Consider the following 57,671-nt stretch of genomic DNA (forward strand, 5'->3'; position numbering starts at 1 on the left):
GCCGAGGCCGCGGCCCGCCGCGGCGCCCGGCTGGTCGCCGTCGGCGCCCCCGACTCCGAACTCCAGGCCGTCGCCGAGCGCGCCCGCGCCCCGTACGTGGCCGTGCCGCGCCGCGCGCCGGCCCGCATGAGCCTGTGGGCCCTGACCATTCCCGTGCTGCTCGCGGCCCGCGAACTCGGGCTGGTGCAGGTGGCCGAGGCCGACATCGCCGAGACCGCCAGGCGGCTCGACGAGGACGCCGAGCGCTGCCGCGCCGAGGCCGACGTGTGGGTCAACCCCGCCAAGGAGCTGGCGATGAACCTGGCCGGGTCGATCCCGGTCATCTGGGGTTCGAGCCCGCTAGCCGGGGTCGCGGCCCGCCGCTTCGGGGACATGCTCGCCGCCAACGCCCGCTACCCGCTGGTCGCCGGGGAGCTCGGCGAGGTCGGGCGCGGCCGGGTCGGCCTGCTCGACGGCGTCTTCGGGTCCCTCGCCGAAGGCGAGCGGGACATCTTCTCGGACGAGGAGGAGACGGCCGCCACGCGGCTGCGCATCATCCTCATGCGCGACGACGGCCTCGACGGCGACGACTCGATGCCCAAGCCCGACACCCGCCGCGCCGACGCGGTCGCCAAGCTCGCCGAGCGGCGCGGCATCCGCTGCGACGTCATGCCCGCCGAGGGCGGCTGCTCGCTCGAGCGCCTGGCCTCCATGATCGCCGTCCCCGACTTCGCCTCGGTGTACCTCGCGCTCGCCCACGGGCTCGACCCGATGCGCGTCCCGGCCGTGTCCGAGATGAAGGAAGAGGCCGTCGGGGGCGAATAGGTCTCAGAGGCGAGCCGATACAGTTGAGGGCACCCGGGGTTCACAGAGTGACGAGGAGCGGTCGTGCAAGGGCTTGACGGTGTCATCCGCAACTACGCGTGGGGATCGCAGGTCGACATCGCCAGGCTCCAGGGCCGCGAGCACCCCGCCGAGCTGCCCGAGGCCGAGGAGTGGTTCGGGGCCCACCCGAGCGCTCCCTCGATCCTCGACGACGGCCGACCTCTGGACAGCGCCGTCGCCTCCGAGCCGGCCCGGTTCCTCGGCGCTCGCGTCCTCGGCCGGTTCGGTCCGCGCGTGCCGTTCCTGCTGAAACTCCTGGCCGCGGCCAAGCCGCTCTCGCTCCAGGCCCACCCGAACGCGCGCCAGGCGCACTCGGGCTACCAGCGGGAACTGCGCATCGGGATCGACGCGGCCTACCGCAACTACGTGGACGGCAACCACAAGCCGGAGCTGATCGTCGCGCTGACCGAGTTCCGGGCGCTGTGCGGCTTCCGCGAACCGGCCGAGTGCGCCGACCAGATCGAAGCGCTCGGCGTCCCCGGACTCGAACGGCTGGTGGCGACCCTGCGGGACCGGCGCGCCGGGCTGCGGCGGGCCGTCACCGACCTGCTGGCGATGAACCGCGACGAGTGCCGCGAACTGATCGGGCACGCCGCCAAGGCCGCCGCCGAGCATACCGCCGGGCTCGGCCCCGCCGACTCTGCCGACCTGGCCGAGCTGGCCCGCTACTACCCCGACGATCCGGGCGTGCTGGTGAGCATGCTGCTCAACCACGTCAAGCTGGAACCGGGAGAGGCGGTCTACATGCCCGCCGGGAACCTCCACGCCTACCTCAGCGGCTTCGGCGTGGAGATCATGGCCGCCTCCGACAACGTGCTGCGCGGCGGCCTGACCAGCAAACGCGTCGACGTCCCCGAGCTGCTGCGAGTGCTCGACTTCAGGGCCATGCCCGAGCCGCGCACTACCGCGAGCGACGCCGGGGACGTACGCACCTGGCCGGTCCCGATCGACGACTTCTCGCTGCGCCGGGCCCGGCTGTCCGGCGAGTCGATCGAGTTCGACCTCGACGGCCCGCGGATCTGCCTGTGCACCGGCGGTTCGGTGACGGTGGCCGACAGCGACGGCCAGGTGCGGCTGGCCCCGGGCCGGGCCGCGTTCTCGGCGGCCGCGGCCGGGACGCTGCGGGCCTCGGGCGAGGGCGAGCTGTTCGTCGCCTCCGCCTAGGCCAGCTTCTTCTGGACGATCAGTTCCCGCAGGTACCTGCGGTAGCCGACGGCCTCGTTGATGCCGATCATGTGATCGTTGGCCTCGGAGTTCCAGGTGATGACGTACCTGAGCATCGGCCGGTAGCGGCGAAGCTGCCGCTGGTTGGCGATCTTGAGGATGGTGCCGAGCCGCTTCCCGCGGTGCTTCGGGTCCACGATCGTGTCGCCTTGGACGGCCTCGGCCTCGCCACCGGGGTCGACGACGATGACGGTGAACCCGGCGACCTCGCCCGACTCCGGGTCTCGGACGACCGCTCCGAGGCGGAGCACGCCGCGGCCGAGCAGCGCGCGCTCCTCGTCGCGGAGGCGCGCGACGTCGTAGACGGCGGGGCGGATGTCCATGTCGCCGGTCGGCGGGTCGGTCCACATCCGCGCGTTGAGGTGGGCGAGTCCCTCGGCGACCTCGTCGGGGGCCTCCCCGACCCACTCGATCAGCTCGTATCCCTCGGCCTTCTTCCAGGCCTCGGCGTAGAGCCGGTCGAGTTCGTCCTCGTCAACGTCGGCGAGGACGTTGCGGCGCAGGATCTCGCTCTCGACGACCGGGTAGCCGCGGGCAGCGGCGAAATGCCTGCCGGACTCGTCGAGCCGGACGACGTCCTGGAGGGATTCGGTCGCGTAGGTGATGACGGTGTCGCGGCCCAGTTCGGCGGCGCGGCGCTCGACGTGCTCGAGCAGGCGGGTGCCGATCCCCCGGCGGCGGTGCTCGGGGCGGACCTCCAGGGACAGGTCGACCATGTGCAGGTTGTCCTTGGCCGGCATGTCGAGCTGGGCGTAGCCGAGGACCTGCCCGTCGGCGACGGCCAGCCAGCGCTCGACCTTGATCGAATCGGCGACCAGCAGCAGCCGCAGCCGTTCGACGACTGGGCTGGGAAGGGCGAAGTCGGGGAAGTCGTGCGCCTGGACGGCGCGCTTAGCGTCGATCAGGGAGTCGACAAGGTCTTTGTCGAACGGATCGATCGGGATGATCTCGAATTCAGCGGTGCTCACCCTCAGACGATCCCGCAGTGAGAAACGAGTTGCAATCGAATTACGAATCGGGTGGACACAAAAATGTGCCGGGCGGCCACCCCAGACCGCCCGGCACTCCCCCCGGTTTGGTTCCCCCGCGCGTCACTTGCGTCGTTCTGCGACCCTCTTGGGCCTTCCCGCCGCTGTGACGCTGCGTATCTGCAATATTACCCACCGCCCCACGAGTGTCAAGCAGAAACGAGGGTTGACAGAGATTATTTTTTGCGTGTCTCGCGCCACCCCGGCGCTCGCCGGTCGATGCAGGCCCGACGCGTAGCATTTCCCCCATGACGAACACGCTGCGAGCCGACGACTACAAGGTGGCCGATCTCAAGCTGGCCGACTACGGCCGTCACGAGATCCGCCTGGCAGAGCACGAGATGCCCGGCCTGATGGCGTTGCGCGAGCGATATGGAATTTCCAAGCCTCTGGAGGGTGCCCGCATCACCGGCTCCCTACACATGACGATCCAGACCGCCGTGCTCATCGAGACGCTCACCACCCTCGGCGCGCGGGTGCGCTGGGCCTCGTGCAATATCTTCTCGACCCAGGACCACGCCGCGGCCGCGGTCGCCGTCGGTGACGGGAGCCCGGAGAACCCGCAGGGCGTCCCGGTGTTCGCCTGGAAGGGCGAGACCCTCGAGGAGTACTGGTGGTGCACCGACCGCGCCCTCGACTGGGGCGATGAGGAGCCGAACCTGATCCTCGACGACGGCGGCGACGCGACCATGCTCGTGGTCAACGGCGCGGGATTCGAGGCCGCCGGCGCCGTCCCGGACGCCTCCTCCGCCGAGAGCGAGGAAGAGGGCGTGGTGCTGGCGCTGCTGGCCCGTTCGCTGGGGGACGACCCCCAGCGGTTCTCCCGCAAGGCCCGCGAGATCAAGGGCGTCACCGAGGAGACCACGACCGGCGTCCACCGCCTCTACGAGCTGGAGCGCGACGGCAAGCTGCCGTTCCCGGCGATCAACGTGAACGACTCGGTGACCAAGTCGAAGTTCGACAACAAGTACGGCTGCCGCCACTCGCTGCCCGACGGCATCAACCGCGCCACCGACGTCCTCATCGGCGGCAAGACGGCCGTCGTCTGCGGCTACGGCGACGTCGGCAAGGGCTCCGCCGAGGCGCTGCGCGCCCAGGGCGCGCGCGTGGTCGTCACCGAGATCGACCCGATCTGCGCGCTCCAGGCGGCCATGGACGGCTACCAGGTGCTGACGCTCGACGACGTGGTCGAGACCGCCGACATCTTCATCACCACCACCGGCAACCGCGACATCATCTCGGTCGACGACATGCGCCGCATGAAGCACCAGGCGATCGTCGGCAACATCGGCCACTTCGACAACGAGATCGACATGGCCGGCCTGGCCGCCGAGCCGGGCATCAAGAAGCTCGAGGTCAAGCCGCAGGTCCACGAGTGGCAGTTCCCGAAGCGCGCGGAGGGAACCGAAGGGCACTCGATCATCGTGCTGTCCGAGGGCCGCCTGCTGAACCTGGGCAACGCCACGGGCCACCCCAGCTTCGTGATGAGCAACAGCTTCACCAACCAGGTGCTGGCCCAGCTGGAGCTCCACACCAAGCTCGAGGACTACCCGGTCGGCGTCTACACGCTGCCGAAGAAGCTCGACGAGGAGGTGGCCCGCCTCCACCTCGACGCCCTCGGCGTCAAGCTGACGAAGCTGACCAAGAAGCAGGCCGACTACATCGGCGTGGAAGTGGAAGGGCCGTTCAAGCCGGACCACTACCGGTACTGAGCGAAGCGAAGGAACGGTAGCGGAGGCACAGCCGGTACTGAGCGAAGCGAAGGAACGGTAGCGGAGGCACAGCCGGTACTGAGCGAAGCGAAGGAACGGTAGCGGAGGCACAGCCGGTACTGAGCGAAGCGAAGGAACGGTAGCGGAGGCACAGCCGGTACTGAGCGAAGCGAAGGAACGGTAGCGGAGGCACAGCCGGTACTGAGCGAAGCGAAGGAACGGTAGCGGAGGCACAGCCGGTACTGAGCGAAGCGAAGGAACGGTAGCGGAGGCACAGCCGGTACTGAGCGAAGCGAAGGAACGGTAGCGGAGGCACAGCCGGTACTGAGCGAAGCGAAGGAACGGTAGCGGAGGCACAGCCGGTACTGAGCGAAGCGAAGGAACGGTAGCGGAGGCACAGCCGGTACTGAGCGAAGCGAAGGAACGGTAGCGGAGGCACAGCCGGTACTGAGCGAAGCGAAGGAACGGTAGCGGAGGCACAGCCGGTACTGAGCGAAGCGAAGGAACGGTAGCGGAGGCACAGCCGGTACTGAGCGAAGCGAAGGAACGGTAGCGGAGGCACAGCCGGTACTGAGCGAAGCGAAGGAACGGTAGCGGAGGCACAGCCGGTACTGAGCGAAGCGAAGGAACGGTAGCGGAGGCACAGCCGGTACTGAGCGAAGCGAAGGAACGGTAGCGGAGGCACAGCCGGTACTGAGCGAAGCGAAGGAACGGTAGCGGAGGCACAGCCGGTACTGAGCGAGAACGCGAAGGCGGCCCGATCCGTTCGTTCGGATCGGGCCGCCTTTCCGTCGCCTAGTAGGTGGGCAGGCTCGGGTCCACCTGGTTGATCCAGCCGAGGACGCCGCCCTGGACGTGGACGGCGTTGCCCAGGCCGGCGGCCTTGGCCGCGGCCAGGGCCTCGGCCGAGCGGACGCCGGCCTTGCAGTAGAAGACCGCCTGGCGCTCGGTCGGCAGGTCCTTCAGCGCGGCACCGGAGACGATGTCGCCCTTGGGGATCAGGCGCGAGCCGGGGATCTTGACGATCTCGTACTCGGCGGGCTCGCGGACGTCGATCAGGTCGATGTCGCGGCCCTCCTTGAGCCACTGCTCGAGTTCGCGGGCGGTGATGGTGGAGCCGACGACGGCCTCGGCGGCCTCGTCGGTGACCGCGCCGCAGAAGTCGTCGTAGTCGATCAGCTCGGTGACCGTCGGGTTCTCGCCGCACACCGCGCAGTTCGGGTCCTTGCGGACGTTGATCTTGCGGTACTCCATCTCGAGGCCGTCGTAGACCATCAGCTTGCCGACCAGGGGCTCGCCGATGCCGGTGATGACCTTGATGGCCTCGTTGACCTGGATGGAGCCGATCGAGGCGCACAGGACGCCCAGGACGCCGCCCTCGGCGCAGCTGGGGACCATGCCCGGCGGCGGGGGCTCGGGGTACAGGCACCGGTAGCACGGGCCCTGCTCGGCCCAGAAGACCGAGGCCTGGCCGTCGAAGCGGAAGATCGAGCCCCACACGTAGGGCTTGTTCAGCAGGACGGCCGCGTCGTTGACCATGTAGCGGGTGGCGAAGTTGTCGGTGCCGTCGACGATGAGGTCGTAGTCGGCGAAGATCTCCATGACGTTGTCGTTGTCCAGCGCGGTGTTGTGGATGACGACGTTCACGTTCGGGTTGATCTCGCGGATCGAGTCGGCGGCGGACTCGGCCTTGGGGCGGCCGACGTCGGACTGGCCGTGGATGATCTGGCGCTGGAGGTTGGACTGGTCGACCGTGTCGAAGTCGACGATGCCGAGGGTGCCCACCCCGGCGGCGGCGAGGTACATGAGCGCCGGGGAGCCGAGGCCCCCGGCGCCGACGCAGAGCACGCGGGCGTTCTTGAGGCGTTTCTGGCCGTCCATCCCGACGTCCGGGATGATGAGGTGGCGGGAATAACGCATGACCTCGTCGACCGAGAGGTCGGCTGCTGGCTCGACTAGCGGCGGCAAACTCATATCACTAATAATGCATATCCACAGAGTGGATATTCCCCCGGTACTGACCGTGTGCTCGGTCTCACCGGTCGTCGTACTGGTCCGGCGGCAGTTCCGGGCCGCCGTACTCCCCGGCCGGGCCCTCCAGGTAGGTCTCGCCGTCCGGGTAGGGCCAGGCGTTGGAGGCGCATCCGGCCAGCCGGTAGGTCTGCTGGGCCATCACCGGCGAGGGCCCGCCCTCGTCGGGGCACACCTCGTGCGCGTGGCCGAGCCGGTGCCCGACCTCGTGGTTGACCACGTATTCGCGGTAGGTCTCCAGGGTGTCGTCCCAGTGCGGGACGCCGGTGAGCCAGCGGGCCGAGTTGATGACCACGGCGTCGCCGTTGCGGCACGAGACGGACGTGCCGGGGTGCTCGCACAGGACCGACCGCTGCTCGGGGCTGGCGAGGTAGACGGTGAAGTCGGCGGTGCCGCGGCCGACCTGCTCGAAGCGCCAGCCGCCCCCGGCCGTCCACGATCTGGGATCGGACAGGATCGTGCGGACCGAGTCGCCGATCTCGTCGGCGTCGAGCCCGAGGCCGTCCTCGACGGCGACGTTGTATCGCAGGAGCGTCCCCGCCGAGCCGGCGACCTCACCGGACGGGGCCTCCGCGTACGTCCAGGTCCCCGCGCCAGAGAAATAGAGCGGCGGCGGATACTCGGCGTCGGTCGGCGCGGCTGGGTCCTCGGCGCGGACGGTGTGGTCGGCCGAGTCGGTCGTCGAGGATTCGCCGTCCGCGGGCAGGGACGATCCGCCGTATCCGGAGGTGGTGACGGCGAAACCCGCGCCCGCCGCGGCCATGAGGACCAACACCACCGCCAATGCGAAGTGCCGCCGCTTCCTGAAGCGGCTGCGCCGGTCCGTTCGTCCCTTTCCCACAATGGGAAGTCTAAGTCAGCCGCGGCCGATTGCGGCTGAGGCCCGTGTGAAGCGCGGGTCTCCTCGGCCAGTGCGGCCATCGCGCGGGCCACCGCCTGCGGCTCCTCCATCATGGCCACATGGCCGACCCGGTTGAGGATGAGCAGCCGCGAATCGGGGATGGCCATGCCCGTCTCGGGGGCGGTGCGGACGTCGATGACGCGGTCCTGCTTGCCCCACACCACCAGCGTGGGAACGGTGACCTTCCTGGCCAGCCTCCACAGCGAGTGGCTGCCCGGCACGAACGACTGGATGAAGGAGGCCATCAGGCCCCGATAGGTGGCGATGTAGGCGCTGGAGTTCCACGGCACGGCCAGCCGCCGCCGGGCCTCGGCGATGGCCTCGCGGCGGCGCTGCGGGTGGATGCGGCCGGGGTCGGCCCAGGTGCCCAGGACGATCTCGTCGACCACCTCCTGCGGAGTGCGGGCCCGCATGGCCCGGTCGGCCAGCCGCGCCAGCTGCGGAACGGCCAGCATCGGCACGTATTTGGCCTGGTGGGAGCGCCGCGGGTTCCTGAAGGGCATGGCCGGCGAGATCAACGTGAGGGTCTTGATCAGGTGCGGGCGGGTGGCGGCCAGGTACACCGAGACCGCCCCGCCCAGGGAGTGCCCGGCCAGGTGGACCGGGCCGCGCCCGGATTCGATGATCCAGGCGGCCACGTCCTGGGCCAGGACCGGGATGGTGACCCGCCGGACCGGTGCCGAGTGCCCGAAGCCGGGCAGGTCGATCGCGTCGGCCGCCATGTAGTCGGAGAGCGCGTCGGCCAGGTCGGTCCAGTTCTGGGCCGAGCCGCCGAGACCGTGCACGAACACCGCCGGTTCGGCCTCGGGGGACGTGCCCGGGGTGTGGCGGATGAACAGGCGACGGCGGCTCACCCGGTGCTCGGTGCCGGGCCACGGCGGGTGAGGACGCGAAGGGTTGCGGACCTCGCTCGCCTCGACCAGCCGCGCCCGTTTCACGCTACTAGTGTGCCACTTCGCCCGCCAATGCGGACAGTGTCGCCGTAACGACCGCCTTGGTCCGTTCGGCGGTGACCACCGCTGAGCCCGAGAGGCGCCGGACCGTGCGGCCGTCCATCCACAGCACCACCACGACGGCGGTCTTGACCGGACCGGTCGACACGATCGAAGCGTGCTCCACCTCGACGCGGGCCTCGGCGCCCCCTTGGCGAGCCTGCGAGCCGTAAGTCTGACCGGCCAGATGCGGGCGCAGGGCCTCCACGGTCGCCGCGGCCGCGGCGTGCTGGACGTGCCAGTCGACCGGCGGGACGGTGACCGCTCCGGAGGTCTCCCGGTCGCCCACGGCGAGCGAGACCGTCACCTCGGCCTCCATGCCCGAGGAGTTGATCTCGACGCGGCGCAGCTCGACCGCGCCGACGGCTCGGACCTCTGCCTCGACCTGCGGGACCGTCTCGATCTCGGACTGGGCCCGCTCGCCGGGCTCGTCGGCGGACCGCGGGCCCGGCTCGACCGCGCGCTCCTCGCTGAGCACGGCCGAGACCGAGGCGTGGACCTCTTCGCGGTCGACGCCGTCTTCGAGCTCCAGACGCAGGCTGGTGCTGCCGTCGGGCGAGGTGACGTGGTAGGCGTCGCGGACGCCGGGGACGCGACGGACCAGTTCGAGAAGCTGCTCCTCCTCGGGAACGGGCTGCTCGTCCTCGGGGCCGATCGCCGGCGGGGTCGGTTCGACCTCCGGTTGGCGCGAGATCTGCGGCGTGCGCGGCGGGGCCTGCTCGGTGACGGGAGGCGACGGCAGCGGCGGCGCGCTGGGCGTCGGAGTCTGCGGAGCGCCGGGCGTGGTCGCCTGGCGGCCCTCGGGCACCGGGATCGGTCCGGTCCTTGGCCCCTGTTCGAGGCCCTGGTCGGCGGGGTCGATCTGCGGCGCCGGGGTCGGGGCGGCCGGGGGCCGCGGCGGCGAGGCGGGGGGCTGAGGCGCACTGTACTGCTGCTGCGGCGCGCCGTGCGCCTCACCGGGCGCAGGGGTCTGCTGGGGAGCCGGAGGCTCGTGCTGCGCGGGCGTCTGGGGCGCGCTGGGCGCGTGGCTCGGGCCCGGCTGCCCGGGTCGCTGCGGGGAACCGGGGAAGTTGGCCGGACCGGAGGACGGCCCGGCCTCCGGGGTGCCGGGAGGCGCGGGCGCGTTGGGGCCGGGCGTGTTCGTCCCCGGCGGCGGTCCGGGTGCATTCGCTCCTGGCGGCGCGCTGGGCACACTGTTCGCGCCTGGCGGCGCGAACGGCGACTCCGGCTGCCCCTGGGGCTGCGGCGGTGCCGGCGGGATGGGTTCGAACTGCTCGCCGGCGTTGGGGCGCCGGGTGGCGGGGACGGTCGGTCCGGTCTCGGCGATCTCTACCGGGACGTTCGGCATCTGGTCGGTCGGGCCCTCGCTGTAGCGGTGCCGTCGCCCCCGGTCCGGGTCGAAGCGGTACTGCTCGGGCGGCTGCCCCGGGGCCTGCGGCGTCTGCTCGTCGGACTCGGCCGCTTCTTCGGCCGGGGCCCAGGACCTGCCCAGACGTCGGCGTGCCGGCGGCTCGTCCCCAGGTTGGCGCGGAGGCTCTTCCGGTCGGTTCTGGTCATACAACGGTCAGCAACTCCTTCATCTTCCCGCCCTGAAGGTACCTTGATGCGGCTAGCGGTCTGACGCCGAGTTTGGCCGGGCCGTACGCTGGGAAGCTCAATTCAGATTTCCGTAGACTTCGTAGGAACCGCAAGGGGTTGCCCCTGACGGATCGGCGACACGGACGAGAGAGGTGCCGGGGTGAACAGCGCTGGAGAAGGCAGAGTCCGACTGCCCAGGAGCGAGCGCCGGGCGCAGCTGCTGCAGGCGGCCCAAGAGGTGTTCGTCCAGCACGGCTACCACGCGACCTCGATGGACGACATCGCCGAGCGCGCAGGCGTCTCGAAACCCGTGCTGTACCAGCACTTCTCGTCGAAACTGGAACTGTATCTGGCGCTGCTGGACGGGCGCGCGTCAGAGCTGGTGAACCGCATCCGCGAGGCCATGGACGGCGCCGACGACAACAAGCAGCGGGTCAACGAGGCCATGCGCGCCTACTTCGACTTCGTGGACGCCCAGGGCGAGGCGTTCCGCCTCGTGTTCGAGTCCGACCAGCGGAACGACCCGGCCGTGGCCGAGCGGGTGCTGCGCATGGAGGCCGAGTGCGTGGCGGCCCTGGCCGACACCATCATGGCCGACACGCAGGTCGACAAGGCCCGCGCCGAGCTGCTGGCCACGGGCCTGGTGGGGGCCGCCGAGATCGCCGCCCGCAAGTGGATAGCCTCGGGCCGGGTGGTACCGAAGGAGGAGGCCGTCCAGCTGATGGCGACCCTCGCTTGGCGGGGCATATCTCACTTCCCGCTCGAAGGCGAAGCCGAGAGCGGGTAGATGGCAGGGTCCGCTCGAAGGCGAAGCCGAGAGCGGGTAATTGGCAAGGTCCGCTCGAAGGCGAGGCGGCCGAGTAACCTTGCCTCGTCTGAAGACGTCAGATTGATTGTGTTTGAGGAGGACCCGTGGAGGTCAAGATCGGCGTCCAGTACGCCCCACGTGAGCTGGTACTGGAGAGCAAGCTGTCGTCGAAGGACCTGGCCGAGACCATCGAAGAGGCGGTCAGCGGCGGGGGCATCCTGCGTCTGGAGGACGACAAAGGCCGGCAGGTGATCGTCCCGGTCGAGAAGCTCGCCTATATCGAGGTCGCCGCCCAGTCGCCGCGCCCGGTCGGGTTTACGGCCGACTCTTAGGAACCGGTTTCGCTGCGGCCCGGGGTGCGCCCCGGGCCGTTCGGCTACTCCAGGACCGTGAACGGGTCCGAGCCGACCACGCCCTCGCCTTCGGCGTCCTGTATCGGCTCCATGCTGGAGGTGTGGACGCGGTACAGGTCGTCGCCGCTGACGACGATGACCGGCTCGCCGCGGGTCTGGTTGCCGGCCAGCGGGTCGGCCGGGTGGGCCGCGATCTCGCTGATCGGCGGGTAACCAGAGGTGCCCGATTGCACCTCCAGCTGGGAGTTGTCGATCGCCGCCCGGTGGAGCTGCTGGTCGTCAGGGCCCTGCCCGGCGATCCAGAGGTAGTCCTCGGCGCTCCAGGCGACGTCGCTGACCTCGGTCACGCCGGTCCCGATCCGGCGGGCGTCGGCCTCGTGGAGCTGGAAGTTCCCGTCGACGTCGACGCTCAACGGCGCGGCCATGGCCAGGTCGTCCTCGACATAGGCGGCCCGGCGGCCGTCGGGGGCGACAGCCAGCGCGGTGACGTCCTCGCCGCCGAGCACCTGGACGTTGCCGCTCTCAGTGTCGACGGCGGTGAGGACGCCGTCGTCGATGAGCAGGATGGTGTCCTGGCGCAGCCAGTGCGGGTCGCGCAGGCTCCCCGAGACGTCCTCGACGGTCGTCATCTCGTCGGGATCCGAGCCCGTCTGCAGGACCGGTCCGTTCTCGCCCGCGACGATCGCGGCGATCTCGGAGTCCGCGTCGACGGCGACGTCCCGCAGGCCGGCGGCCTCGAATCCGACCCAGGGGTGGTCGGCGGAGTTGCGGGCGATGGCCCCGTTCTCGAACTGCCAGACGGTGTCGTCGGAGACGAAGTAGGCGGTGTCGCCCATATCGGAGGCGGAAGGGATGGCGTTCCAGTCGCGCCATTCGGAGAAGTCGCCGGAGGCGACCTCTTCGCCGTTGACGCGCAGTTCGAGCGAGCCGGACAGTGCCAGGCTCCAGGCGATCTGCGCGGCCATGGCGTCGGCGGCCTCGCCCACGGCCTCGGTCGATTCTCCGGGAGTCAGATCGACGACCAGCGTGCCGTCGTCCGTGCTGGTCCGCACGGAGGTGCCGACGGGTATGGCGGTGCGGGAGGACAGGCGGGCCCAATCGGAGGGGCCCTGGAGCAGCCAGCCCAGGCGCACTTCGTAGCCGGTGGCGGCGTCGAGGTTCCCGTAGATCCAGCGCAGATCGGGGACCAGGGGCCCTTCGGTGCCGCTGGCCAGGAAGTACACGGGGGCCTCCTCGTAGGCCCGGTCGAACTCGGAGTAGAGCATCGAGACCTGCCGGGGCCACTCGATGACGGAGAAGACGTCGCCGACGTTCTCGCGGCGGACGACGATGTCCTCCTGGTAGTCGCGCTCTGGGGAGTCCATCTCGACGCGTCCGTCCTGCAGATAGCTGCCGACGATGGAGGCGGTGACGGTCACGGTGACGGTGTTGAAGTCGTCGCTCTCCTCGGACTCGTACTGGACGTCGGCGAGCAGGTTGATGCCGTCGCCGAGGTCGGAGAAGTCGCGTTCGCCGGTGAACACCGCGAGGCGGTCGTCGCGGGCGGCCTGGTCGGGGTTGCCGGCGGCGGCCCGCAGGAAGTTCTCGACGGTGCCCTCGGCGTCGTCGGTGGGCTCGTAGACCTCCTCGTCGAGCGAGGAGGACGCGCCGAAGTCGGTCGGCGCCTCCCCGATCACCTCGGGGTCGGTGTCCTCGGGGATGCCGCACCCGGCCAGGGCCGAGGCGGCGACGCAGGCGGCCGCGGCCGCGGCCAGGGTGCGATCAGTTCTCATCGACGGCCTCCTGTTCGATGCGGAGGGGGATCGGAGAGGAGATGACGCGGTTTCCGGCCTGAAGCGGCAGGGTGAGCACGAACAGGCTCCCTCGTCCCGGTTCGCCGACCGCCTGGAGGGTGCCGGAGTGAAGCCTGGCGTCTTCGAGGCTGATCGCCAGGCCCAGGCCGGTGCCGCCGGTCAGCCGGGCCCGGGAGGGGTCGGCGCGCCAGAACCGGTCGAAGACGCGCTCGGCCTGGCCGGGCTTGAGGCCGACGCCGTGGTCGCGCACGCCGATGGCGAGTGCGGTGTCCGATTCGGCGACGGTGACCTCGACGGGCTTGCCCTCGGCGTGCTCGATGGCGTTGGACAGCAGGTTGCGCAGGACGCGCTGGACGCGGCGGCCGTCGATCTCGGCGACGACGCGGCGGCCGGGCCGGCGGACGGTGACGGCCACCCCGCACTCCTCGGCCAGGGCGGCGTTGTGCTCGACCACGTCGTCGACGATGGGGTTGACGTCGACGGCCTCGACCTCGAGCGAGGCGAAACCGGAGTCGAAGCGGGAGATCTCCAGCAGCTCGCTCAGCAGCTCCTCGAAGCGGTCGATCTGCTGCTGGAGCAGCTCGGTGGAGCGCTTGGTGGCCTCGTCGAACTCGTCGCGGTTGTCGTAGAGCAGGTCGGCGGCCATGCGGATGGTCGCCAGGGGGGTGCGCAGCTCGTGGGAGACGTCCGAGGTGAAACGGCGCTGCATCATCGACATCTCCTCGAGCCTGCGGATCTGGCTCTGGAGGTTCTCGGCCATGAGGTTGAACGATCCGGCCAGGCGGGCCAGGTCGTCCGAGCCGCGCACCTCCATGCGTTCATGCAGGAGCCCGGCGGCGAGGCGCTGAGAGGTGCGCGCGGCCTCGCGGACGGGGGTGACGACCAGGCGGGTCACCAGGCCGGCGATGACGCCGAGGAGGAGCACCAGGGCGATCCCGGCGAGGGCCAGGTTGGTGCGGAGGAGGGTGATCGCGTCCTGCTGGGAGTCGAGCGGGTAGAACGCGTACAGCTCGAAGTCGACCACCTGCTCGATCGCGGTGCCGACGACCAGGAAGGGCGTCGAGTCGCCCTCGAAGTCGTAGGTGGCGTACTGGCTGGCGACGTTCCCCTCCGCGACCAGTTCGCGCAGCGTCTGAGAGGGGACGGGGGCGTCCTCGGGCGGACCGGACTTGACCACGTTGCCGTCGGAGGTGCGCAGGACGATGAAGGGCGCGTAGGCCGGGTCCTCGGCCATCTCGGCGACGATGCTGCTCATGGTCTGGGCCAGGGCGTTGTCGTCGGAGGAGGAGTAGTTGCCGAGCTGCTCGGCGGCGCGTTCGACCGCGTTCTCGGTCTCCTCGATGGCGCTGTCCCGGCGGTCGCCGAGCAGGCCGGAGGTGAACGATCCGGCCACGACGAAGCTGAAGGTGACCACCAGGACCGTCGAGGCGATCAGGGTCGAGGCGACGACGCGCAGCTGGAGGGAGGCGCGGAAGCGCGCCACGACCGCGACCGTCGCCTCGGTCGCCAGGGCCCGCACCCGCCCGACCAGGCCGCGGGGCGCCGAGCCGTTCTTACCCACTAGCCCAATCCGGCTTTGTATCCCACGCCGCGGACGGTCTGGATCAGCTGCGGGCGCTCGGGGTCGGGCTCGATCTTGGCGCGCAGGCGCTGGACGTGGACGTTGACCAGGCGGGTGTCGGCCGAGTGCCGGTAGCCCCAGACCTGCTCGAGCAGGACCTGTCGGGTGAAGACCTGGCGGGGCTTGCGGGCCAGGGCCACCAGCAGGTCGAATTCGAGGGGGGTGAGCTTGACTTCGGCGCCGTTGAGGGTCACCTGGTGGGCGGGCACGTCGATCTGGACCTGGAGGCCGGGCTTGCCGATCTCGAGGCGCTCGGGCGTGACGTCGTCGCCGCGGCGCAGGCGGGCGCGGATGCGCGCGACCAGCTCCTTGGGCTTGAACGGCTTGACGATGTAGTCGTCGGCGCCCGATTCGAGGCCGAGGACCACGTCGACGGTGTCGGACTTGGCGGTGAGCATGACGATGGGCACGCCGGACTCGCCGCGGATCGCCTTGGCCACGTCGATGCCGCTCATGCCGGGCAGCATGAGGTCGAGCAGCACGATGTCGGGGCGGTGCTCCTTGAACGCGGCGAGCGCCTTCTCCCCGTCGGTGACGAAGGTGGGGGTGAAGCCTTCTGTGCGGAGGATGATGCCGAGCATCTCCGCCAGCGCCGGGTCGTCGTCGACGACGAGTACACGTGCTCTCATGGACACCAGTTTTCCACCTCGCAAAAGCCGAGAGCACCACGGGTGGTCACCCGTGGTGCTCCAACTGTATCGATTACTCGGCGGACTTCTGGGCCCTGACCGGATCGGAGCCCGCGGCGATGGCCTCGAACGGCTCCCTGCCGGCGTGGATCTCGCCGAGCTGGACCATCTCGCGCTTAGTGAAGAACCCGACGATCCAGTCGGCCAGGATGCGGCCCTTGCGGCCGACTCCGGGGACCCGCGACAGGTGGTAGCCGCGGTGCATCAGCCAGGCGAGCAGGCCCTTGGCCTTGAACCCGTAGGTGTTGGCCACGCCCTTGTACAGGCCGAGGCCGGCCACCGAGCCGATGTACTTGTGCTTGTACGGCTGGAGCTCGCGGCCGACGTGCCGCCGGTAGACGTTGTCGGCCAGGATCGCGGCCTGGCGGACGGCGTGCTGCGCGCTGGGCGTGCAGTAGGGCAGCGGGAAGTCGGTGGTGTCGGGCACCTGGGTCGAGTCGCCGGCGCCCCACGCGTCCTCGACGACCTCGCCGATCTGGTCGGTCCCGGCCTCGACGCCGGTGGCGACCTGCAGCCTGGTGTTGGCCTCCAGGTGGCCCTTGGGGCCGATCGGCAGGTCGGTCTGCTTCAGCAGCGGGTTCGGCATGACCCCGGCGGTCCAGATGATGGTGTCGGAGTCGAACTCCTCGCCGTCGGTGAGGACGACGTGGCCGCCCTCGCAGGACTTGAGGGTGGTGCCCAGGCGGATGTCGACGCCGCGCTTGGTCAGCTGCCGGGCCGCGTAGGCGCCCATCTGGGGGCCGACCTCGGGCATGATCTTGTCGGCGTACTCGACCAGGTACCACTTGATCTCGGAGGGGTCGATCTCCGGGTAGTTCTCGACCACGGTCGAGGTGAGGTCCTCGAGCTCGCCGAGGGTCTCGGCCCCGGCGAAGCCGCCGCCGACGGTGACGAAGGTCAGCGCCTTGCGGCGCACGTCCGGGTCGTCGGTGGTGGCGGCGATGTCGAAGCGCTGGAGCACGTGGTTGCGCAGCCAGATGGCCTCGCCCATCGTCTTGATGCCGATGGCGATCTCGGCCAGGCCGGGGATCGGGAGCGGGCGGGAGACCGAACCGGGCGCGATGATGACTTCGTCGTACTCGATTTCGCGGGTCGGTCCGGTGAACGGCTGGATCGTGAGCTTGCGCTCGGCGTGGCGGATCTCGGTTACACCAGCGGTGACGATGGTGCAGTGTTTGAGCGCCTGTCGCAGGGGCACAACGCCGTGCCTTGGCGAGATGTTTCCGGCAGCCGCCTCGGGCAGGAACGGCTGGTAGGTCATGTGCTGGTTGGGGTCGATGACCATCAGTTCAACTTGGCCGCGCTTGATGTCGCTGCGGAGCTTCTTGCTCAAGCGTTCGGCAACGTAGAAACCGACGTGACCGGCACCTATCACGACAATACGTTTCACGTGTTCAATTCTGACGCCGCCTAGCCGGAGTTGTGTAGTGAACGCGCGAGGACGTAGATCACGGTGACCGCGGCCATGAGTCCGATGGCGACGGCGACGGTGGCCGGGATGGCGGCGAAATACGCGGTGAACAGGGCCAGAGCCAGCGCGAAGAACACCGTGGACGCCGAGATGATTCCCAGATGGCGACCCCAGGTGAGGATGATCTCACCGTCCACTGCGGTAGTTGTTCGGAAACGCTGGGCGATCGCGGCGGCCGAGTGGGCGGTGTAGAGCAGCAGCGCGATCGGCGCGGCCAGCCACAGGGTCGCCTCGTGGTCCGCGACCAGGGACGTGGTGGCCAGCCAGGCGGCCACGACCGTGAGCGAGGCGACCAGCGGTGCGGGACCGGCCGGCGCGAACGCGGCGAACAGGGAGACCCCGGCGGCCACGATGAGGTAGGCGGCGCTGGAGCCCCACGCGGCGGGCACGGCCAGTTCGGCGGCGATGAAGTAGGCCAGGCCGACCGTGGCCCGCAGCAGCACCGAGGCCGGCACGACCCGGCGGATCCACGAGGCCAGGCGCCGCCGGCCGGACGCGATCCGGTCGCGGGCGCCCTCGCGCACCGCCCGCAGGAGCCCTCGCTCGATGTCGGTCACCGGTACCGCCTCCGGGTCATCTGGGTCAGGACGGCGTCGAGGGAGGCCGAATCGGCCCACGGCTCGACCGCGACGCCGAGTTCGCGCAGTTCCATGACGGTGTTCTCCCGTCCCAGCCGCCACAGCCGCTCGGCGTAGGGGGTCCAGTGGGTCCGGGGCTGCGGGGCGACGTGATCGGGCAGGGTGTCGACGCACAGCACCGGCCGTCCGGCGCGGGCCAGCTCGGCGACCAGGCCGATCGACCGCTCCCCCAGCAGCGGGGTGAACACGACGTGGAGGCTGCGTTGGCTGTCGAGCTGGCGGCGCAGCATGTGGACCGAGGGCGGCAGGGGGTCGGGAGGGATGTCCACTGAGGCGAGCCAGCGCAGCAGCGCCAGGTTGTGGCGCCGCCCGGCCCCGGCCCGCATCCGGCGGCTTCGGGCGCCGAACTCGACGCAGCCGACCCGGTCGCCTTGGACGGCGTAGTGGGCGGCGACCGCGCCGGCGGCCCTGACGGTCAGGTCGGCGACCGAGGCCGTGCCGTCGATGCCTCCGGACTCGCCGGCCTCGAGCTGGAGGTCCAGGATCAAGGTCACATCGGTGTCGCGTTCGGACAGTGTGGCGTTGACGTAGAGGTCCTGCGAGCGCGCCGAGGTCCGCCAGTCGATGCGGCGGAGCCGGTCCCCGGGCTGGTAGAGGCGGACCTCGGCCAGTTCGCCTGAGTCGCCCATGCGGCGGGACCGGTGGACTCCGGCCACACCGTCGGCGAACGGCAGCGTGGCGGCCGAGGAGAACCAGTCGGGCACGGGCAGGACCCACACCTTGGCGCCGGGCAGGCTCTGCACGGTCGTCTCCAGCAGTCCCCCGCAGGCGAAGGACTGGAGGTGGACCGGCCCGAGATGGTGGCCGCCCCAGCGTCGGGCGCGTCCGGCCACGACCAGTTCGCGGGAGGTGGCCGGGCCGACGTGCTCGACGAAGTCGCCCCTGCCGGTGTGGAGGTCGATCCAGGGGTCGGCGGCGGCGGTGACCAGCGTGGTCACCGGGACCGGGGAGGGGTTGTCGACGCTGAGGACGGCCGAGGCGGTCGCGCCCTCGGCGCAGGTCTGGTCTCCGGCGTCGAGCGTGCCGCGCGGGGTCGAGGCGGGCCGGTCGCGCAGCAGCAGGATCGTCCCGAGCGCGAAGGGAGCGGCGAACAGGACCAGCTCGACCCGGCCGAACACGACCGCCAGCAGCAAGCACAGCGCAGGGACCGCCACCGCTCTGGTGAGCGCGGCGGTGCGCCGCCACTCCACCGGCCGCTCGGGGCGCGGCGCGCCGCGGACCTTGGCGTTGTCGGTGCGCAGGCTGAGCGCGGGGTCGAATCCGAGGCTCATCAACCCTGCGAAGCCTGAGAGTAGGTGGGGGCCTGGGCGGTCTGCGGGGCCTCGACGGCGCGGCAGATGTCGGCGACGACCTGGGCCGGGTCGATGCGGCGCATCCACAGCTCCGGGCGCAGGGTGATGCGGTGGGCCAGGGCGGAGGCGGCCACGCCCTTGACGTCGTCGGGAGTGACGAAGTCGCGTCCGCTCAGGACGGCCAGCGCCCGGGAGGCCAGCAGCAGCGCCAGCGAACCGCGCGGCGAGGCGCCGACCTGGAGCTGCGCGTGGCCGCGCGAGGCGGCGGTGATGGCGACCATGTAGCGGCCCACCGAGTCCTCGACGACGACATGCTCCAGGGCCTCCTGCATCTTGACCAGGGTCTGGGCGTCGATGACCGGGTCGAGGTCGACCTCTTCGCGGCGGCGGCCGAGGCGCCGCTGGAGGACCTCCCACTCCTCTTCCTGGTTCGGGTAGCCGAAGGACACGCGCAGCAGGAACCGGTCGAGCTGGGCCTCGGGGAGCTGGTAGGTGCCCTCGAACTCGACCGGGTTGGAAGTGGCCAGCACGGTGAACGGCCGCGGCAGCGGGTACGTCTCGCCCTCGACCGACACCTGGCGCTCCTGCATGGCCTCCAGCAGCGCCGACTGGGTCTTGGGCGGGGTCCGGTTGATCTCGTCGGCCAGCAGCAGGTTGGTGTGGACCGGTCCCTTGCGGTAGACGAACTCGGCGGTCTTCTGGTTGTAGAGGAAGGAGCCGGTGACGTCGGCCGGGAGCAGGTCGGGCGTGAACTGGAGGCGCCTGAAGTCGAGCCCGAGGCTCTGCGCGAAGCAGCGCGCGGTCAGCGTCTTGCCCAGCCCCGGGAGGTCCTCGAGGAGGATGTGGCCGCCGGCCAGGATGCCGGCGAGGACCAGTTTGAGGGCCTCCTCCTTGCCGACCACGACCGACTGCACGGACTTGAGGACCGCCTGGGAGTGGGAGGCGACCTCGTCGAGGCTGATCGGAGGGGCATCGTTGTCGGTCATATGTCCTCGATCCTTCTTAGGTGTTCGTCGAGCTGCGTCTCGGTGGGGCAGTCGGGCACGGGTCGGGTGAGGAACGCGAACGTGCGCGCGCCGAGCAGTTCCCGGCACTGCTCGGGGTCGCCGGTCAGAGACAGGCCGCGGCGCAGGCGCAGGCGTTCCTCGACCAGTTCGACCATGGTGGTCTTGGCGTTGCCGCCCTCGAAGCGGCCGGGTTTGGTCTCGGCGAAGATGAGCCGGTCCTCCCAGCGGTTCACCTCGTTGAAGGGCCGCCAGGTCGGGGTGTTGACCTTGCGGGTGACCAGCTCGGGCCCGGGTTCGGTGTCGGGCCGGATGGCGGAGACCATCGAGGAGGCGGCCAGGGCCGACAGGGTCAGGAGCGCGACCTGCCACAGCAGCATGTCCACCCCGGAGACGCGCGCGACGCCCCAGGCGAGGACCGCGGCACCGATCGCGCCGACGGCGGACCAGATCCGCAGTCGCCCGAACGGGGCCCAGAACGTCTTCATCGCACCTCCCTGACGCCGAGCTGCCGCTGCAGGTCGATCAGCGCGTCACGGGCCGAGTCGCGGTCGGCTTCGCCGACCGCGTGCGGCGAGTAGCGGGCGCGCAGGTAGGCCGTCGACAGCCGCTCCAGTGAGCCGCCTTCGAGCCGATGGGTCTCGAGGAGCCTGCGGGTGAGGTCGGAGGGCACGTCCGAGGACTCGCGGGGAATCCCGACGGCCTCGCTGGCGTGCTCGAAGTGGACCCAGCAGGCGATGATCGCGCTGCGCGGATCGGTCCCGAGGTCGATCTCGGCCAGCCCGGCCTCGACGGCCTGCTCGACCAGTGCGATGTCGCGCCGCAGGTACTGGGCCTCCTCGACGGGACGGTCGGAGGCGGGGGGCTCGACGACCCACTGGAGGAGGCGCCGGGCCAGGAAGTACAGCAGCAGCGTCAGCGGGATGCCGACGAGTATTCCCAGGATCAGCCAGGAGACCCAGCCGGGAATCGGAGACGGGGACTCCTCGTCGGCGGGGGTGATCTCCTCGAGGCTGGGTCTCTCCTCTATCTCGGGTGCGAGCTCCTCGACCGAATCGGTCGGGCTCTCCCAGGAGACCTCGCGCTCGCCCCACTGCAACCCGGATCCCTGCGCGGCGATCCCGGCGATCATCAACCCGGCCGCGACGACGACCACGGGCAGCCAACGTCGCCGCATCAGCGGACGCTCCTCACCCGAGCACACGCTTTCCACGCGTTCCGTCCCACAACCAGAGTCACAAAAATCCTCTCGAGGGGTAAAGGGTCATCCGTGAGCCCCACCATATCCCCTCCCCCGCGCCGCCCGCACGCCCCGATCCACGTACCGAAAGTGTTCGCGAACCCCGAAGTAATTCAGCTGGTTTCCCGATGAGAACGATCGGCATGTGCTGACGGCGGCAATCGCCTGCCGAGCCGATGCCATAGTGACTTTCGATCTCAAGGACTTTCCGGCGGAGCCCCTCGCCCAGTGGGGCATCGAGGCTTGGAGCCCAGACGAGTTCGTCTTCGACCTGGTCGACTTCGACACCAAACGCGTGTGGGGATGCCTCCAGCGCATCGCCGATTCCCGGCGCAATCCACCTGAGACCATTGAAGACGTGCTCACCCAGCTTGAACGGCCAGGCCTGATCGAGTCGACCGCCAGGCTTCGAGCGGGCTGATGTTCGCGCTGGTTCGCAGCAACTCAAGCAAGCCCAAGAGTTCGACCTTCTAGCGAAAGCGGCGGACGAAGCGGTTCTGGAGGAAGTTCTCCACGGCTTTTGCGGAGTACTCGCGGCGTACGTAGGCGACGGCCTCGCGGCTGGGGACTCCGTCGAGGATCGCGAGGCAGGCGAGCGTGGTCCCGGTCCTGCCGCGCCCGCCCCGGCAGGCGACCTCGACCCGTTCGTGGGCGGCCCGCTCCCAGAGTTCGACCATGGCCGCGCGCGAGTCCTCGCGGTCGCGGGGAAGCCGGAAGTCGGGCCATTCGACCCACCGGTGCTCCCAGTCGAAGTCCGGAGGCTCGTGGTCGAGCACGTAGAGCCCGAAGGTCGGATCAGGACCGGAAGGCTCGGGCCGCGCCAGCCCCCGCCCCCGGACCAACCGCCCCGAAGGCAGCCGCAGAACTCCCTCGCCGCCCGGATCCCAGGTCTCGGTCATGTCTTCGATCCTCCAAGCAGCCGGGAACACGACTCATCGAGAAGCCTCCGCGACGTCAGTCCGAGCTCGCATCACTTAATGGCGCAAATATCTGAAATACAACTTTTGCCAGGAATCTCCGATGTCGGGATCTGCTTCATCGTTGCCCTAACTTCGGTTGCGTGACAACACATGCACACGATACGCCGCTGAAGCTATGCCGCACTCGGCCCGGATTCGCGGTCGAGCTGGCGGGTGACCTGCTCGGCATCGCGATTCCGGACCACGACGAGGTGCTGCCGTTCTCGGAGTCCGCGACCGACCAAGAAGTCAAGGACCTCAACTGCGACAACGTCGCAGTGTGCCGACATGGAGGTGCGAACCGGCTCGGGATCATCATCGAGGTCCAGCGCGGCATCGACGACGGTCGGAATGACCGATCTACCGGGAGGAAGACCGGAGGGAAACGGTACTCGTGGCCGGCCTACGTGACCAACGTCCGCCAGCGGCTGGAGGCACCGACGGTGCTGGTACTCGTGTGCCCCGATCAGGTCACGGCAGACTGGGCCCGAACTCCGATAGACGTCGGCCACCCGGGCTTCGACCTCGTTCCGCTGGTATTGGCGCCCGACAACTATCCGAAGCTCACCGAAGTGTCCGGAACCGGCGCGCTCGCCGAGAAGATGGTGGTCGGAACGCTGATCCACGCCCGCGCTCCCGAAGCCAAAGAGATCCTGCAAGCCGCGGCCGAGGAACTCGCGCCGCTTCCGAAAGAACTCGCCGCACGCTACGCTCAATACATGCTCGGCCAGCTCGATGAGCGGCCACGCACGATCCTGGAGGCCCTGATGGAGACCGAGACCTACCCGTACCAGAGCAAACTCCTCGCGGACCGCGAAGCCCGCGGTGAAGCCCGCGGACGGGCCGAAGGCGCCGAGGACATGCTGCTGACCGTCATCGAGGCCCGAGGACTTCCCATCACCGCGAATCAGCGACACCGCATCGAGCAGTGCGACGACCTCGACCGGCTCAAGCAGTGGGCGAAACGAGCGATCAGCGCGCCGACCGTCGAGGACATCCTCACCTGACCAGCGGCCGAACCTTCGGCGGCCCGCAGAGTCACGACCAGACTAAAATCAACGGTGCGGCCATAATAAGATTCACACTGCGACCATTGCAAAATAGATAGGCGACCATCCTAAAATAGGATGTCCTATACTGCAGCAATGGTCCAGATTCCTCCATCACCGATCGGCGCGCTCCTGCCCCGTCATGCCGCCGACATCCTCAGCGAGGCGATGACCGACACGCGAGTGGTGCTGGTCAACGGCGCTCGCCAGTGCGGCAAGAGCACTCTGGCCATGCAGGCAGGCAAGGTACGAGGAGCCGAGTGGCGAACTCTCGACGATCCCCAGACCCTCCAGTTCGCGAGGGACAACCCCGGCGAGTTCGTGGAGACCGACCGGACCATGATCATCGACGAGATCCAGCGGGCGCCGGAGCTGCTGCTGCCCGTCAAGTACTCGGTCGATCAGTGGCCTCAGCCAGGGAAGTTCCTGCTCACCGGCTCCGCTCGAGTCATGGGCCTGCGGAACCTCCCGGACACCCTCGTCGGGCGCATGGAGACGGTGGAACTCTGGCCGCTCTCTCAGGGAGAGATCGACGGCAGGCCCGACGACTTCATCGACGCGATATTCGAACACGGCGCCGATTTCCGGCATTCCTCCGGAGAGTCGCGCCGCGACTACATCGACCGGATCACCCGAGGCGGTTTCCCGACGGCCGTGGCCCGGACGGGGCAGCGTCGGGACCGGTTCTTCAGCGCGTATATCGCGGACCTCATCAATCGCGACGTCATGGAACTGGAGCGGATCAGGCGCACGACGGAGCTGCGCCGCATGGTGGACATGCTCGCCGGGACCGCAGGACAGCTCCTTGTGCAGAGCACTCTCGCGAACCGCCTCGGGATCACGCAGCCGACGGTGAGTTCATATCTCGGTCTGCTCGAAGAGGTGTTCCTCGTCAAGCGGATCCCCGCCTGGTCACGGAACATCTCCACGCGCGCGGTCAAGACCCCGAAGCTCGCGTTCGTCGACTCCGGAATGGCGGCACATCTGCTGGGTATCGACGCTCATCGACTCCGCCGGCCCGGGGCGCCGCTTGGACCGCTTCTGGAGAACTTCGTAACGATGGAGATCGCCCGGCAGCTCACCTGGGCTCGAGAGCAGATCGGCCTCTACCACTACCGCACCAAAGACAAGACCGAGGTCGACATCGTTCTGGAGAACCGCCGCGGCGAGGTAGTGGCCATAGAGGTGAAGGCGGCCGAAACGGTCAAGTCCGAAGACTTCAAGGGCCTCCGGAATCTCGCCGGCCACCTCGGCGGCGACCTCCTCCTTGGGGCGGTGCTCTACACCGGCAGGCATACTCTCACGATCGACTCGAACATGCTGGCGATCCCGATCTCAGCTCTCTGGGAAGGTCCGACCGACTGATTCGCCGCCAGAGTGACAGTGCACTTCTGGAACCGTCGGACGAAGCGGTGTCGGGCCGGGGCTTCCACGGCTTTCTCGGCGTATCCGCGGCGGACACAGGCCAGCGGACCCACCGGGACTCCCATTCGAAGGGCCCCGGCTCTTTCCCGAAGACGTAGAGCCCGAGGTGGGGATCCGGACCGGGCGCCTTGGGGCGGCCCAGTCCCCACCCGCGGAAGAGCCGACCGGAAGGCAGTCGCAGGACGCCTTCGCCGTCGGGGTTCCAGGTATCGGCCATTCGCGCTCACGCTCCGAAGCAGACGAAGGGGTGCCAGGGGCGGTTCTCGCCCACGGCTGCCAGGGCCTCGGCCGGGGTGGCTCCTGCGGCGCAGCGGCGGTGGTAGTCGATCATCATCTCGGCGGCCAGGTCATCGGGGACGCGGCCGAGACTGGAGACCACTGTAGAAGTGCCGGCGTGCAGGAGCGCCGCGGTGAACCCGAGCGTCTCGTGTCCCACGGTGACCGTCGACCGTCCCAGGTCGCAGGAAGACAGGACCACGTGGGCGGGAGGCTGGTCGAGGCCGAGCAGCTCGTAGGCGTTCAGCGGACCTTGGGCGAAGTTCAGGCGCGAGAACAGGACGTTCTCGGGCTCGTGGTTCCCATGGGCGGCGAGGTGGGCGACCGAGGCGCCGTCCAGCGACTGGAGGATGACTTCGGGGTCGGACTTCTCGGCGGGTATCAGGTTGGAGCCCGGATAGAGTTCGGCGACCTCGACGATCTCGGCCCCGGCCCGGTTCAGCGCCGGACCGGCCGCGACGAGCGCCGGGCCGCTCGCCCGGGTGCGGGTGGCCGCGCGCCACCATGCCTCGGCGGATGGCGCGACCGTGAGCGGCCTGCCGCGCAGCGGAGGCAGCAGGGGCCACGGTACCCAGGCGATCTGGGAGTGCGGCACGAACACCACTTGCCGGTCCCCGACGTAGTCGCTGATCGGATCCCAGATGCCGGCGGCGAGCGCATCCGTGTTGCGTTTCAGGGACCGCTCGACGCTGAGCCGCAGCATATCGGGAAGCCGGTTGGAACCGAGCGCGTCCAGGTCGGCTCCGAGCCGCCGACCGGCCTCGGCGGCCTCCTCGGTGTCCATGAGTTGGACCTGCCGGAGCTCGTCTCCCCCGGCGAGCACCGCGCAGAGTCTGCCGGCGATCCCGAGCATCGTCACCAGGACGGTCTCCCGCTCCTGCGCGAGGCCGTGGATCACTTCGGGCGTGATGCGCTCCTCTTGACGCCGCGGCCCCGGCCTCCCGCGGTCGTAGGTCCGGATCTCCTCTTCAAGCTCCCGCACACGCGACTGGAACCCGGTCGGGTCCTCTCCTGCCGCTCGCTGAGCCCAGATCTGCTGACGGGCCTGACGAAGACGACCGAGGACCTCCCGGACATGCGAATCGGCGCTCGACTTCACCGGTGGAATGCGGAGGACCTGCGCCCTGCTCCGCTCCGCCCACTCCAATGTGTCCCCGGGCGAGTTCCCGCGGCCTGCCCTGCCCAGGCCCTTGCTCGCCAGTTTGATTCCCAATGCCGACACGCCGGCCTGGAATTCCACCGAGCCGAACTCGACCCGGTAGGTGTCCAGCAGGTCCAGTCCCTGGCGGAGATACGGCAGCGGGTCCTCTCCGCGGGCTTCGGCGAGTTCCGCCTTCGCCAGGTGCCAGGCCAGGCTCTCGGCCAGGGTCTCGTAGACCTTGCTCTCGGGCGGCAGGTGCAGCCGGGCCTCGGCCTCTTCCAAGTCCCCCGAGCGAATCCGCGCCCGGGCGGCGAGCACCCTGGTCTGGGCGAGCCGCAGCGCCCACCCGCGGCTCTCGAGCGCGTCGCACAGGCGCGAGACCTTGTCGGCGAAGTCCGAGCCTTCCCGATTCGAGTCGAACTGTCCCTGCAGGATCAGCAGCTGCGCCAGGAAGGCCATGGGCTCGTTGCCCTGCTGGTACAGGGAGTCCATCGCCTGCTTCGCCCAGGCACCGGCCAGTTCGAACTGATTGTCCTCGAACGCCACCACCGCTCGCCAGAACTCCGCGATCGCGGCGTCCCTGCGGTTTCCGGACGACCGCATGATCTCGATTTCCGCGGACCAGTGCTCTACGGCCTGCGAGTACAGGCCGACGCTCAGCAACGCGTCGGCATAGGAGCCGTGGAGATATCCTTCGAGCTCCGGGGAGTGCTCCCGGTACTGGGTCCTGACCTCGTCGAACGTCTGCAGCGCCCTCGTCACCTCTCCGAGGTCGAACCAGTGCAGCGCCTCCTGGTGCATGGCCTTGGCCCGATGCACGGGACTGCCCATCTTCGTGTAGAGTTCGACGGCATTCTGCGTGCTCTGCAGGCCCTTCTCGACCTCTCCGAGGTCCCGCCACACTCCGCCCCGGTTGACGAAGAGTCCCGCGTACATCCAGTCCGGTCCATGCTCCTCCAGGTACGGCTCGGCGGCGTCGAACCACTGGAGACTGTCGCGCGGGCGACCGCTCAGCCACAGGATCAGTGCGCGCTGGTGCAGGAGCATCCCCCGGTCGCGCGCGTCGGCGAAGGGTTCGGCCCAGGCGAGCGACTGGAAGCCTTCGTTGGGTTTTCCCTGGCTGGTCAGATTCGCCGCCCGCACGACCAGCACCCGGACGATCAGTCGCGCACGGGCGGTACCTGTGACCGGCGGGTTCTCGGGGTCCCAGTCCAGCAGCTCCAATGCTGCTTCGAGCGCCTCGGACGCCTCGGCGGTGCGGCCGCGACGGTCCAGACGCTGGCCGCGTGAGAACATGCGCCATGCGCGAGAAAGCATTCTTTACATGCTACAGCCGTACTGCGGGTGTCACGACGACCGCCGGAAGCCCCTCACGCTGCAGTCCTTCAGCCGGTCGAATCACGAGTTGAAACATCTGGCCGTGCGGAAGACCCTCCAGGACGAATCTGCCGGTCTCATCGGATGAGGCCAGTTTGGTCGCTTGCGGACTCCGTATCTCGACTTCGTAGGTGCCTTCCGGACCGATCCACCCGTCTAGCCGCACTTCGCCCATTGCGGTGGGCCGCGGGGTGACCATGACGGTCACGGTCTCGCAGTCGAAGGTGATCGACGCGTGATCGCCCTGCCCGACTGCCAGATCGGCCTCGCCTCTGACGAGAGAGAGCTCGTTCTGGCTGATGCTCGCCACGCGGGCGTCGAGTTCGGCCTCGATTTCGAGCGCGAACAGGATCCTCTCGTTGAGGTCCTCCGGGATCGGATCGTCCGTCCGATGCAGTTCGTTGATCACCGTCAGAATTCGCTGGTCGCAGGAGTCCAACGGCTCGTAGTCACCCTGGTCCTCAAGTTCAGGTCGCGTCATCGTCCTGCTCCTCACCTCTGCCCCAGCCCGGATCGGCCAGCAGCGTCTTCCTCAGTTTGTTCAGGCAACGGCCCCTGGTGGGGCCGATGCTTCCCCTCTTCATCCCCAGCGTCTCGGCGATGTCGTCGTAGTCGGGCCGGTCGACCGACGCCACGAAGGCGAGCAGTCTCCGGCACTTTTCCGGCTGGGCAAGGAAAGCACGCCGCACGGCCTCGTGTTCGGTATCGCGGACCAGGCTGTCCTCGATGCCTTCGATGGTCGGTTCTTGGATGTCGATCGGATCGGAGGCGATCTCGCGGCGGGAGCCGCCGATCAGCTTCCAGGCTTCGCGCCTGACGGTGGTGAGCAACCATTTGGTCAGCGCTCGTGGTTGTTCCAGCTCGTTTCCAGGGCGCCACAGGCGAAGCCACGCGGTCTGCACGGCGTCGGAGGCGCTCTCCCGGTCCAGGCCCGCCCGACGCGCCGCCCGCCAGAGCAGCTCGTTGAGTTCCTCGACCAGGGTTCGCTGAGCACTTCTGTCGCCGCCGCGCGCGGCGAGGTACAGCTGCGCGCGGCGGTCGTAGTCCACAGCGGTCACCGATTGAGCCGGAATCGCGTTCATTCCCTCAGGCTAACGGTTTTTCAATCGCTTGAGGGCCCCGTGGACCCACGTCGCGGCCTGGACGGAGTTCTCGACCGCCGCCGGGGGAACGCCTGAATCGGCCATCTCGTTGGCCAGGTATGCGGCCGCCACCGGCGCGGCGAACGAGGTGCCGCTCCAGATGGCGTATCCGGCCGAGAAGTCGTCCGGGTCGTGGCTCTCCCGGTGGCGGTCGATCGAAGACATCGACTGCCGATCGGGCATGCGCGATCCCTTGCCGTCGCATGGGAACGTGCTCACCAGGGCCGCGCCGGTGGCGAAGCACGAGACCCAGGTGCCGTCGTTGGAGAACATCGCGACGTTCCGGTTGGAGTTCAGCGCCGCCACGCTGACGACCGGGGCGGAGTCCTCGGCCTGCGGGTGCGCGGCGAAGGCTGCCGGATAGAACGGGCGGTCGGAGGACTGGTTGCCGGCCGCGGCGACCACCGGCACTCCGAGGGCCGTCAGGCGATCGACCTCCGCCTTGAGCCAGCGACCGGGCTGGTCGTCGGGGTCCTCGTCGACGTATCCGCTCGCCACGACCACCATGTCGGCCTCCACCGCCTGAGGGTCGCCGCCCCGGGCCGCTTCGACCTGGTTCGCCACATGGCGCAGCGCCGCGATCATCTCGTGCTCGTAGCTGAGCCCGTCGTTGTGGACGACTCGCAGCGAGTACACCTGGACGTCCGGGGCCATCTGGCGAAGCAGGCCCGTCATGAACGTCCCGTGGCCGTAGTGGCTGGCGATCTCCTTGATCAGGTTGGGTTCGTGGACCGGTCCCTCCCACGGCGTCTTCAGCGGTCCCGCGAGGGAATCCGCGTGCTTCGCCAACTCCTCCTGGAACTCGTGGTCGACCACCACGAAGGTGTCCTCGCGCATGGTCCGATCGGAGACGTCGAACGCGGGGTGCTGCCGGGGCACGCCGGTGTCGAGGATCGCGACCTTGACTCGGCGATCCAAGAGGCGTCGCGGAGGCATCGGGTTCACCATGTCGACCGGGATGCGCCCGAGTGGGCTCAGGTGCGCTCCCACCGGGGACGGCTCGGGGCTGCCGATGCTGGGACCGTTCTTCGAGCACACCAGGAGGTGCTCCAGGCCGACCTTGGCGGCGATCTCGTCCTCGAGCCGGCCCTGGGTCACCGCCGAGCGCACGGACTGGAGCACCGCCCAGGCGTCCACTGTCGCGGGGCCTCCCCGGCCGCTCAGGGTGACCGGCACTCGGCTCGAGCCCTGACCGGCCACGATCGACCTGGCCGACTGGCATTCCAGCTTCAGGCCGTTCGGGCGCAGCGCGTCGGAGAGCCGACCCCGCGCGTCCGGGTCCCCCACGACGGACTCATCCACAAGGAGTCGGTCGTAGCGGTAGATGGTGCCGACCGGCATGGGCTGCTCGGGTGCGCGGACCACGTCTCCGGGGCGCAGCACACGGCTGCCGTGGCGGTCCAGCGCGATCGGAGAAAGTTCGGGGACACCGTCCATCAGATGGCGACCGGGGTTCGGCTCCAAGTGCGGCTCTTCGTTGGCGAAGACCAGACGCATGGGGAGCTCCTCTCGTCTCGGGGGTGTATGTGGATGTGGTTGTGATGCGAGCCCACGACTCGCAAGAGGGGCGGGTCCACATGGACGATAGCCCTCGGGACTGCTGTGGCGCGTGCGCCCAGCTCGGTTGTTCAGATCGGGAGGCACTCTAAACCCGAAATGCCGCCATCGTCACGGACTGGGACGTTATCAACGGCATTCACCCCTGAAGAGTCCCGCGCCCGTCCCGAGATACACGGGTCGGCGGAATTTCTTCGGGGGTCCGGGCCGCACGGACGGCCGCCCGGCGGGCCGATCAGAGGTCGGGCGTTGGTCTAGGCCCAGGTCGGGAGGTCGAATTCGCCGTCCCGCAGACCCTCCTGGAACGCCTTCCACTCCTCGGGGGTGTAGATGAGGATGTCGCCGTCGGGGTCGTCGGCCCGGCGCAGGGCCACCATGCCGTTGTCGGCGTAGCCGATCTCCAGTTCTCCGGGGGTGCCGTCCTCGGTGGCGGGCCGCTCCCAGCGGGCGGCGGCGGTGTCGAATTCTCCCTTGAGCGGGTGCTCACGCTTGGTCATCGCTCAAGCATAAGGGGCCCGGACCCTCCCGGTCCGAGCCCCTTTGAGTCGCTTCGCGCGCCGCTACTCAGCCCTGATGCGGGTAGCGGTACTCGGTCGGCGGCACGAAGTTCTCCTTGATCGAGCGCGGGCTGATCCAGCGGACCAGGTTCTGCCAGGAACCGGCCTTGTCGTTGGTGCCCGAGCCGCGCGAGCCGCCGAACGGCTGCTGGCTGACGACGGCGCCGGTCGGCTTGTCGTTGATGTAGTAGTTCCCGGCCGCGAACCGCAGGTCCTCGCTCGCGCGGGCGATGGCGGCCCGGTCGGTGGCGAACACGGCCCCGGTCAGCGCGTACGGGGCGACGTCGGCGGCCTGGCGCACGACGGCGTCGAACTCGGAGTCCTCGTAGACGTAGACGGCGTTGATCGGGCCGAAGTACTCGTCGGTGAACACCTCGTGCGTCGGGTCGGTCGCCTCGATCAGGGTGGGCTGGACGAAGAAGCCCTCCGAGTCGTCGGCGGTGCCGCCGGTGACGACGGCGGCTTTGTCGTCGCCGGCGATCCGCTCGAACAGGGCGGTGTGCTTGGCGTAGGCCCGCTCGTCGATGACGGCGCCGCCGAAGTTGGAGAAGTCGGTGACGTCGCCGTAGGAGACGTCCTCGGTCATGGCGACCACGTTGTCGCGCAGCCCGTTGTTCCACAGGGACGCCGGGACGTAGGTGCGCGAGAGCGCCGAGCACTTCTGGCCCTGGTACTCGTAGGCGCCGCGGACCATGGCCACCGCCAGCGCCTGCGGGTCGGCGCTGGGGTGGGCGATGATGAAGTCCTTGCCGCCGGTCTCGCCGACGATCCGCGGGTAGGCGCGGTACCCGGAGATGTTCTCCCCCACCGTCCGCCACAGGTGCTGGAACGTGCCGGTGGAGCCGGTGAAGTGGATGCCGCCGAGGTCGGGGTCGACCAGGGCGACGTTGCTGACCGAGTCGCCGCGGCCGGTGACCATGTTGATGACCCCCGGGGGCAGCCCGGCCTCGAGCAGGACCTTCATGATGAAGTGGGCGGCGAACTGCTGGGTGGTCGAGGGCTTCCAGATCACCGTGTTGCCCATCAGGGCCGGGGCGGTCGGCAGGTTCCCGGCGATGGCGGTGAAGTTGAACGGCGTGATCGCCACCACGAAGCCGTCGAGCGGCCGGTGGTCGGTGCGGTTCCACAGGCCCGCCGAGGAGTTGGCCTGCTGCCGGTAGATGCCCTCGGCGAAGCTGACGTTGAAGCGCAGGAAGTCGATGAGCTCGCACGCGGAGTCGATCTCGGCCTGGGCGGCGGTCTTGGACTGGCCGAGCATGGTCGCGCCGTTGAGCACGTCGCGGTAGGGCCCGGAGATGAGCTCGGCGGCGCGCAGGAAGATCGCGGCGCGGTCGGCGAAGGACATGCGCATCCAGTCGGCGCGCGCGGCCTTGGCGGCGGCCACGGCGTCCGCCACCTCGGAGTCGGTGGACTCGCGGGTGATGCCGAGGACGTGGCGACGGTTGTGGGGCTGGACGACCTCGATCTCGGAGCCGGTGCTGCGCCGCCACTGGCCGGCGATGTTCATGTCGAGTTCGAGCTGCGTGCTGGCGAGCTCGGCGAGCTTCTTCTGGAGGCTCTCGCGCTCGGGGGTGCCCGGTGCGTAGCCGTGCACCGGTTCATTCGTCGGGGTGGGGACGTTAAACAAGGCGTCCATCGCATTCTCCCAATGATTCGATGGTAGTACTGGGCATGGCTCTGTGTTTCAGAGGCTACCCTATGCGCTCCGTTTCCGTCATCATCGCACAGTTCGGCCGCGCCGACCCCATGCGAGGCGTACAAATACGGACCCAGTGTGATGTGGCTGCCCACAAGCGGAAAGTACCCTGGGCTGGTGACCGATACACAGGATTCGCTCCTCGACCAAGGGGAGGACGCCGGCCGGGACGAGCGGGTGCCGGAGCCGGGGCGCGAGCACCTCTCCGTGACCGTCGCGCTCGCCGTCGGCGCGGCGGCCTCACTTGCGGGCGTGCTCGTCTCGCTCTACTCACTCGCCGGCATGTCCGACGGGCTCGACGACACCGGCGTGGTGATCCTGGCGAACAGCCTGTTCAGCCCCGTCATCGTCGCCGTCTTCGCCGGAGCGGTCGGGGGCCTGGCCGCCGCCAGGCTCCCCGGGCCGCGGATAGGCCTGACCGTGGCCGGGTTCGCCGTAGTCGGCCTGGTCGGCGGCGTCGCGGCCTACCTGGCGTTCCGGGTCGACGCCGGGATCGCACTCGCCCTGGCCCTGGTCCTGTTCGGCTCGACCCTGCTCGGCGGGGCGCTGACGCTGACGCGCCACCGCCTCCCGGTCGCCGCCGGACTGTCGGCCGCATTCGTGCTGCTGCTGATGATGTTCGCGCGGGGCTTCATCGACGCCTCGCAGGTCAGCCTGTGGTCCGACCCGCTCGACCAGTACGGCGCGCTCGGCGCGGCCGCCCCGTTCGCGGCGGGCCTGATCTGCGGCTTCCTCGCCTACGTGTTCCTGCGCAAGGCCGACGCCGGGGCCAGGCTGCCCGGGTACCTGTTCGCCGGGGCCCTGCCGGGCGCGATCTGGCTGATGTCGACGATCATCACCCAGGTCGGCGTCGAGGTCGTGCTCGCGCTCGGTGTGGACCAGATCTCCTCGCTCGACTCGGCCTTCTTGAGCCTGAGCTTCCAGTGGCAGTACAACGGCTCGATGACCGTCCTGTTCGGCGGCGCGGTCTGCGCCGTCCTGGCCTACGGCCTGCTCACGCCCAAACCCGACAAGAATAACTGACTTCAGCAGTCCGCCGGAAGGATCTTGAACGAGTCGAATCCGGCCGTCAGCGGCCTGATCGCACGAAAATCGCGCTGGTCGAGCGTGAAGATCAGGTCGGTCTTGTACTCGTCGGCAAGAACGACTCCGACGCAATCGGCCAGGTCGAGCTCAAGGGTCGAATACTTGCGTTGCACTTCGTGGGCGATCTGCAATCGCTCGAGAGTGATCGCACCGAGTACGTCGTCACCATCGGCCAACCTACCCAGCAGCACCCCTATGACGGCGTGTGCTGTATCGAATCCGCTTCGCGCGTAGGCGAGATGGTGAAGTTCTGTGAGCACCATCGGCGATAGCACGAAGGTCTCGGCGTTCAGCACCGAAACCGCGGCATCGTGCTCGGGTTCCGTCCGACCGAACGCCGCCAGCAGCGCCGACGTATCGGCTATGACGATCACCGGCGAGCGGCCTTGCGCTCGATCGCCTCATCGAGCGCGCGTTCCTGCTCCTCCAGGGTCATAGGCTCACCGAGATCGAATACCGGCAGTGGTTCCCTCTCTGGACGGTGGTCCTCGACATACTCGGACACGATTCGGCGCAGCAGCTCGGCACGAGTGATTCCGAGCTTCCTGGCCATGGCGTCAAGTCGCCAGATGTCAGTCTCACGCAGATATGTCGTGGTCTTCCGCTGCTTCTCAGCCATGCGATATATGGTACCCGCTATGGTGGCAGGGTCCGCACCTGGTAAATAGAACTTCTGGTCTTGGATCCGCAAGGAACCCCGAGCCGTGTCGTACGGAGGTCAGCCGACTCCCGGCAGGTTCTCCAACAGGTCCCGGAGCTCGGAGGGGTCGTACCAGTCGAGGACGTGGGACTCGACCTCGTCGAAGTCCGGGTCGTCAGCGGCCAGGGCCGCGGCGACCGTCTCGGCCGCGTCGGCGTCGTCGACGTGCACCGCGGCGACCTTCGCCAGCTTGACGCTGCCCGAGAAGCCGGCGGCGGTGCCCTCGGCGTGCTCGCTCAGCAGGCGCTCCGGCACGTCGCACGAGACGACCGCCCGGCGCGGGACCTGGCCGGCCAGGAGCGCCAGCGAAGCCAGCGCCGCGTCGGCGAACGCGGTGTACTCCAGGTCGTCGTCGGCCGCCTTCGGGTCGAGCCGCCGCAGCGCCTCGGTCACCATGTGGACCGGCTCGGTCGGCTTCAGCTCCCCGGTCTCGGCCAGGGAGCCGAGCATCGCGACGTTCGCCGGTACGTAGATGCGCCTCATGCGTCTATTCTGCGGCCCCGCCGGGGGCGCCGTGGCAGCGCTTGTACTTCTTTCCCGAACCGCACGGGCACGGGGCGTTCCGCGACGGCTCGCCCGCGCTGGTGCGCTGCTGCGGATTCGCCTGCTGCGCCGGCGGCTTCGTCGTCGCGGCCTTCGGACCGGACTGGCGGGTGCGCTTCGAGGCGACCTTGGCGCTGCCCTTGCTGCCGGCCCCGGGGGTGCGCTTGACGTCCCGCTTGGAGCCGCTCTGCACCGCCTTCGGGGGCCGCTTGGCGAACACCCCGGCCTGGTCGGTGGCCTGCGTCTTGGCCGTCCCGCCGGTCCCGTCGGCGCCGTCGATGCCGGGAGCCGACTGGATCAGCTGCTCGGGCTGGCGCAGCGGCTCCAGGCCCCGGATGCGGGCCACCGGCTCCTTGTCGGCCGACTCGCCCTCGCCGGGCTTCTTCAGCTCGGCGTTCATCAGGAACCTGACCGTGTCCTCCTTGATGCCGTCGAGCATCGTCTGGAACATGTCGTAGGCCTCGCGCTGGTACTCGATGACCGGGTCGCGCTGGGCGTAGGCGCGCAGGCTGATGCCCTGCTTGAGGTAGTCGATCTCGTACAGGTGCTCGCGCCACTTGCGGTCGATGGTCTGGAGCACGACGCGGCGCTCGAGCTTGCGCAGGACCTCCTCGCCGAACTCGACCTCGCGGTCGGCGTAGACGGCGCGGGCGTCCTCGCGGACCGCCTCGAGCAGGTCGTCCGGCTCCAGGTGCTCGATGCCGCCGACCCGCTCCAGCAGTTCCTTGTGGGTCAGGCGGATCGGGTAGAGCTGCTTGAAGGCCCGCCACAGCTCGTCGAGGTCCCAGTCCTCGGCGTAGCCCTCGGAGGTCGCCCCGGCCACGTAGGCCTCCAGGACGTCGTCGAGCATGTGCTGGATCTGATCGGAGACGTCGTCGCCGCGCAGCACCGACAGCCGCTCGCCGTAGATGACGCTGCGCTGGTTGTTCATGACCTCGTCGTACTTGAGGACGTTCTTGCGCAGCTCGGCGTTGTGGCCCTCGATCTGGGACTGCGCCGACTCGATCTGGCGGGTCACCAGCTTGGACTCGATCGGGACGTCGTCGGGCACGCGCAGCCGGTTCATCATGGCGCGCACCGCGTCGGCGTTGAACCGCTTCATCAGGTCGTCCGACAGCGACAGGTAGAACCGCGACTCGCCGGGGTCGCCCTGGCGGCCCGAGCGGCCGCGCAGCTGGTTGTCGATGCGCCGCGACTCGTGGCGCTCGGTGCCCAGGACGTAGAGGCCGCCGACGTCCTTGACCTCTTCGGCCTCGGCCTCGCAGGAGGCCTCGAACCTCCGGAGGGTCTCCTCCCACTCCTTGGCGTAGGTCTCCTCGTCGGCCTCGTCGACGCCGCGGGAGCGCAGGTCGGCGGCGGCCATGTACTCGGGGTTGCCGCCGAGCATGATGTCGGTGCCTCGACCGGCCATGTTGGTCGCGATCGTGACCGCGCCGCGCCGCCCGGCCTGGGCGATGATGTCGGCCTCACGCGCGTGGTTCTTGGCGTTGAGGACGTTGTGCTTGACGCCGCGCTTCTTGAGCGCGTTCGAGAGCGCCTCGGACTTCTCGACCGTGACGGTGCCGACCAGGACCGGCTGCCCGGACTCGTGCCGCTCGACGATGTCGTCGGCGACCGCGCCGTACTTGGCGTCCTCGGTCTTGTAGATGACGTCGGAGCGGTCGTCGCGGATCATCGGCTTGTTGGTGGGGATGGGGATGACGCCCATCTCGTAGACCCGGTGGAACTCGGCGGCCTCGGTATGGGCCGTACCGGTGATCCCGGCCAGCTTCCCGTAGAGGCGGAAGTAGTTCTGGAGGGTGGTGGTGGCCAGCGTCTGGTTCTCCTGCTTGATCTCCACCCCTTCCTTCGCCTCGATCGCCTGGTGGATGCCCTCGTTGAAGCGCCGCCCCGGCAGCACGCGGCCGGTGAACTCGTCGACGATGACGACCTCGTCGGACTCGGTCACGATGTACTCGCGGCCGCGGGCGAACAGTTCCTTGGCCTTGATGGCGTTGTTGAGGTAGCCGACGTAGGGGGTGTTGACCGGGTCGTAGAGGTTCTCGACGCCGATCTGGTCCTCCACGCGGGCGACCCCGGCCTCGGAGATCGAGACCGTCCGCTTGCCCTCGTCGACCTCGTAGTGCTCGTCGCGGCGCATCCCGTTCACGATGTTGGCGAACTGGGAGTACCACTTCCGGTTGGTCTCGGTGGGGCCGGAGATGATGATCGGAGTGCGGGCCTCGTCGATCAGGATCGAGTCGACCTCGTCGACGATGGCGAAGTTGTGGCCGCGCTGCACCAGGTTGTCGATGGAGGAGGCCATGTTGTCGCGCAGGTAGTCGAAGGCCAGCTCGTTGTTGGTGGAGTACGTGATGTCGGCCTTGTAAGCCTCGCGGTGCTTCTCCGAGCCTTCGCCGGGCAGGACCACGCCGACGCTCAGGCCCAGGAAGCGGTGGATCTCGCCCATCCACTCCGCGTCGCGCCTGACCAGGTAGTCGTTGACCGTGACCTGGTGGACGCCCTTGCCTTCGAGGGCGTTGAGGTAGACCGGGAGCGTCGAGACGAGGGTCTTGCCCTCACCGGTCTTCATCTCGGCGATGTTGCCCTGGTGCAGCGCCGCGCCGCCCATCAGCTGCACGTGGAAGTGCCGCATCCCCCGCACCCGGTCGGCGGCCTCGCGGACCGTGGCGAATGCCTCAGGGAGGAGGTCGTCGAGGCTCTCGCCGTCGGCGAGCCGCTCCTTGTACTCGTCGGTCAGGGCCCGCAGCTCGGCGTCGGTGAGCTTCTCGTACTCGGGACCCATCGAGTCGATGGCGTCGGCAATGGCTTTGAGCCGCTTGAGCGCCCGCCCTTCGCCGGCTCGCAGTACCCTCTCGAACAACGACACGGAAATCCAGCTCCCAGCAACGGTCTTGACCCACGGATACGGGTAGATATCGCGTCCAATAGTACGCGTCACGACTACCTGGCCCCCGAAGCGGCCATCGGGCACAATCGTTGAGATGGAACCGGTCACCCTCCAAGCTGATGGCCTGCGGCTCGTGTCCTGGGAGCCCCGTCATCTGCCCGACCTTCAACTGATGTACGACGACCCGCTGGTGGAGCGGTATCTGGTGATGCCGCTGCCGTGGAGCGACTACCAACGCGACCGGTTCCTGGACCTGTGCGCCCGGCAGTGGCGGGCCGACAACCCCCGCTGGGCCGTGGTCGAGGCCGACGGGACGCTGGTCGCGTCGGTGGCGCTGACGCACGCCTACTCCAGGGAGGTCTCGATCACCTACCTGGTCGCGCCGTGGGCGCGCGGCAAGGGCGTGGCGCAGCGGGCGATCCGCGCCGCGAGCCGGTTCGCCTTCGACAACATGGGCATGCACCGGGTCGCCTGGGACGCGATCGTCGGCAACCACGCCTCGCGCCTGGCCGCGATCCGCGTCGGCTTCACCGTCGAGGGGATCAGCCGCAACGGGGTCAACCAGCGCGGAGCCTCCCGGGACTGCTGGGTGGGCGGGGTCGTCCCCGGAGAGCTCCGCGAGAGCGACGACCCGCCGCCGGACTACGGCGTCCTCAAGACGCAGGCGGCCTTCTTCATGGGCGAGCGGCCGGCGCTGGAGTCCGAGGCCGAGGGCCTGCGGCTGCGGCCGCTGTGCGGGGGCGACCTGGACGACCTGGCCGCGGCCTGCGCCGACGAGGAGACGCAGCGGTGGACGACGGTGCCGCGCGACTACACGCGAGAGGACGCCGAGAAGTTCTTCTCGCTCAGCGCCGAGCGGTGGAAACGCGGGACGCACATCCTCTATGTCCTGGCCGACTCCGAGGACCGGTTCAGCGGCTCGGTGGAGCTGATGCTGGAGGGACGCCCGCCCGGCGACGCCGAGATCGGCTTCCACACCGCGCCGTGGGCGCGCGGGCGAGGCTGGATGACCGCCGCGGTGCGCTGCTTGGCCGACCTCGGTTTCGAGCGTCTGGCCCTCGAGCGGATCGAATGGAACGCCACGGTCGGCAACGAGGCGTCCAGACGAGTCGCCGAGAAGGCGGGCTTCGTCATAGAAGGGACGAAGCGCCGCATCTGGCACGGTCCGGGCGAACGGGTTGACTCGTGGACCGGTTCCCTGCTTGGGTGAGGTCGTGCTTCCCTTCGAGCCTGTCACCACACCAGCGTTCACGCTCCAGCCCGCGAGAGGGGGCGCCGAGCCCGACTGCGGATTCGAGCCCGAGCTGGTGGCGGTCGGCCCCGATGGAGAGGAACCGTGGGGCACGCTGGGTCTGACCTCGGCGGAGGGGACGGTCGTCGCCCGGTTCTGGGTCGCCCCCGAACGGCGCGGGCACCGGATCGCGGCGGCCATGCTGCGGGCGGTCTGCCCCAGGCTGTTCGACTCGGGCACGGGCCGGGTCGAGACGCGGGCGCCGGTGAGCGACCGGGCCGCGATCCGCGCGGCGATGCGGGCCGGGTTCCGGCCCGAGGGTGTGCTGCGCGCGGGCGCGCCCGACGGGACCGACGCGCTCGTGCTCGGCCTGGTGCCCGACTACGGCGGCGGCCCGGCCCCGCGGGTGCTTCCCGACCTGCCCGGCGGGGAGCTGACCGACGGTGCGGTGGCGCTGCGTCCGCTGCTTCCCGACGACTTCGAGGCGCACCTGCGGCACCGCACGAGCCCGGACGTGTACGCGGGGGCCGCGCTGCCGCTGCCGCCGAGCGTCGGCGAGGTCGCCGAGATGTGCGAGTGGCGGGCGGCCCTCGAATGGCTCCAGGGCCGCTCGGCGCTGATGGTCATCGACGACGGTGACGGCTACCGGGGCACGATCGGGCTCTACCACGTGCAGCGCATGACCGGGTCGGGGATGATCGGCTACGACCTGGGGGCCGAGGCCCGCGGCAGGGGGTACGCGACGCGGGCGGTGGCGCTGGTGTGCCGGTGGGCCTTCGGCGAGGTGGGCCTGGAGCGGGTGTGGGCGGGCACGGACGTGCACAACGCCGCCTCGCAGGCGGTGCTGCGCCGGTCCGGTTTCCGGCTCGAGGGCCTCCAGCGCGGAGGGCTGCCGGCCCTCGACGGGTCCAGGCGTGACATGCTGCTGTGGGCTCGGCTTTCGGTCGACGCGCGGGATTGAGATCCAGTGCCTTCGCCGAGGCAACCTTCTGACCGGTGCTGCGCGTCGAATATATAGTGAACTGGTCGGATCACATTGTGGAGGAACCCCCCTTGAAACGCCGGACTATCGTCGCCGCCTCGGTGACGTCCCTCCTGCCGCTCGGCGCGTGCGGCGCGCCGCAGCAGGGGACGTTCACCCCCGCCCCGATCGTGCCCGAGATCGAATTCGACGCGAAGGACGGCCAGGACCCGACTTCCTCGTTCACCCTGAAGGCGGTGGACGGCATCTTCGAGGAGGTGACGGTCACCTCCGACCGCGCCAAGACGGTGGACGGCACGTTCAGCGACGACCTGACCGAGTGGACCTCGGAATCGGTCATGGACGCCGGCGCCACCCACACCGTGACGGCGATGGCCGTCAGCTCCGACGGGACCGTCACCGAGTTCGAGCGGCAGTTCACCACCGAGGGCCGGGAGGGCTCCGGTTTCGAGGTGGTCGACGTGACCCCGGTGGTCGAGGGCGAGAAGGTCGGGGTCGGCGCGCCGATCATCGTGACCTTCTCCGAGGCCGCGCCCGACAAGAAGACCGTCGAGAAGCTCCTGGAGGTCGAGTCGGAGGCCGAGCACGAGGGCGCCTGGCGGTGGATCACCGACTCGCAGGTCATCTACCGCACCAAGGAGTACTGGGAGCCGTACCAGACGGTCACGTTCAACGCCCGTTTCAAGGGCGCGCACCTCGGGAACGACGTCTGGGGCGCCGAGGACCACACCGCGACGATGGAGATCGGCCCCGCGAACATCTCGCGGGCCCACATCCCCGACTACCACATGGAAGTCGAGATAGACGGCGAAGTCGCCAAGACCATCCCGATCAGCTCGGGCAGCGGCGAGAAGTACGAGTACATCACCGCCACCGGCGTCCACCTGGTGATGGAGAAGATGAAGCACAAAGTGATGGTCTCCCCGGGCATCGAGGAGGGCGAGGAGGGCTACTACTCGACCCCGGTCGACTGGGCGACCCGCATCAACGCCACCGGGGAGTTCGTGCACGGCGCGCCCTGGTCGGTGTGGGCGCAGGGCAACACGAACGTCTCGCACGGCTGCCTGAACGCCAGCAACGAGAACGCCAAGTGGTTCTACGAGATCGCCCAGCGCGGCGACCCGGTCGAGGTGACCGGCACCGAGCGTCCGATGCCGCCCGGCAACGGCTGGGGCTACTGGATCATGACCTGGGAAGAGTGGCAGGAGGGCGAGGGCCTGTAGTCCTCGCGCCGACCTGCGGACCGGAGGCCCCGGGCTCTCGCCCGGGGCCTCGGCCGGTCCGGATGCCACCCCTCAATGCATCCGGACCTGTGAGACAAGTCCCCCTTGAAATCACATGTCGATTCTGAGCAGCCCGTAGTCGTAGGCGCGGCGCCGGTAGACCACGGACGGTTTGCCGCTCTCCTTGTCGTGGAACAGGTAGAAGTCGTGTCCGACCAGCTCCATGTTCTGGAGCGCGTCGTCGACCGTCATCGGTTCGCCGGGGTGGAGCTTCTCGCGGACGATGCGTCCGGGCAGGTGCTCCTCGACCAGGCCCTCGAAGTGGTCGACGTCCTCAGAGATGAAGTGCGCCGCTTCCGGGTCCTCGGTCCTGTCCGCGGTCTTCAGCGCGGTGCCGCCACCGTTGGCGTTCCCTACCGCCGTGGCCTCCGCCAGGGACATCGGGCGGGCCTTGCCGCCGCGGTGCACGCGCTTGCGGTCGGAGTTCTTCCGGAGCTGGTGGCCGAGCTTCGTGACGGCCAGCTCGAACGCCGAGCGGAAGTCCCCCGCGCACGCTTCGGCGCGCATGACCTTCCGCTTGGTCCGGCAGGTGATCTCGACGCGCTGGGCGTGGTCGTTCTGACGGGGGTTGGGCTCGTGGTAGAGCTCAACGTCGATGTCGATCGTCTCGCCGTCGTACCGGGCCAGGTACTTGGCGATCTTGGCTTCGATCTTCTCTTCGACGAGCTCGCGGTAGTGGTCGGGAACCTCTACGTTACGGCCCTTGACGACGATTTCCACCTCTGAACCTCCCAGTTGCACCCGGTAGCTGACCGGAGTGCAGAAGTAGTTCTGCGTTGCGGGGTCCGGAGCCGGTGGGTCCGGTACGGCGGAAGGAACAACCTCCTCTCGATGAGGGGACGACAGGTGTCCGGAGGTGTCTCGGCTTGGGAGAGTTCACCTTCGGTCCAGCGGTAATCCACCTGTTCCTGGTCGTCTCGTTACCGATCTGAGATCTTGAGACTATCCCCTGGGAAGCCGAAAGTCGACCCCTTGGTAATTGGAATTCTCCATCGCGGGCGGCTATGCGCGCGCGATATTCGGCGGACTCGCGATAACTTTTCGCAACCGTGTCCAAACGGTGCGCATCCGATTTGTCGGATCGATGACACCGCGAGAAGTAGATCACTGGCCGGCCGCGACCGCCACGGCCGCCGGAACCGCTATTCCGGCGCTCCTCAGCGCCGCCGCGGCGGCCGCCAGGGTCGCCCCGGTGGTGACGATGTCGTCGACCAGGACCGCCGGGCGGCCGGTCGCGGCCAGCGCTGCCGCCCGGGACGGCACCGCGACCAGGCTCCGGCGGGCCTGCCGCCGCCGCTGCTCGGGGCTCAGGCCCACCGAGTCGGGCCTCGGCCGGGCCCGCAGGCAGCGCCGCACCCGCCCGATCGGGCGGCACAGGGCCGCCACGTGGTCGAAGCCGCGCTCGCGCCGAGCGGCGCGCGTGGCCGGGATCGGCACCAGCACCGCGCCGGGGACCTGCTCGGCCACCGCCGCGAACGCCTCCTCCAGCAGCCCCGACAGGGCCGGGGCGAGCTCGCGGCGGCCGCGCTCCTTGTACTCGTTGAGCACCTCGGCCAGGACGCCGTCGTAAGCGCCCGCGACGACCGTCGGCGGGGCCTGCCGCTCGCGCGGCACGGCCAGGACCGGGCCGCGGTCGGGCAGGCCCGCCGCGCACGCCGCGCACAGGCCGCGGCCCGATGCCGGGGCCTCGCGGCAGGCGGCGCACGCGGCGGGCAGGAACAGTTCGGTCAGGGCCTCGGCGAGTCGCATACCGGGCCTAACGAAGAGGGGGGCGTCTGGTGATCCAGGGCGGTCTGGATCACCAGACGCCCCCTAAGGTCCTCAAGGTGATTGCAGGGGGGATGCGGGAGGCGCGCCAGGCGGGGTAGACGCCGGCGACGACGCCGACCACGGCCCCGACCGCTGGGCCCGTGGCGAGCAGGACCGGCTCGAACACGATCTGCCAGTCCCGCATGAGCGAGACCGCCGCGACCACGTTCACCCCCAGCACGGTCCCGAACAGGCCGCCGATGAGCCCGATCAGGGTCGATTCCCACACGAACTGCATCGCCACCGCCCGCCGCGCGGCCCCGACCGCGCGGCGCAGGCCGATCTCCGAGCGTCGTTCCATCACGCTGACCAGCGCGGTGTTGGACACCGAGACCGCCCCGATCACCAGCGACACCGCCGCCAGCCCCAGCAGCAGGGCCTGCATCTCGTTCTCCACGCCCTTGCGGAACCCGGACAGGTCCCCGGGCTTGGACACCGAGAGGTTCTCCGGGCCCTCGGGGAACAGCGCGGTCGGCGCCGAGGCCGCGACCTTGTCGGCGGCCCCCAGGTCGGTGCGGATGAACATCTGCGCGGCCTCGAAGTCCTCGTCGGCGGCGGTGCACGGTTCCGGAGGGACGACGATCGCGCTGGTCAGCTTCGCCTCCCCCTCGGGGGCCTCGAAGATCCCCACCACCGCGTAGCCCTCGCCGTCGAGGTAGACCATCGGCCCGCCCTCCAGGGAGGTGTAGCCCAGGTCGCGGGCGGCCGAAGCGTCCAAGATCGCGACCTTGTCGCCGCGGGCGACGTGCCCGTCGTCGAAGCCCGCGCCCTCGGCGAACTCGAAGTCGTAGGCGGCCATCGCCCCCGGCTCCATGCCGTAGACGGGGAAGCCGCGCTCGTAGTAGCCCTCCGGGGTCCGGGCGGCGGCGACCTCCTCGCCGGAGGCGCACATGATCCCCGCAGCGGCCACGCCCTCGATGCCGCGGACGCGGTCGCCGTCCTCGGTACTCGGGGCGTAACCGGCGTCGCGCATCGAATTGGAGAAGGAGACGGTCACCTCGGTGGCCTCGGTCGCGTCGAACCGCTCGGCGATGGCCGCGGCCGAGGTCGACGACAGGCCGACCGTCGCCACCGTGGCCGCGATGCCCAGCGCGATGCCGATCGCGGTCATCCACGTGCGCATCGACCGGCCCCGCAGGGACGCCAGGGCCTCGTGGGCGATGCCCAGGCTCTTGACCCCGAAACGGGGCTTGGACCCGATCGCCGGCTCCTCGTCCGGCGGCACGGTCGACAGTTGCAGGGTCTCGGTCTCGACCGGCTCCCGGTCGCCCGCGTCGCGGGCCATCAGCCGTTGCCCCGGTCGCGCCAGGCCACCACGACCTTGTCGCCGGCCGACAGCTCGCCCTCGACCGGCTCGACCACGCCGCGGCCCTCGTGCCGCAGCGTCACGGTCACCTCCACGTGCCGCTCGGTCTCGTCCTCGCCTTCGAGGACGGTCAGCATCGTCCGGTCCTGGGAGTCGGTCCACAGTGCCGACAGCGGCACGATCAGAGCGTCCTCGGCGCTGCGGGCGCGCACCAGCACCACGTCCTGCTCGGTGCCCGGTACGAGCTCATCGGGGTTCTCGACATCGTCCTCGTCGAAATCGAAGACCGCGAACGTCTTCTCGACCGTCCCCGACTCCCCCTCCTCGCCGGGGAATCCATCCGAGCCCTCGTCGTCCTCGACCTCGCGCGTCTCCAGCTCCGGGACCGGCGCCTCCGTGCCCTCCAAGGGCCCCGAGCCGTAGGCCAGCTCGGCGTCCTCGCCGAACCTGTCCAGCTCCGAGGCCTCGTCGCCGCTCAGTTCGGCCTCGAGCTTCCAGTCCCCCGACACCAACGTCATGACCGTGCCCTCGACCGGCGCCGACTGCTGCGCCGAGATCTTGCCGACCTGCATCGGCAGCTCGGGCAGGAACACCACCTCCGAGGCCGGGAGCGTGACCCGGTCGACAGTGGACGTCTGCGCGCCGCCGCCGAACTCGTCGCCGTCCTCGGCCCCTTCACCGCCGGGCTCGGGGTCGCCTTCTTCTCCGCCGTCGCCGTCGTCCTCGACCGTCTCGGTCACCGTCGCCGGCTCGTACCCCAGGTTCTCGTAGAGCTTCTCCAGGTCACTGGCGGTCCGGTCGTCGAACTCGCCGTTCACCGGAGTCCCGTAGATCCAGGCCAGGGCCTGCTGCAACTGCTCGACGTCCGGGCCCGAATCGCCCTCGACCAGGTCCCGGTAGGCCGGCACGTCCCCCGGCAGCGCGATCATCGGCCGCCCCGACACCTCGAGGAGCACCGTCCCGGCGTTCACCTCGTCGCCCGCCTCGAGCGGGATCTTCGAGGCCAGAGCGGTCTCGACCCCCTCCGGCGCCGACGGCGCCGGGACGTCGAAGTCCCCGGTCCGATCCAGCGTCGCGGTGAACTCCATCAGATCCAACAACTGGTCCTCTTCGACCCGCACCGCGATCACCGAGTCCTCTGGCTCGGCCGTCTCCTCGGCCAACTGGGCCGGAGTCCGCGCCTGCGCCGCGTAATACCACGCCGCCCCGGTCGCCCCCAGCAACGCCACCGCCAGCACCCCGCTGACGATCCGGCTTTTCGTGAGCCGCATGAAGCTCCACCTCCGATCCCAAGACGCGGAGGGGAGAACGTCCAGTTGCGGCGGATTAGTCTCGATTCGGTAACGGCATCAGTTGTTCAGGCCGACGGCCCTCATGCGCTCCTGGTGGGCCCGGGTGAGCGTGCGCAGCAGCTCGTCGACCGAGCCGCCGTCGCCGCTGATCAGGCCGGTGAGGCTCTCGTGGGCGGCGGAGACCGCCAGGGCCCGGTTGATGCCCTCGCCGATCAGCCTGCGCGCCCACAGCGACAGCCGCCCGGCCGCGGCCGGGTCGGACTCGACGGCGGCGCGGATCTCGTCGGCGGCCAGCCCCGCGGCAGAGCCCTCCTCCAGCACCCGCTCGATCAGGGCCCGGTCCTCCGATTCGAGCTTCGGCGCCACGGCCCGGAAGAAGTCGTCGCCGACCGCGTCACCGACGTAGACCTTGACGAGGGCCTCCAGCCAATCGCGGGGCGAGGTCTTGGCGTCGAAGGTCCGGAACGCCTCCTGAAACGGCGCCATCGCCTCGGCCGGATCGACCCCCAGCGCGCTCAGGCGGTCCGCCAGGAGCCGGTAGTTGCGAATCTCACCAACCGCCGCCTCGCCGAGTCGGGCGCGCCTGCCCAAGTCGGGCGCCAGACGGGCGTCGACGGCCATCCGCTCGAACGCGAGGAGCTCCCCGAGCGCAAGCAGCCCAAGGAGATCGATGACGGCCTCACGGCTCGGGCGCCAGTCGCCCCCGGTACCGTCGCCGCCCGGGGCGGGATCAGTCTGTTCGGACACGACGGCAGAGTATCACCGGGCCCGCAGGCGTCCTCTCCTTCGGCGCGGGCACGGCGTACCGAGACGAACCGGTGGTTACCGCGTACGATGGTGAAGGAGACCGCGGCCCTCACGTGGCAGATTCCCTGAACAACGCGGTCTGAGAGCCGCTGCGACGCGATGCGTCGCGGCGCGACTGTGAAGCGGCGACACACCGGATCCGGGGGTCGTCGCCGCTGTATAGACGAGACAGAGATGTGGCGCCGAGTTTCCCGGATCTCTAGAAATCCTCCGCCACGAGGTGAACAGAGTGAACGAAGTGAACAATGACCGGTCCGAATCAGAAGGGCCGACCTTCAGCGAACTCGGGGTTCGCGAAGAGACCGTCGAGGCGCTGTCAGCGCTGGGAATCGAACGGGCTTTCGCCATCCAGGAGTACGCGATCCCGATCGGACTGCGCGGCGTCGACATCGTCGGCCGCGCCCCCACCGGTACGGGCAAGACATTCGGGTTCGGACTCCCGATAATCGACAAGATCAAGTCCTCCGAGGAAGGCGCCGACGGACGTCCGCAGGCCCTCGTCCTCGTGCCCACCCGCGAACTCGGACTCCAGGTCGCCCGCGACCTCGAGGACGCCGGCAAGACCCGCTCGATCAGGGTCCTGCCGATCTACGGCGGCCGCGCCTACGAGCCGCAGATCGAATCGCTCCGCAGCGGCGTCGACATCATCGTCGGCACCCCGGGGCGCCTGCTGGACCTCTACAAGTCCAAGCACGTGAAGCTGGACCAGATCGCCCACTGCGTCCTCGACGAAGCCGACCGCATGCTCGACCTCGGCTTCTCCGACGACGTGGAGCGGATCCTGGGGCTGCTGCCCGAGCAGCGCCAGACGATGCTGTTCAGCGCCACCATGCCCGACTCGATCATGGGCCTCTCGCGCCGGCACATGAACCGGCCGATCACCGTCACCGCCGACGTGACCGGCCCCGACGAGGAACGCGCCTCGCACACCCGCCAACTGGTCTACCTGACCCACGCGCTCAACAAGATCGAGGTCACCGCCCGAATCCTCCAGGCCGAGGGCCGGGGCCTGACGATCATGTTCTGCCGCACCAAGCGCGCCGCCCAGAAGCTGGCCGACGAGCTCGACTTCCGCGGGTTCGCGGTCGGCTCGGTCCACGGCGACCTGGGCCAGAACGCCCGCGAGCGCGCGCTGCGGGCCTTCCGCGCGGGCAAGATCGACGTGCTGGTGGCCACCGACGTGGCCGCGCGCGGCATCGACGTCCCCGACATCACGCACGTGATCAACTACGACTCACCCGAGGACGCCGACAGCTACATCCACCGGATCGGCCGCACCGGCCGCGCCGGGGCCTCGGGCATCGCGGTCACCTTCCTGACCTGGGAGGACCTGCCGCGGTGGAAACTCATCGTCAAGGCCAACGGCCTCGAACTGGGAGACCCGGTCGAGACCTACCACACCTCCGACCACCTCTACACCGACCTCGGCATCCCCACCGACGCCCCGCCGGCCCTGCCGAGCGAGCAGCGCAAGCGGGACGGCCTGGGCGCCGAGCAGGAGGAGAACGTGGAGGGCTCGGGCGGCCGCGGGCGCGGCCGGAACCGCCGCAAGGGCGGCGGAGGCTCGGGCGGCGGCCGGGGCGGACAGTCCCAGAACCGCCAGCGCCGCCGCACCCGCGGCGGGGAGTCCAAGCCCGCGGAGGCCCCGAAGGAGGGCCGGTCGCCGAAATCGGATTCGGCACCGAAGGCCGAGAGCACCGCGGACGGCGCCGCTCCGAGGCGCAGGCGCCGTCGCCGCCGTCAGGGCGGCTCCGGCGAAGGCCGGTCCGACGCGAACTAAGCTGCCCCTATGAGCAGTGAAGGGGCCTACGACGGCCCGCCACCGAACGACCCGCCGCCCAGGGGGTGGCGGGTCGAGACGGTCGCCCTCCCGGCCGAACCCCGCCGGATGCCCGCTCAGGACCACGGCGCGATCGACGCCGCCGAGCAGCGGGCCAGACTGGTGACCCACTGGACGGCCCTGCTGGCCGTGGCCCTGATGTTCGCGGTGATCATCATCGGGATCGTGCGGGGCTAGTTCCCCATCTTCGGGTCCCAGACCATGGAGGCGCCCGAGTCCCCGGAGTTGAAGACCATCCAGGCGGCCAGCCCCAGCAGCGCGAAGGCGATCACGCCCAGCACGATCATGACGATCCTGCGGCCGCTCGCGGCCGGGTCCTCTCCTGCCGGGGCGCTCTCCTCGCCGTCCGCCGGCGCCGGACCGCCGCTGTCGCGGACCGCTGCCGCGCGGCGCCCTCGCTCGAGCGCGGCGAACAGGAACCAGACCGGGATGAGCCCGACCAGGATCCACAGCAGCCGCCAGCCGAAGTCGCGGTGGTCGTTGACCACGTCGGGCCAACCGGTGGGGTAGAGGTAGTCGGCGAGCTGCTCGCCGCTCCAGATGGCGCCGTAGACGGCGGCGGGGGCGATCAACGCCAGCGCCCCCACGACCCAGCCGATGCGCCGCCGCAGCGGCGGCACCAGCAGGTAGAGCACCCCGAACAGCACCAGCAGCGGCACGAGGATGACGGGCGCGTGCACGGCCAGCGGGTGTATGGGCAGATCCAGAATCGTCGTCATAGCAGTTAATTGAACCTTATATAAACCACGGTCGGGGCTCGGCTCACGTGTTCTGGAAGATTTCGACGTATCCCATGACCGCGTCGGCCATGAGCTGCACCGCGATCGCGGCCAGCAGGACGCCGGAGATGCGGGTCAGGACCTCGATGCCGCCGCGGCGCAGGACGCGCACCAGGAATCCGGAGAACCGCATCACCAGGTAGATCACGACGTGGATGAAGATGATCGCGAGCGCGACCCACAGGTAGTCGATGGTGCTGGGCGCCTGCTGGACGAACAGGATCACCGCCACGATCGCGCCGGGCCCGGCCAGCAGCGGGGTGCCCAGCGGCACCAGCGCGATGTTGGAGGTGGCCTGGTTCGGCGCCTCGTCGGCCTGACCGGTGAGCAGTTCGAGGCTGACCAGGAGCAGCAGCAGTCCCCCGGCGCCCTGGAGGGCGGCCAGGTCGATGCCGAGGTAGTTGATGATCTGCTGCCCCAGCAGCGCGAACAGGGTGATCACGCCGAGCGACAGGCAGGTGGCCTGGAGCGCGGCGCGGTTGCGTTGGCGCTGGTCCATCGCCCCGGTCAGGGCCAGATAGATCGGCACGATGCCGGGCGGGTCCATGATGACGAACAGCGTCACACCGACCGTGATGATGAATTCGAGTTCCCCCACGCGGTGAGTATGGCAAGGCGATCCGCGTCTCTCGGCCGCCTCACCCTCCGGTGTTAGATGTAGCTCCGCACCGGGAACAGGGCGCCTTCCGGCGGAGTCAGCTCCCGAATCACGGGTTCGTCCCCGGAGCTGTCGACCAGGGTCCATACGTCGTCGCCGGGGTCGAAGGCGATATGCCACTGCGAACCCGGATCGGTGTAGTTGAACTCGCGATCGTACACCGAATCCCACAGACCGGAGTCGTCTGGGAGCCCGATCATTTCGTCCACCGACCAGTATCGCGAGATTGCCTCGTCGACGAAGTCGGCCGAGGCGGCGTCGCCTCCGGCCGCTTCCGTCAAGAGGGTGTCGATCTCGGGGTCGCCGATCTGGCCGCACTGCTCCGAGCCGGCCTCTGAAGTGCCCGGCTCGAGATCGGAGACGCACACGTAGCCGTCTTGGGAGTAGTCGGCCAGGACGGCGGCCTGGTATCCGGCCGAGGCGATCGACTCGAGGCCCAGGTTGCCCTGCTCGTTGAAGTAGTACGGGCCGCCCGAGGCCCCCCCGCTGGTGCTGATCAGGTCGGCGGACAGAACCACCAGGCTGTCGTTCCAGTCCAGCAGGTTGAGGGAGTAGTCGAGGGCGAGCGTGCTCGGCCCTTCCGGTTCTTCGGGTATCCCCCCCGGATAGATGTCGTAGAGCCAGCGGTCGGGCTCGTAGGCGTCGTCGGTGTAGGAGACCGCGAACGCCTCGGCGTCGCTGCGGACCTCGGCGGTCGCGAACTCCGAGGTCGAGGAGAGTCCGTACTCGATCGACGACCCGCCGTCGAGGGAGACCACCTGCACCGTCTCGGGCGAGCTCGCCACGTAGGTCTCCGCCAGCCGGTCCACGGCCGTCGGCTCGTCCGAGACGGAGAGCGGGATGAACTCGTCGTCGGTGTTGATCACGCCGTATTCGCCCTGCCGTTCGGCGACGAACTCGACGTCGAACTCCTGCTGGGCCTCCTCGGCGGTGACGTCGGAGGCGACCGGCGGCCCGTCCGGGTCGACCAGAGCGGTCAGCGGCGCCCAGGCGACCGCTCCGGCGGCGAAGACGACCGCCGCCACGCCGCCGGCGCCCGCCGCGACGCGGCGGCGTCTGCGGATGCGACGGGCGCCCCCGATCGCCGCGTCGGCCAGGCCGTCGACGGGCGGGGTCGCGTCCTGCACTCGCGCGGCGAATTCGCTGCGCAAGAAGTGTTCGAGATCGTCGCTCACGCAGCCTCCTCCCCGCCGACGCCCAGGCCGAGGGCGGCGGAGGGGCTGCCGAGCCGCTTGCGCAGCCCTGCCAGGGCGCGCGAGGCCTGGCTCTTGACGGTGCCGATCGAGATGCCGAGGACCTCGGCGATCTGGGCGTCGGTGCGGTGCTCGTAGAAGCGCAGCACCAACACCGCGCGCTGCCGTTTGGGAAGGCTCGAGACGTGCCGCCACATCGCGTCGCGGACGGCGGTGCGCTCGGCGAAGTCGCGGGAGTGGTCGGGGCGGTCGTCGACGAGGTCGGCGGGGCGCTCGCGGTTGGAGCGCTTGCGCCACCAGGAGGCGTTGGTGTTGTAGAGCACCCGGCGGGCATAGGCGTCCACCGAATCGGTGGTCCTGATCCTGCCCCAGGCCAGGTACGTCTTAGTCAACGTGGTCTGCACCAAGTCCTCCGCTGTCGCCCAGTTCCCCGTGAGGAGGTACGCCGCGCGGTGCAGCGACGCCGAACGCGCCGCTACGAATTCGCGGAACTCCTCGTCCCGAGACGATTTGGCTTCGCTCAACGCGTCTCCTTGGGGGGTCCGAACAACAGACGACTCACCCCCGGTAGATGGTTGCTCCGCGCAGCTCAGAATTCTGCCAAGACGGGGACCTATGGGCAACCGAGGGTATCTCAAACGGGAGTATACCTAGTAGGTGCGACCCTATGAGAACCCCTCTGATCAGGCGTCGGCCCCGGCGTCCTTCTTCTCGGGCGCCTCCAGGAGCTCTTCCTCTTCGTCGTCCTCGCGCTCGTCGACGGCCTCGGGCTCGTACATCTCCTCGCACATCTGGAGGTAGAGCTCGTTGGGGTTCGGCAGGTGCGGGACGTTCCGCAGGGCCTGGTCCTGACCGGCCGACTCGATGATGAACTCGCCGTAGTTGAGCATCCGGCCCATCGGGGTCTGCGCGTACTTCATGTCGGTGACGCGGCCCAGCGGCATCATCGCGACCGATCTGGTGATGACGCCCTGGATCAGCATGATCCGCTTGTTGGTGAGGATGAACCGGTCCATGTACCAGTCGAGGATCTTCCAGCCGACGAAGCCCAGGATCGCCAGCCAGGCGACGATCGTGATCATCAGGCCGGTATCGCGCGAGTCGGACTCCCATTTCATGAGCAGTCCGGAGGCGAAGCCCATGATGAAGGTGGCGAGGGTGCCGATGATGTACCAGGGCATCAGGTGGATCCAGTGGCGGCGCCACTCCCCGCGGTACTTCTCGGTCGGGAACAGGTAGCGGGCCGAGATCGGCGAGGGCACGTCGGGGACGGCCAGCGGGCGCGATCCGGAGAGGAAGCCTCCGGCGGCGCTGTCGTCGAAGCGCACGCCGTCGATGTCGGACGCGGCAGTGGCCGGCGCTCCGGCCGGGATCTCGCTCGTGGGGGTGTCGGCACCGGGGGCGGGGCTGTCGGAGGGAGCGCGGGGTGCGGGCGGTTCCAGCGGCTCGGTGTCCTTGCGTTCCGAGCCGCCTGCACCGGTATCGGTCATCGCGTGATCGTCCTCAGGTCACCAGACCGGTCAGGAATGTGGCGAATCCCTGTCCGACATCCCCGATCGCTCCGGCGATCGAGCTGACGACGCCGCCGGCCTCGTCCGGCCTATAGGCGATGAAGAACACCAGGAACGCCAGTCCGCCCCAGGTCAGAATCTTCTTGATCATCCTTACCCTCCCATCAAGGGACCTGGCCAAACGTCCGTCCCGCGCAGGCTCGGTTCAGTTTATCGTACGAGTATGTCTCGACTGTTGCCTTTTGATCGGGTGCTCCGGCGTCCTCCGGAGTCACGTTCAGCGTAACCCGTCAGGCCCGGTTTCGCCCGGCCCCGCCGTCCGTCGACGGAGCGACATATTCGCTTCTTCCAACGGGCAGCCTACCTTAAGTGACCTTCCATTGGCTCAATGTAGGCACAAAGCCGCAGGTACCCTAGGGAAGCGTCAGGTATCCGACACTGGACGTTCGGGGTTCTGGCCGAACACGTGTTCCCTGACCCAGGCGTGCATGGCGATCCCGCTGGCCACACCCGCGTTGATCGAGCGGGTCGAGCCGAACTGGGAGATCGAGCAGACCTTGGCGCACACCCGGCGGACCGGTTCGGACAGCCCCGGGCCCTCCTGGCCGAACACCAGGACCGCGTTGCGCGGCAGCGAGGTCGTCTCGATCGGGACCGAGCCGGGCAGGTTGTCGACGCCGACGACCGCCAGCGCCTCGGCGGCGGCCCAGGCGGTGAAGTCCTCCACTGTCGAATGGTGCTCGATGTGCTGGTAGCGGTCGGTGACCATGGCCCCGCGGCGGTTCCAGCGGCGCTTGCCGATGATGTGGACGGCGCTGGCGGCGAAGGCGTTGGCGTTGCGGACCACGGTGCCGATGTTGAAGTCGTGCTGCCAGTTCTCGATGGCGACGTGGAAACCGTGGCGCCGCCGGTCCAGATCGGCGACGATCGCCTCCCGCCTCCAGTAGCGGTAGGGGTCGACGACGTTGCGCCGATCGCCGTGGGAGAGCAGTTCCGGGTCGTAGCGGGGGTCCTCGGGCCAAGGTCCGTCCCAGGGGCCGACGCCGATCTCGGCGGTGTCTCGATCAGTCACGCCGACCATTCCAGCACGCCCCGCCCGCTCCCGGTTCCGGAGCCGCGGAGGGCTGCTTTCGCGCCGCCCCGGCGGCTACGGGGGAAACCGACCGGGGCGACACGAAACATACTAACTTCCTCCCGCCTGCGACCAGGCACACACCTAATTGAATCCCCTTGCACCGTAAGCAAACTCGGCCATTCCAGACTCCTGTTCCCACCAACTGGCGCATCGTTCACTCCCTCACCAGGGCTCCCGGCCGTCGTCGCCCCGGATTCGCTCAGGCCCGCGAGGCGAAGGACCGCAGGCGCTGGGAGTTGAGGACCACCGAGACGCTCGAGAAGGCCATCGCGAGCCCGGCGATCATCGGGTTGAGCAGGCCGAAGGCCGCCAGCGGGATCGCGGCGGCGTTGTAGCCGAAGGCCCACGCCAGGTTCTGGCGGATGGTGCGCAGAGTCCGGCGCGCGAGGCGGATCGCGTCGACCGCGACCAGCAGGTCCCCGCGGACCAGGGTCATGTCGCTGGCCGCGATGGCCGCGTCCGTGCCGGTGCCCATGGCTATGCCCAGGTCGGCCGCGGCCAGGGCGGCCGCGTCGTTGACCCCGTCGCCGACCATCGCCACGACCCTGCCCTCGGCCTGGAGGCGGCGGACGTGGTCGAGTTTCTCCTCGGGCATGACCTCGGCGATGACCCGGTCGATGCCGACCTCGGCGGCGACGGCCCCGGCCACCGCCTTCGAGTCGCCGGTCAGCAGGACCGGGGTCAGGCCCAGCTCGCGCAGGCCCGCCACGGCGCGGGCGCTCGTGGGCCCCACCGTGTCGGCGACCGAGACGGTGCCGACCGTCTCGCCGTCGACGACGACCTCCACCACCGTCGCGGGGCTCTCCCCGCCCGACCGCTCGGCGTCCTTCGATCGTCCGATCTCGACCGTACGGCCCTCGACGCGGCCGGTCACGCCGACGCCGGGCCGGGAGGCGAAGTCCTCGACCGGCGGCAGGCCGCCGAACGCGGCGCGGGCCGCCTCGGCGATCGCGCGGGCGATCGGGTGCTCGGAGGCGTCCTCGACCGCTCCGGCGTAGCGCAGGGCCTCGTCGCCGGAGTGGTCCACCACGCTCATCCGGCCGGTGGTGACGGTGCCGGTCTTGTCCAGGACGATGGTGTCGATCCGGCGGGTCGACTCCAGGACCTCGGGCCCGGAGATGAGGATGCCCTCCCCGGCGGCCCGGGAGGTGCCGATCATCAGGGCCATCGGGGTGGCCAGGCCGAGCGCGCACGGGCAGGCGATGACCAGGACGGCCACGGCCGCGGTGACGGCCGGGCCGAGCGAGCCGACCAGGGCCCAGACGACGAGGGTCACCAGGGCGATGCCGATCACCACCGGCACGAACACCGAGGAGATGCGGTCGGCCAGGCGCTGGACGGCGGCCTTGGAGGACTGGGCGTCCTCGACCATGCGGGCCATCTGCGCCAGCTGCGTGTCCGAGCCGACGCGGGTGGCGCGCACGACCAGGCGCCCGGAGGCGTTGACCGTCGCGCCGGTGACCGACGAGCCCTCGGCGACCTCGGCGGGCACGGACTCGCCGGTGAGCATCGACTCGTCCACGGCCGAGGCTCCGGCGGTCACGGTGCCGTCGGTGGCGATCTTCTCGCCGGGCCGGACCACGAACTCGTCGCCGACGGCCAGCTCGGAGACCGGGACGCGCACTTCGCGGCCGTCGCGCAGGACCGCGACGTCCTTGGCGCCCATCTCCATCAGCGCCCGCAGGGCGGCCCCGGCCCGGCGCTTGGAGCGGTGCTCCAGGTAGCGGCCCAGGAGCACGAAGGCGGTGACGCCGGCGGCGGCCTCGAGGTAGATGTTCGAGGCGGCCTCGTCGGCCGAGCCGGTGAAGGAGAAGCCGTGCGTCATGCCGGGCATCCCGGCGTCGCCGAAGAACAGGGCCCAGACCGACCACAGGAAGGCCGCGAGGGTGCCCATCGAGACCAGAGTGTCCATGTTGGCCGCGCGGTGGCGCAGGTTGACGGCGGCGACGCGGTGGAACGGCCAGCCGCCCCACACCACCACGGGCGCGGCCAGGGTCAGCGAGAACCACTGCCAGTAGGTGAACTGGAGGGCCGGGATCATCGCCACGGCGATGACCGGCGCGGACAGGACCAGCGAGCCGACCGCGCGCTGGCGCAGGCTCCGCAACTCGGCGTCCTCGGGCTCGGCCCGGTCTGCGGCCTCGGGCTTCTCGGGCTCGACGGGGCTGGCGCCGTACCCGGTCCGCTCGACCACGGCGACCAGGTCGGCGACCGTGACGCCCTCGGGTGCGGCCACTCGGGCGCGCTCGGTCGCGAAGTTGACCGTGGCCTCGGCGCCTTCGACCCGATTCAGCTTCTTCTCGATCCGGGCCGCGCACGAGGCGCAGGTCATCCCGGTGATGTCGAGGTCGATGATGTTGGCCATGCCGCCGAGATTACCCCCTGGGGGTATCTAATGCAAACATTCGACCGTGAGTTCAAGTGACCCCGGCTGCGGGGAAGCGGCGGAGCCGCTTGGCACGCCAACGGCGCGCGAGGATCCAGCACCACCTCCCCCTCGACGTCCGTAGGCGTGCAGGCGGCGGAGCCGCCTTCCCGCAGCCGGGGGTCACCTGGTCAGAGGAAGGCGCGCAGCGCCTCGGGATTGGCCAGGGCGTCGGTCGAGATCGCCTCCTCGGGCTTGGCGCCCTTGAGGATCTTCTTGACCGGGATCTCCACCTTCTTGCCGCTCAAGGTCCGCGGCACGGACGCGATCGAGCGGATCTCATCGGGCACGTGGCGCGGCGAGAGCTGCTCGCGCAGCGCGCGCACGATCCGCTGCCGCAGGTTCTCGTCCAGCTCCGCGCCCTCCTCGAGCGCGACGTAGAGCAGCAGGCGGTCCTCGTCGTCGTCATCGAGGTGCACCACCAGGGAGTCGGCCACGTCCTCGAGGGACTCGACCACCGAGTAGAACTCCGCGGTGCCCATCCGCACCCCGCCCCGGTTCAGCGTCGCGTCGGACCGGCCCGAGATGACCGCCGAGCCGCGGTCGGTGATGGTGATCCAGTCGCCGTGCCGCCAGATCCCCGGGAAGTCCATGAGATAGGTGTCCCGGTACCGCTGGCGCAGCGGGTCGCCCCACAGGCCGACCGGCATCGACGGCATCGGCGAGACGATCACCAGCTCGCCCTCGCGCCCGATCGCGGCGTGGCCCTCGGGGTCGAAGGACTGCACGTTCGCCCCCAGGCACCGGCAGGAGAGCTCTCCGCGCCAGACCGGCACCGTCGGCGCCCCGCCGAGGAACCCGGTGCACACGTCCGTCCCGCCCGACAGCGACTGGAGCATGGCGGTCTCGCTGATGTCGGAGTAGACGTAGTCGAATCCGGCCGGCGGCAGCGGGGCCCCGGTCGAGCCGACCCCGCGCAGCCGCGACAGGTCCGCCTCCCGGGAGGGCTTGACGCCCCGGTTGCTGCAGGCCATGAGGAACGGCGCCGAGGTCCCGAAGAACGTCGTCCCCGACTCCTCGGCCAGCCGCCACAGCCCCACCGGGTCCGGCGCGCCGTCGAACAGGACGATCCCGGCGCCCACGATCGGCGCCGACACCAGGTAGTTCCACATCATCCAGCCGGTGGTGGAGTACCAGAAGAACCGGTCCCCCGGGCCCAGGTCGTGGTGCAGGGAGTGCATCTTGGCGTGCTCGACGGCCATGCCGCCGTGACCGTGGACGATCGCCTTCGGCAGCCCGGTCGTGCCCGAGGAGTACAGGACGTACAGCGGGTGGTCGAAGGTCAGCGGCTCGAACTCGATGCCGTCGTCGTAGGCGCAGAACCGTTCCCAGCACTCCCCCTCCGGCTCGGACTCCCCCAGGTACCGCAGCGTGACGACCTTGTCGACCGTCGGCAGGCCCGCGGCCACCCGGCGGATCTCGGCGGTGCGGTCGATCGCCTTGGTCCCGTACTTGTAGCCGTCGACCGCGACCAGGATCTTCGGTTCGATCTGGGAGAACCGGTCGAGCACGGCCCGCGAGCCGAACTCGGGCGCGCACGAGGAGAACACCGCCCCGAGGCTGGCCGAGGCCAGCATCAGCGCCAGGGTCTCGGGGATGTTCGGCATCCACGCCGCCACCCGGTCGCCGCGGCCGACTCCGTGCGACACCAGTCCGGCCCTGGCCCGGGCCACCGCCTCGCGCAGGTCTTCCAGGGTCCACTCCACCGGGGCCCGGGCGTCGGAGTAGCCCCGCACCAGGACCTCGTCGTCGGCGACGCCGGGCGCGGTGAGCACGGCGCGCG

Annotated in this window: 52 protein-coding genes and 1 pseudogene (1 of these 53 running past the window's edge); 14 read left to right on the top strand and 39 right to left on the bottom strand. The window is 69.6% G+C overall.

Annotation, left to right across the window (positions count from 1 at the left end; genetic code table 11):
- A partial coding sequence (locus JFB92_RS12465) for an SIS domain-containing protein (protein WP_199038805.1) occupies window positions 1–804 on the top strand: 804 nt, incomplete at its 5' end.
- 63 nt (window positions 805–867) lie between these two features.
- Entirely contained in the window at window positions 868–2,028 is a 1,161-nt protein-coding gene (gene manA / locus JFB92_RS12470; protein ID WP_199038808.1) for a mannose-6-phosphate isomerase, class I, read from the top strand.
- On the opposite strand, the gene JFB92_RS12475 is transcribed toward manA, so the two are convergent.
- Window positions 2,025–3,056, bottom strand: a complete 1,032-nt coding sequence (locus tag JFB92_RS12475; RefSeq protein ID WP_199038811.1) for a GNAT family N-acetyltransferase — start codon at window positions 3,054–3,056, stop codon at window positions 2,025–2,027. The genes manA and JFB92_RS12475 overlap by 4 nt on opposite strands.
- Before the next feature lie 308 nt (window positions 3,057–3,364).
- Between JFB92_RS12475 and ahcY the strand changes: the two genes are divergently transcribed.
- Window positions 3,365–4,828, top strand: a complete 1,464-nt coding sequence (ahcY, locus tag JFB92_RS12480; RefSeq protein WP_199038814.1) for an adenosylhomocysteinase — start codon at window positions 3,365–3,367, stop codon at window positions 4,826–4,828.
- 795 nt (window positions 4,829–5,623) lie between these two features.
- Here the strand turns inward: ahcY and moeZ are convergent.
- From moeZ to JFB92_RS12500, 4 genes and pseudogenes are all read right to left on the bottom strand, one after another.
- Window positions 5,624–6,802, bottom strand: coding sequence for an adenylyltransferase/sulfurtransferase MoeZ (gene moeZ, locus JFB92_RS12485; protein WP_199038817.1), 1,179 nt, complete (start codon window positions 6,800–6,802; stop codon window positions 5,624–5,626).
- Window positions 6,803–6,863: 61 nt separating this feature from the next.
- Window positions 6,864–7,700 carry a DUF3152 domain-containing protein gene (locus tag JFB92_RS12490; protein ID WP_199038820.1) on the bottom strand — a complete coding sequence of 279 codons (837 nt, stop codon included), beginning with the start codon at window positions 7,698–7,700 and terminating at the stop codon, window positions 6,864–6,866.
- Window positions 7,701–7,840: 140 nt separating this feature from the next.
- Window positions 7,841–8,698 (bottom strand): annotated as a pseudogene (locus tag JFB92_RS12495) (alpha/beta fold hydrolase); the annotation flags it as partial.
- A gap of 4 nt (window positions 8,699–8,702) precedes the next feature.
- Window positions 8,703–10,313 (bottom strand): hypothetical protein, encoded by a 1,611-nt coding sequence (locus JFB92_RS12500; RefSeq protein WP_199038823.1) that lies wholly within the window; start codon window positions 10,311–10,313, stop codon window positions 8,703–8,705.
- 147 nt (window positions 10,314–10,460) lie between these two features.
- On the opposite strand from JFB92_RS12500, the gene JFB92_RS12505 reads away from it, so the two are divergent.
- A complete protein-coding gene (locus tag JFB92_RS12505; RefSeq protein WP_372451630.1) occupies window positions 10,461–11,117 on the top strand; it encodes a TetR/AcrR family transcriptional regulator in 657 nt (218 codons plus the stop codon).
- A gap of 125 nt (window positions 11,118–11,242) precedes the next feature.
- The gene (locus JFB92_RS12510) at window positions 11,243–11,470 is read left to right on the top strand and encodes a DUF3107 domain-containing protein (RefSeq protein WP_199038829.1); all 228 of its coding nucleotides are present in this window, start codon (window positions 11,243–11,245) and stop codon (window positions 11,468–11,470) included.
- Window positions 11,471–11,514: 44 nt separating this feature from the next.
- On the opposite strand, the gene JFB92_RS12515 is transcribed toward JFB92_RS12510, so the two are convergent.
- From JFB92_RS12515 to JFB92_RS12555, 9 genes are all read right to left on the bottom strand, one after another.
- Window positions 11,515–13,263, bottom strand: a complete 1,749-nt coding sequence (locus JFB92_RS12515; protein ID WP_199038832.1) for an LpqB family beta-propeller domain-containing protein — start codon at window positions 13,261–13,263, stop codon at window positions 11,515–11,517.
- Window positions 13,253–14,845 (bottom strand): MtrAB system histidine kinase MtrB, encoded by a 1,593-nt coding sequence (gene mtrB / locus JFB92_RS12520; protein ID WP_199038835.1) that lies wholly within the window; start codon window positions 14,843–14,845, stop codon window positions 13,253–13,255. Before mtrB ends, JFB92_RS12515 begins: the two co-directional genes overlap by 11 nt.
- A complete protein-coding gene (gene mtrA, locus JFB92_RS12525; RefSeq protein ID WP_026924637.1) occupies window positions 14,845–15,534 on the bottom strand; it encodes an MtrAB system response regulator MtrA in 690 nt (229 codons plus the stop codon). Before mtrA ends, mtrB begins: the two co-directional genes overlap by 1 nt.
- A gap of 73 nt (window positions 15,535–15,607) precedes the next feature.
- The gene (locus JFB92_RS12530; RefSeq protein ID WP_233163063.1) at window positions 15,608–16,927 is read right to left on the bottom strand and encodes an NAD(P)/FAD-dependent oxidoreductase; all 1,320 of its coding nucleotides are present in this window, start codon (window positions 16,925–16,927) and stop codon (window positions 15,608–15,610) included.
- Window positions 16,928–17,004: 77 nt separating this feature from the next.
- Window positions 17,005–17,622 (bottom strand): hypothetical protein, encoded by a 618-nt coding sequence (locus tag JFB92_RS26605; RefSeq protein ID WP_199038841.1) that lies wholly within the window; start codon window positions 17,620–17,622, stop codon window positions 17,005–17,007.
- Window positions 17,619–18,974, bottom strand: coding sequence for a DUF58 domain-containing protein (locus JFB92_RS12540; RefSeq protein WP_199038844.1), 1,356 nt, complete (start codon window positions 18,972–18,974; stop codon window positions 17,619–17,621). The genes JFB92_RS26605 and JFB92_RS12540 overlap by 4 nt, the downstream gene beginning before the upstream one ends.
- Complete coding sequence (locus JFB92_RS12545; RefSeq protein ID WP_199038847.1) at window positions 18,974–19,981, bottom strand: AAA family ATPase; 1,008 nt, start codon at window positions 19,979–19,981, stop codon at window positions 18,974–18,976. Before JFB92_RS12545 ends, JFB92_RS12540 begins: the two co-directional genes overlap by 1 nt.
- Window positions 19,978–20,487 (bottom strand): hypothetical protein, encoded by a 510-nt coding sequence (locus tag JFB92_RS12550; RefSeq protein ID WP_199038851.1) that lies wholly within the window; start codon window positions 20,485–20,487, stop codon window positions 19,978–19,980. The genes JFB92_RS12545 and JFB92_RS12550 overlap by 4 nt, the downstream gene beginning before the upstream one ends.
- The gene (locus JFB92_RS12555) at window positions 20,484–21,176 is read right to left on the bottom strand and encodes a DUF4129 domain-containing protein (RefSeq protein ID WP_199038854.1); all 693 of its coding nucleotides are present in this window, start codon (window positions 21,174–21,176) and stop codon (window positions 20,484–20,486) included. The genes JFB92_RS12550 and JFB92_RS12555 overlap by 4 nt, the downstream gene beginning before the upstream one ends.
- Window positions 21,177–21,384: 208 nt before the next feature.
- Between JFB92_RS12555 and JFB92_RS12560 the strand changes: the two genes are divergently transcribed.
- On the top strand, window positions 21,385–21,660 hold the full coding sequence (locus JFB92_RS12560) for a VapC50 family PIN domain-containing toxin (protein WP_199038857.1): 276 nt from the start codon (window positions 21,385–21,387) through the stop codon (window positions 21,658–21,660).
- A gap of 49 nt (window positions 21,661–21,709) precedes the next feature.
- Here the strand turns inward: JFB92_RS12560 and JFB92_RS12565 are convergent, their stop codons facing one another.
- Window positions 21,710–22,138, bottom strand: a complete 429-nt coding sequence (locus JFB92_RS12565; RefSeq protein WP_199038860.1) for a phosphatase domain-containing protein — start codon at window positions 22,136–22,138, stop codon at window positions 21,710–21,712.
- Between the two features lie 161 nt (window positions 22,139–22,299).
- On the opposite strand from JFB92_RS12565, the gene JFB92_RS12570 reads away from it, so the two are divergent.
- Together JFB92_RS12570 and JFB92_RS12575 are read left to right on the top strand one after the other, a co-directional pair.
- On the top strand, window positions 22,300–23,205 hold the full coding sequence (locus tag JFB92_RS12570) for a hypothetical protein (RefSeq protein WP_199038863.1): 906 nt from the start codon (window positions 22,300–22,302) through the stop codon (window positions 23,203–23,205).
- A gap of 138 nt (window positions 23,206–23,343) precedes the next feature.
- The gene (locus tag JFB92_RS12575) at window positions 23,344–24,612 is read left to right on the top strand and encodes an ATP-binding protein (protein WP_199038866.1); all 1,269 of its coding nucleotides are present in this window, start codon (window positions 23,344–23,346) and stop codon (window positions 24,610–24,612) included.
- Window positions 24,613–24,895: 283 nt separating this feature from the next.
- On the opposite strand, the gene JFB92_RS12580 is transcribed toward JFB92_RS12575, so the two are convergent.
- The 6 genes from JFB92_RS12580 to pruA form a co-directional block, all read right to left on the bottom strand.
- Window positions 24,896–27,406, bottom strand: a complete 2,511-nt coding sequence (locus JFB92_RS12580) for a CHAT domain-containing protein (protein WP_199038870.1) — start codon at window positions 27,404–27,406, stop codon at window positions 24,896–24,898.
- A gap of 10 nt (window positions 27,407–27,416) precedes the next feature.
- A complete protein-coding gene (locus tag JFB92_RS12585; protein ID WP_199038873.1) occupies window positions 27,417–27,947 on the bottom strand; it encodes a hypothetical protein in 531 nt (176 codons plus the stop codon).
- Window positions 27,934–28,548 carry an RNA polymerase sigma factor gene (locus tag JFB92_RS12590; protein WP_199038878.1) on the bottom strand — a complete coding sequence of 205 codons (615 nt, stop codon included), beginning with the start codon at window positions 28,546–28,548 and terminating at the stop codon, window positions 27,934–27,936. The genes JFB92_RS12585 and JFB92_RS12590 overlap by 14 nt, the downstream gene beginning before the upstream one ends.
- Before the next feature lie 9 nt (window positions 28,549–28,557).
- On the bottom strand, window positions 28,558–30,105 hold the full coding sequence (locus JFB92_RS12595) for a S8 family peptidase (RefSeq protein WP_199038881.1): 1,548 nt from the start codon (window positions 30,103–30,105) through the stop codon (window positions 28,558–28,560).
- A gap of 314 nt (window positions 30,106–30,419) precedes the next feature.
- On the bottom strand, window positions 30,420–30,662 hold the full coding sequence (locus JFB92_RS12600; protein WP_199038884.1) for a DUF397 domain-containing protein: 243 nt from the start codon (window positions 30,660–30,662) through the stop codon (window positions 30,420–30,422).
- Between the two features lie 67 nt (window positions 30,663–30,729).
- Entirely contained in the window at window positions 30,730–32,358 is a 1,629-nt protein-coding gene (pruA, locus tag JFB92_RS12605) for an L-glutamate gamma-semialdehyde dehydrogenase (protein WP_199038887.1), read from the bottom strand.
- A 177-nt stretch (window positions 32,359–32,535) separates the two neighbouring features.
- Between pruA and JFB92_RS12610 the strand changes: the two genes are divergently transcribed.
- Window positions 32,536–33,441, top strand: a complete 906-nt coding sequence (locus tag JFB92_RS12610; RefSeq protein ID WP_199038890.1) for a hypothetical protein — start codon at window positions 32,536–32,538, stop codon at window positions 33,439–33,441.
- Window positions 33,442–33,443: 2 nt separating this feature from the next.
- Here JFB92_RS12610 and JFB92_RS12615 read toward each other — a convergent pair whose 3' ends face one another.
- The 4 genes from JFB92_RS12615 to secA form a co-directional block, all read right to left on the bottom strand.
- Window positions 33,444–33,878 carry a type II toxin-antitoxin system VapC family toxin gene (locus JFB92_RS12615; RefSeq protein ID WP_199038893.1) on the bottom strand — a complete coding sequence of 145 codons (435 nt, stop codon included), beginning with the start codon at window positions 33,876–33,878 and terminating at the stop codon, window positions 33,444–33,446.
- Window positions 33,875–34,123, bottom strand: coding sequence for a ribbon-helix-helix protein, CopG family (locus tag JFB92_RS12620; protein WP_199038897.1), 249 nt, complete (start codon window positions 34,121–34,123; stop codon window positions 33,875–33,877). The genes JFB92_RS12615 and JFB92_RS12620 overlap by 4 nt, the downstream gene beginning before the upstream one ends.
- 99 nt (window positions 34,124–34,222) lie before the next feature.
- Complete coding sequence (locus JFB92_RS12625) at window positions 34,223–34,687, bottom strand: DUF6912 family protein (RefSeq protein WP_199038900.1); 465 nt, start codon at window positions 34,685–34,687, stop codon at window positions 34,223–34,225.
- Window positions 34,688–34,691: 4 nt separating this feature from the next.
- On the bottom strand, window positions 34,692–37,616 hold the full coding sequence (secA, locus tag JFB92_RS12630) for a preprotein translocase subunit SecA (RefSeq protein WP_199038903.1): 2,925 nt from the start codon (window positions 37,614–37,616) through the stop codon (window positions 34,692–34,694).
- 115 nt (window positions 37,617–37,731) lie between these two features.
- Here secA and JFB92_RS12635 point away from each other — a divergent pair, with 115 nt between their 5' ends.
- The 3 genes from JFB92_RS12635 to JFB92_RS12645 all read left to right on the top strand — a co-directional run bounded on the left by JFB92_RS12635 (window position 37,732) and on the right by JFB92_RS12645 (window position 41,073).
- Window positions 37,732–38,847: a GNAT family N-acetyltransferase gene (locus JFB92_RS12635; RefSeq protein ID WP_199038906.1), complete on the top strand. Its 1,116-nt coding sequence runs from the start codon at window positions 37,732–37,734 to the stop codon at window positions 38,845–38,847.
- A gap of 4 nt (window positions 38,848–38,851) precedes the next feature.
- Entirely contained in the window at window positions 38,852–39,829 is a 978-nt protein-coding gene (locus JFB92_RS12640; RefSeq protein WP_199038909.1) for a GNAT family N-acetyltransferase, read from the top strand.
- A 92-nt stretch (window positions 39,830–39,921) separates the two neighbouring features.
- Window positions 39,922–41,073 (top strand): L,D-transpeptidase, encoded by a 1,152-nt coding sequence (locus tag JFB92_RS12645; RefSeq protein ID WP_199038914.1) that lies wholly within the window; start codon window positions 39,922–39,924, stop codon window positions 41,071–41,073.
- Window positions 41,074–41,184: 111 nt separating this feature from the next.
- On the opposite strand, the gene hpf is transcribed toward JFB92_RS12645, so the two are convergent.
- From hpf to JFB92_RS12670, 5 genes are all read right to left on the bottom strand, one after another.
- On the bottom strand, window positions 41,185–41,853 hold the full coding sequence (gene hpf / locus JFB92_RS12650; RefSeq protein ID WP_199038917.1) for a ribosome hibernation-promoting factor, HPF/YfiA family: 669 nt from the start codon (window positions 41,851–41,853) through the stop codon (window positions 41,185–41,187).
- A 384-nt stretch (window positions 41,854–42,237) separates the two neighbouring features.
- Entirely contained in the window at window positions 42,238–42,882 is a 645-nt protein-coding gene (locus JFB92_RS12655) for a ComF family protein (RefSeq protein ID WP_199038920.1), read from the bottom strand.
- A gap of 49 nt (window positions 42,883–42,931) precedes the next feature.
- Window positions 42,932–44,227, bottom strand: coding sequence for an ABC transporter permease (locus JFB92_RS12660; RefSeq protein WP_199038923.1), 1,296 nt, complete (start codon window positions 44,225–44,227; stop codon window positions 42,932–42,934).
- Window positions 44,227–45,519: a permuted SH3 domain-containing protein gene (locus JFB92_RS12665; protein ID WP_199038926.1), complete on the bottom strand. Its 1,293-nt coding sequence runs from the start codon at window positions 45,517–45,519 to the stop codon at window positions 44,227–44,229. Before JFB92_RS12665 ends, JFB92_RS12660 begins: the two co-directional genes overlap by 1 nt.
- 78 nt (window positions 45,520–45,597) lie before the next feature.
- The gene (locus JFB92_RS12670; RefSeq protein ID WP_199038929.1) at window positions 45,598–46,287 is read right to left on the bottom strand and encodes a ferritin-like fold-containing protein; all 690 of its coding nucleotides are present in this window, start codon (window positions 46,285–46,287) and stop codon (window positions 45,598–45,600) included.
- 289 nt (window positions 46,288–46,576) lie between these two features.
- Here JFB92_RS12670 and JFB92_RS12675 point away from each other — a divergent pair, with 289 nt between their 5' ends.
- Both JFB92_RS12675 and JFB92_RS12680 read left to right on the top strand, forming a co-directional pair.
- On the top strand, window positions 46,577–48,127 hold the full coding sequence (locus JFB92_RS12675; protein WP_307789130.1) for a DEAD/DEAH box helicase: 1,551 nt from the start codon (window positions 46,577–46,579) through the stop codon (window positions 48,125–48,127).
- 9 nt (window positions 48,128–48,136) lie between these two features.
- Window positions 48,137–48,364: a hypothetical protein gene (locus tag JFB92_RS12680; RefSeq protein WP_199038932.1), complete on the top strand. Its 228-nt coding sequence runs from the start codon at window positions 48,137–48,139 to the stop codon at window positions 48,362–48,364.
- On the opposite strand, the gene JFB92_RS12685 is transcribed toward JFB92_RS12680, so the two are convergent.
- The 9 genes from JFB92_RS12685 to JFB92_RS12725 form a co-directional block, all read right to left on the bottom strand.
- Window positions 48,361–48,906, bottom strand: a complete 546-nt coding sequence (locus JFB92_RS12685) for a hypothetical protein (protein ID WP_199038935.1) — start codon at window positions 48,904–48,906, stop codon at window positions 48,361–48,363. The genes JFB92_RS12680 and JFB92_RS12685 overlap by 4 nt on opposite strands.
- A gap of 43 nt (window positions 48,907–48,949) precedes the next feature.
- Window positions 48,950–49,564 (bottom strand): MarC family protein, encoded by a 615-nt coding sequence (locus JFB92_RS12690; RefSeq protein WP_307789131.1) that lies wholly within the window; start codon window positions 49,562–49,564, stop codon window positions 48,950–48,952.
- A gap of 53 nt (window positions 49,565–49,617) precedes the next feature.
- Window positions 49,618–50,799 carry a hypothetical protein gene (locus tag JFB92_RS12695; protein ID WP_199038941.1) on the bottom strand — a complete coding sequence of 394 codons (1,182 nt, stop codon included), beginning with the start codon at window positions 50,797–50,799 and terminating at the stop codon, window positions 49,618–49,620.
- Window positions 50,796–51,341 (bottom strand): SigE family RNA polymerase sigma factor, encoded by a 546-nt coding sequence (locus JFB92_RS12700; RefSeq protein ID WP_199038944.1) that lies wholly within the window; start codon window positions 51,339–51,341, stop codon window positions 50,796–50,798. Before JFB92_RS12700 ends, JFB92_RS12695 begins: the two co-directional genes overlap by 4 nt.
- 159 nt (window positions 51,342–51,500) lie before the next feature.
- Window positions 51,501–52,307 (bottom strand): PH domain-containing protein, encoded by an 807-nt coding sequence (locus JFB92_RS12705; protein ID WP_199038964.1) that lies wholly within the window; start codon window positions 52,305–52,307, stop codon window positions 51,501–51,503.
- A gap of 13 nt (window positions 52,308–52,320) precedes the next feature.
- A complete protein-coding gene (locus tag JFB92_RS12710; RefSeq protein WP_199039042.1) occupies window positions 52,321–52,479 on the bottom strand; it encodes a hypothetical protein in 159 nt (52 codons plus the stop codon).
- 273 nt (window positions 52,480–52,752) lie between these two features.
- Window positions 52,753–53,409 (bottom strand): TrmH family RNA methyltransferase, encoded by a 657-nt coding sequence (locus JFB92_RS12715; RefSeq protein ID WP_199038967.1) that lies wholly within the window; start codon window positions 53,407–53,409, stop codon window positions 52,753–52,755.
- Window positions 53,410–53,662: 253 nt separating this feature from the next.
- Window positions 53,663–55,828: a heavy metal translocating P-type ATPase gene (locus tag JFB92_RS12720; RefSeq protein WP_199038970.1), complete on the bottom strand. Its 2,166-nt coding sequence runs from the start codon at window positions 55,826–55,828 to the stop codon at window positions 53,663–53,665.
- A 191-nt stretch (window positions 55,829–56,019) separates the two neighbouring features.
- Window positions 56,020–57,671 carry the 3' portion of an acetoacetate--CoA ligase gene (locus tag JFB92_RS12725; protein WP_307789133.1) on the bottom strand. 268 nt of this gene lie beyond the right edge of the window, so the window shows 1,652 of its 1,920 coding nt (coding positions 269–1,920); the start codon falls outside the window, past its right edge — the gene reads right to left on this strand; its stop codon occupies window positions 56,020–56,022.

The sequence above is a fragment of the Glycomyces salinus genome (assembly GCF_016428645.1).
GTDB classification, from domain to species: domain Bacteria; phylum Actinomycetota; class Actinomycetes; order Mycobacteriales; family Micromonosporaceae; genus Glycomyces; species Glycomyces salinus.

Coding starts and splice junctions, on each gene's coding strand:
- ahcY (WP_199038814.1), top strand. CDS start 3,365: ATGACGAACACGCTGCGAGCCGACGACTACAAGGTGGCCGATCTCAAG.
- moeZ (WP_199038817.1), bottom strand. CDS start 6,802: ATGAGTTTGCCGCCGCTAGTCGAGCCAGCAGCCGACCTCTCGGTCGAC.
- JFB92_RS12515 (WP_199038832.1), bottom strand. CDS start 13,263: ATGAGAACTGATCGCACCCTGGCCGCGGCCGCGGCCGCCTGCGTCGCC.
- mtrA (WP_026924637.1), bottom strand. CDS start 15,534: ATGAGAGCACGTGTACTCGTCGTCGACGACGACCCGGCGCTGGCGGAG.
- JFB92_RS12540 (WP_199038844.1), bottom strand. CDS start 18,974: ATGAGCCTCGGATTCGACCCCGCGCTCAGCCTGCGCACCGACAACGCC.
- JFB92_RS12545 (WP_199038847.1), bottom strand. CDS start 19,981: ATGACCGACAACGATGCCCCTCCGATCAGCCTCGACGAGGTCGCCTCC.
- JFB92_RS12550 (WP_199038851.1), bottom strand. CDS start 20,487: ATGAAGACGTTCTGGGCCCCGTTCGGGCGACTGCGGATCTGGTCCGCC.
- JFB92_RS12555 (WP_199038854.1), bottom strand. CDS start 21,176: ATGCGGCGACGTTGGCTGCCCGTGGTCGTCGTCGCGGCCGGGTTGATG.
- JFB92_RS12565 (WP_199038860.1), bottom strand. CDS start 22,138: ATGACCGAGACCTGGGATCCGGGCGGCGAGGGAGTTCTGCGGCTGCCT.
- JFB92_RS12575 (WP_199038866.1), top strand. CDS start 23,344: ATGGTCCAGATTCCTCCATCACCGATCGGCGCGCTCCTGCCCCGTCAT.
- JFB92_RS12580 (WP_199038870.1), bottom strand. CDS start 27,406: ATGCTTTCTCGCGCATGGCGCATGTTCTCACGCGGCCAGCGTCTGGAC.
- JFB92_RS12585 (WP_199038873.1), bottom strand. CDS start 27,947: ATGACGCGACCTGAACTTGAGGACCAGGGTGACTACGAGCCGTTGGAC.
- JFB92_RS12590 (WP_199038878.1), bottom strand. CDS start 28,548: ATGAACGCGATTCCGGCTCAATCGGTGACCGCTGTGGACTACGACCGC.
- JFB92_RS12595 (WP_199038881.1), bottom strand. CDS start 30,105: ATGCGTCTGGTCTTCGCCAACGAAGAGCCGCACTTGGAGCCGAACCCC.
- JFB92_RS12600 (WP_199038884.1), bottom strand. CDS start 30,662: ATGACCAAGCGTGAGCACCCGCTCAAGGGAGAATTCGACACCGCCGCC.
- pruA (WP_199038887.1), bottom strand. CDS start 32,358: ATGGACGCCTTGTTTAACGTCCCCACCCCGACGAATGAACCGGTGCAC.
- JFB92_RS12620 (WP_199038897.1), bottom strand. CDS start 34,123: ATGGCTGAGAAGCAGCGGAAGACCACGACATATCTGCGTGAGACTGAC.
- JFB92_RS12625 (WP_199038900.1), bottom strand. CDS start 34,687: ATGAGGCGCATCTACGTACCGGCGAACGTCGCGATGCTCGGCTCCCTG.
- JFB92_RS12635 (WP_199038906.1), top strand. CDS start 37,732: ATGGAACCGGTCACCCTCCAAGCTGATGGCCTGCGGCTCGTGTCCTGG.
- JFB92_RS12655 (WP_199038920.1), bottom strand. CDS start 42,882: ATGCGACTCGCCGAGGCCCTGACCGAACTGTTCCTGCCCGCCGCGTGC.
- JFB92_RS12660 (WP_199038923.1), bottom strand. CDS start 44,227: ATGGCCCGCGACGCGGGCGACCGGGAGCCGGTCGAGACCGAGACCCTG.
- JFB92_RS12665 (WP_199038926.1), bottom strand. CDS start 45,519: ATGCGGCTCACGAAAAGCCGGATCGTCAGCGGGGTGCTGGCGGTGGCG.
- JFB92_RS12680 (WP_199038932.1), top strand. CDS start 48,137: ATGAGCAGTGAAGGGGCCTACGACGGCCCGCCACCGAACGACCCGCCG.
- JFB92_RS12685 (WP_199038935.1), bottom strand. CDS start 48,906: ATGACGACGATTCTGGATCTGCCCATACACCCGCTGGCCGTGCACGCG.
- JFB92_RS12705 (WP_199038964.1), bottom strand. CDS start 52,307: ATGACCGATACCGGTGCAGGCGGCTCGGAACGCAAGGACACCGAGCCG.
- JFB92_RS12710 (WP_199039042.1), bottom strand. CDS start 52,479: ATGATCAAGAAGATTCTGACCTGGGGCGGACTGGCGTTCCTGGTGTTC.
- JFB92_RS12715 (WP_199038967.1), bottom strand. CDS start 53,409: ATGGTCGGCGTGACTGATCGAGACACCGCCGAGATCGGCGTCGGCCCC.
- JFB92_RS12720 (WP_199038970.1), bottom strand. CDS start 55,828: ATGGCCAACATCATCGACCTCGACATCACCGGGATGACCTGCGCCTCG.